Below are 56,855 nucleotides of genomic sequence, written 5' to 3'. Positions count from 1 at the left end.
CCTCGCCGATCAGCGAGCCGTAACGGTCCAGCAGGTGCTTCACCCGGTACGGGTGCAGCCCGTACAGCTGGCCGAGATGCACGGTCTGGTTGACCAGCGCGAAGTAGCCGTCCGCACCCACGAGCGGCACCTTCTCGGTGATGGACGGCGCCATCCGCGCCGGAATGTCCTCGGCCGCGAGATCCACGGCGTCCTCGGCCATCACGCGGTAGGTGGTGTACTTGCCGCCCGCGATGGCGACGAGGCCCGGCGCGACCCGCGCGACGGCGTGCTCGCGGGACAGCTTGGACGTCTCGTCGCTCTCCCCGGCGAGCAGCGGACGCAGACCCGCGTACACACCGTCGATGTCGTCGTGGGTCAGCGACGTCACCAGCACCTTGTTGACGTGGCCGAGGATGTAGTCGATGTCGGCCTTGGTGGCCGCCGGGTGCGCGAGGTCGAGGTTCCAGTCCGTGTCGGTGGTGCCGATGATCCAGTGGCTGCCCCACGGAATGACGAACAGCACCGACTTCTCGGTGCGGAGGATGATCGCGGCGTCGCTGACGATCCGGTCGCGGGGCACCACGATGTGGACGCCCTTGGACGCGCGGACGCGAAACCGGCCGCGTTGCCGCGACAGCGCCTGGATCTCGTCGGTCCACACCCCGGTCGCGTTGATGACGACGTGTGCCTTGACGTCCGCGGTGCGCCCGTCCTCGCAGTCCCGGACGCGCACTCCGGAGACCCGGTCCGCCTCCCGGAGGAATCCGACCACCTGCGTCGACGTCCGCACGACCGCCCCGTAGTGGGCGGCGGTGCGAGCAACGGTCATGGTGTGCCGGGCGTCGTCGACGACGGTGTCGTAGTACTGGATGCCACCGGTCAGCGAGTTGCGCTTGAGCCCCGGCGCCATCCGCAGCGCACCCGCGCGGGTCAGATGCTTCTGCGGCGGAACCGATTTGGCGCCGCCCATCCGGTCATAGAGGAAGATCCCGGCCGCCATGTAGGGGCGCTCCCACAACCGGTGGGTGATCGGGAACAGGAACTTGAGCGGCTTCACCAGGTGCGGCGCGAGGGTGGTCAGCGACAGCTCACGCTCCCGGAGTGCCTCCCGGACCAGTCCGAACTCGAGCTGCTCGAGGTAGCGCAGCCCGCCGTGGAACATCTTCGACGAGCGGCTCGACGTTCCGGACGCGTAGTCGCGCGCCTCCACCAACGCCACCTTCAGCCCGCGGGTGGCCGCGTCCAGGGCCGCACCGGCCCCGACCACACCACCGCCGATCACGACGACGTCGAACTGTTCGGTCTGCAGCTCGTCCCAGGCGGCATCGCGCTGCCGGGGACCGAGGAACTGCACACCAGGCTGACTACTCAACTCGGGCTCCTGTGAGATGACGACGGATTCATGCCCAGGCTAGTAGCTTCATGCGTGTGATTCAGTACATCGCCGCGATAGACCAGGGCACCACCTCCAGCCGCTGCATGATCTTCGACCACGACGGCGCCGTGGTGAGCGTCGCCCAGAAGGAGCACGAGCAGTTCTTTCCGCGCGCAGGCTGGGTGGAGCACGACCCGAGGCAGCTGTGGATCAACACCCGCGAGGTGGTGGCGTCCGCGCTCGCGAAGGCCGACCTCACCAAAACAGACATCGCCGCGATCGGCATCACCAATCAGCGCGAGACGGCGGTCGTGTGGGACCGGAACACGGGAGAACCCGTGTACAACGCCATCGTCTGGCAGGACACGCGCACCGACGAATTGTGCACGCGGCTCGGCGGCGACGAGGGCCCAGGCCGCTACCAGAAACGCACCGGCCTGCCGCTGTCGACGTATTTCTCGGGGCCGAAGGTCCGCTGGATCCTCGACAACGTCGACGGCGCCCGCGAGAAGGCGGAGGCGGGCGAACTCTGCTTCGGCACGATCGACAGCTGGATTCTGTGGCACATCACGGAGGGCACCCACGTGACGGATGTCACCAACGCGTCCCGCACGCTGCTCATGAATCTCGAGACCCTCGACTGGGATCCGGAGATCTGCGCCGATTTCGGCATCCCGATGTCGATGCTGCCGGAGATCCGCAGCTCGTCGGAGATCTACGGCGTCGGACGCGAACGGGGGACGCTGCCGGGCGTGCCCGTCGCGGGAATCCTCGGCGATCAGCAGGCCGCGACGTTCGGGCAGGCCTGCCTGTCGGAAGGCGAAGCGAAGAACACGTACGGGACGGGAAACTTCCTGCTGCTCAACACGGGGACCACTCCTGTGCACAGCAAGCACGGCCTCCTCACCACCGTCTGCTACAAGATCGGCGACGCACCGGCCGTCTACGCACTCGAGGGATCCGTGGCCGTCACCGGTTCGCTGGTGCAGTGGCTGCGCGACAACCTGGGAATCATCAGTTCGGCGAAGGATATCGAGGATCTGGCGAAGTCGGTCGACGACAACGGCGGCGCCTACTTCGTGCCCGCGTTCTCCGGGTTGTTCGCACCCCGCTGGCGGCCCGACGCCCGCGGGGCGATCGTCGGGCTCACCCGGTTCGTGAACAAGGGCCATCTCGCGAGGGCCGCCCTCGAGGCCACCGCGTACCAGACCCGCGAGGTGATCGAGGCGATGCGCGCCGATTCGGGCGTCGAACTCGCCTCCCTGAAGGTGGACGGCGGCATGGTCGTCAACGAGACCCTCATGCAGTTCCAGTCGGACATTCTCGCGGTACCCGTCATCCGGCCCGTCGTCAACGAGACGACCGCGCTGGGCGCCGCCTATGCCGCAGGTCTGGCCGTCGGCTTCTGGGAGAGCGAGGACGACATCCGCGCGAACTGGGCCGTCGACAAGACCTGGGAGCCCGGGATGGACGAGGCCGAGTCCACCCGGCTCTACGCCGAGTGGAACAAGGCGGTCGAGCGGACCTACGACTGGGCGTGAGCGGCGTACGCGTCGCCGAGCCGCGCCGCCGCGCCCGTCAGCACGTCTTCCGAACAGGTCGCGAAGCACAGCCGCAGAGCGCTCCGGTGCTCCGCGGCGACGCCGAACGCCGATCCGGGGACGAAGGCCACACCGTGCTCGACGGCGGTCTGCAGCAGCGCCGCGGTGTCCAGGTCCGGGTCGGCGAATTCGGTCCAGCAGAACATTCCACCCACGGCCGACGACACCCCGGCGCGGTCACCGAACGTGGAGGCGATCCCGGCGGCGAGTGCCCGGGCCCGGGACCCGTAGCGGGCGCGCAGCATCTCCAGGTGCAGGTCCAGCCACGGCTCGTCCGACAGCAGTCCGGCGGCGATCTGATGGGTCAGTGACGAACCGCAGAGGTCCGCACCCTGCTTGAGCAGTTCGACGGCCTCGCACACCCGCCGGTCGCCGTGCAGCCACCCGACCCGCAGCGCGGGTGCCAGGATCTTCGATGCGCTGGACAGCCGGATCACCCGGTCCGACAGGGCCGCGACGGGCGCGGGCGGCGGTCCGTCGAAGAAGAGTTCGCCGTACGGGTCGTCCTCGATCACCCAGAAGCCGTAGCGGTCGGCCAGCGCGGCGAGGTGCTCCCGGCGGCCGGCCGCCAGGACGACGCCGCGCGGGTTGTGGAAATTGCTCACCGTGTGGACGACGGTGGGCCGAAGCCCGGACTCGAGCATGCCCTGCAGGGCGGCGGTGTCCGTGCCGTCGGCGTCCAGCGGGACGGACCGGACGTCGGCCTCGGCGGCACGGAACACCTGCAGCGCTCCGGTGTAGGCGGGTTCTTCGACGATCACGACGTCGCCGGGGTCGAGCAGCACCTGCGCGAGCAGGCTCAGCGCCTGCTGCGAGCCATGGGTGACGACGACGTCGGCGGCGCCGAGCGGCCGGCCGATCCTGGCGCCCTCACGTGCGGCGAGCACGTCGCGGAGCCTTCGCAGCCCGGTGGTCTCGCCGTACTGGACGGACGCCGGGTCCGCGAGCGCGAGTTCGGCTTCCTTCCGGATCCGTTCCCGCGGAATGAATTCGGGGTCCGGCAGCCCGCCCGCGAGGCTGACCACGTCGGGCCGGGCAGTGAGGGTGAGAAGGTCACGGATGGCGGAGCTGTGCAGCCCCTCCATACGGCGGGCAAGTGTTTGCGGCATGTCGACTCCCAGGAGGCACGTCAAAAGCGGAGATCAGGTGAGGAACACCCTGTCCGTCCTGGGTCTGCGGGGCGGGAGAGCGCCGAGGCACGGCCGATGATTTCGGACCGTGCCTCGACTATCCCACCGAGGGAGCCACTATGTGAAATGTGATTCTCACATTTCGGGATCAGTCCAGGTCGTCGTGCCGCATCAGCTGCCGAGCCGCCTCGGTGATCGACCCCGTCAGCGACGGGTACACCGAGAACGTCGCGGCGAGATCGTTGACGGTGAGGTTGTTCTGCACGGCGATGGCGATGGGCAGGATCAGTTCCGACCCGTTGGGGGCCACCACCACGCCGCCGATCACCACACCGGTGGCCGGGCGGCAGAAGATCTTCACGAAACCGCGGCGCAGCCCGGACATCTTGGCGCGCGGGTTGGTGTTGAGCGGGAGCATGACGGTGCGGGCGGGCACCTCGCCGTCGTCGATCGCGGCCTGGCTGACGCCCACGGTCGCGATCTCGGGGCGCGTGAACACCGCCGACGCCACCGTCTTCAGCTTGATGGGGCTCACACCCTCACCGAGTGCGTGGTACATCGCGATGCGGCCCTGCATGGCGGCGACCGACGCCAGCGGCAGCAGACCTGTGCAGTCGCCCGCCGCGTAGATCCCCGACACCGGCGTCCGCGACACCCGGTCCACCCGCAGGTATCCACCCTTGTCGAGTTCGATGCCGACCTTCTCCAGCCCGAGATTCTGCGTGTTGGGAACCGAACCGACCGTCATCAGGGCGTGGCTGCCCTCGACGGTGCGGCCGTCCGCGAGGACGACGACGATGCCGTCCTCGGTGCGCTTCACGGCGTCGGCCCGGGCGTGCTTGACGAGGGTGACGCCACGTTCGGCGAGGACGTCCTCGAGGACGAGGGCGGCGTCGGCGTCCTCACCGGGCAGGACGCGGTCGCGGCTGGACACCAGGGTGACCTTCACACCCATCTCGGTGTAGGCGGACACGAACTCGGCGCCGGTCACACCGGAACCGACGACGACGAGGTGCGTCGGCAGCGCGTCGAGGTCGTAGAGGTCGCGCCACGTCAGGATGCGCTCGCCGTCCGGCTCCGCCCCGGGGATCACCCGGGGACTCGCCCCGGTGGCGATGAGGACGACGTCCGCGTCGAGCGTCTTCTTCTCGCCGTTCTCGAGGGTCGCACACACCTGATGCGACGCCATGCCGAGCCGCTGGTCGGTGAGCTCGGCGGTGCCCGACAGCAGTTCGACCCCCACCGTCTGCAGGCGGGTGCGGATGTCGGAGGACTGTGCCTGCGCGAGGCTCTTCACGCGGGCGTGGATCTGCGGCAGTGCGACCGTGGCCTGCTCGGGGTCGAGCGCAATCCCCAGGTCGGTGGCGCGCCGCATGTCGGTACGCACGCCGGTGGAGGCGATGAAGGTCTTGGACGGCACGCAGTCGAACAGAACGCAGGCGCCGCCCACCCCGTCCGAATCGATCAAGGAGACGGAGGCGCCGTGCTGTGCGGCCACCAGCGCTGCCTCGTATCCGGCAGGCCCGCCACCAATGATCACGATTCGGGTCATCTGTCCTCCAATTCAGCTGTCGACCGGGGTCTCCGGCCGGCTTTTCGACGATCGCAGCGCGTCGTGTCGTGCACTGCATGCAACAGATTACTAGCCACCGTTTAGGCTTGCCGCCGTGTCGATCTATGCCGCCTACGGGTCCAACATGCATCCCGAGCAGATGTTGCAGCGCTGCCCTCACTCGCCGATGGCGGGGACGGGCTGGCTGCACGGCTGGCGACTGACGTTCAGTGGAGGGGACATCGGCTGGGAGGGCGCACTCGCCACCGTGGTCGAGGACCCCGATTCCAAGGTGTTCGTCGTGCTCTACGACGTTCCCGAGGAGGACGAGGTCAGCCTCGACCGATGGGAGGGCTCCGAACTCGGCATCCACCGCAAGATCCGCGTGCGCGTGGACACCGTCGGCGAACCGGAACTCGCCTGGTTGTACGTGCTCGACGCGTACGAGGGCGGCCTGCCGTCGGCACGCTACCTCGGGGTGATGGCCGACGCCGCGGAGATCGCCGGTGCCCCCGCCGACTACGTGCGCGACCTGCGCACCCGCAACAGCCGTAACGTCGGGCCGGGCACCGAATAGGGACTGCGGGGCCTCAGCCCAGCACCAGGCTCGACAGCACCCGCACGCCGACGCCGAGCGCCCGCTCGTCCAGGTCGAACGTGGGCTGGTGGATGTCGAGTTGCTCGCCGACCCCCGACCAGACGCCGAGCCGGGCCATCGCGCCGGGAACCTCTTCGAGATACCAGGAGAAGTCCTCGCCGCCGCCCGACTGCGGCGTGTCGGCGAGGGCGTCCGGGCCGACGGTGCGGATCGCGTCCTCGAACATGCGCGTCGACACCTCGTCGTTGACGACGGGCGGGACTCCGCGGCGGTAGTTCAGCTGATACCGCACCCCGGTGGGCGCCAGGAGCCCGTGGACGATCTCCCGGACCAGCGGCTCGAGCATCTCCCACGTCTCGTGGTCGCCGGTCCGCACGGTGCCGGACATCATGCCGGTCTGCGGGATGGCGTTGGGGGCGCGGCCGGCGCTGACGGCGCCCCACACCATGACGGTGCCGGTGCGTGGGTCGATCCGCCTGCTGAGCATGCCCGGCAGTCCGGTCACGACGGTTCCCAGCGCGAACACGAGGTCGGTGGTCAGGTGCGGGCGCGACGTGTGGCCGCCCGGCGAGTCGAGCACGACCTCGATCGTGTCGGCCGCGGACGTGATCGCGCCGAGCCGCACCCCGACGCGCCCGGCCGCGAGCCGCGGATCGCAGTGGAGGGCGAAGATCCGCGACACGCCCTCGAGCCGTCCGGCCGCGACGACCTCCAGAGCACCGCCGGGCATGACCTCCTCGGCGGGCTGGAAGATCAGCCGGACGCCCACCGGCAGGTCGGGGATCTCGCTGAGGGCCAGGCCGGTTCCCAGCAGGATGGTGGTGTGCGCGTCGTGCCCGCACGCGTGCGACACGCCCGGCACCGTCGACGAGTACGTGGCGCCGGTGAGTTCCTGGAGCGGCAGGGCGTCCATGTCGGCGCGCAACGCGATGCGGGGACCGTCCGACGGCCCGAGATCGCACGTGAGCCCCGTTCCCCCGGGAAGCAGTTCGGGTGACAGTCCCGCCGCGGCGAGGCGGGTCGCCACGAATTCCGTCGTCGCGTACTCGTGTCGCGCGAGTTCGGGATTGGCGTGGATGTGCCGCCGCCACTGGGAGAGTTCGTCGGTGTGAGCGAGAATCCATTTGTCGACTGCCGCGTTCACCGGCGATCAACTCCTTCCAACAGCCGCACCCGCTGTGTGTCGTCCGTCGCAGCGCGAACTGCCGTGCGAGCCAGGGCAATCGCTCCGTCGATCACGGCAAGGTCGGCGGATTCGGTGATGCACGCCGCCGCGAACTGCGGCTGATGCGTCACCGCACCTCCGGAGTCGAGGCCGATGATCGGGTGAATTCCGGGCAGGACGTTGGTGACGTTGCCCATGTCGGTGCTGCCCAGCGGGCGGACGCCTTCCCATTCGAGCGGCAACGGCGTCCGTCCCATGTCGAGGATCTGCTCCCGGTACGTCGCCACCAGCCAGGGGTCCGGTGTCAGTTCCGTGTACGTCGGCGACACCGTGCGGATCTCGTGGGTGCACCCGGTGGCGAGTGCCCCGGCCGCGAAGCACGCTTCCGCGCGGGCCGACAGCTCGGACAGCGCCCACGCCGTCTCGGCACGCAGGTAGTACAGCATTTCGGAGCGGGCGGGAACGATGTTGGGCGCGGTGCCGCCGTCGGAGACGATGCCGTGGATCTGCTGTCCCGGCGAGAGATGTTGGCGCAGCAGGCCGATACCGACCTGGGCGACGGTCGCGGCGTCGGCGGCGTTGCGCCCGAACTCCGGCGCGGCCGACGCGTGCGCTTCGCGGCCGTTGAACGTGACCGCGATGTCGGCCAGCGCGAGCGAGGTCGCTCCCGTGATGTCGATCGGACCCGGGTGCACCATCAGGGCGGCCGCGACCCCGTCGAAGACACCCTTCTCGAGCATGGCGATCTTCCCGCCGCCGCTCTCCTCCGCGGGCGTCCCGATGACCCGCACCGTGATCCCGAGTCGTTCGGCCACCGTGGCGAGCGCGACTCCGGCGCCGACCGCGGACGCCGCGATGATGTTGTGGCCGCAGGCGTGCCCGATCTCCGGCAGCGCGTCGTATTCGGCGCAGATGCCGATGACGAGGTCGCCGCTGCCGAACGTGGCGTCGAACGCCGTCGGCAGGTCCGCGATGCCCGTGCGCACGTCGAACCCGCTGCGTTTGAGCAGTTCGGTGATCTTCGCGACGCTCCGGAACTCCTCGAAGGCGAGTTCCGGTTCGCTGTGGATCGAATGGGACAGCGCGATCAGATCGGTCTCGATTGACCTGACCGCCGCCTCGACATCCGCATTCACGTGCTCATTCTCTCACCCGAAGCTGAAGTTGCTCTTGTCCGTCGCCGCGGCGAGCGCGGCGAGGGCGTCGTGATGGATTCCGCGCTTGATCCCGGCCAGGTTGGCGCCACGGGTGGCGGTGAGCGCGGCGGCCCGTGTCACGGCGGCGGAGAGGACGGCCTCCCCCTGCTCGATCTGATCGACGATGCCCGCGGCGAGCGCGTCGGAACCGCCGAAACGGCGACCCGTCGTCATCGCCTCGACCGCGGTCTGCTTGGGCAGGCGCGTGTTCAGGAGCGCCGACATCCCCACGGTGAACGGCATGTTCAGCGACACCTCGGGAAGGCAGTAGAACCCGCGGTCGGCGCGCATCACCCGGAAGTCGTGCGAGGTGGCGAGCATCGCGCCGGCACCGAAAGCGTGCCCCTGGACGGCGGCGACGGTCGCCATCGGAAACGCGAGCAGGCGGCTGTAGATCGTGTGCACGCGGTCGAGATACTCGGGGAGCTTGTCCGTGTTGGCGAAGATCCACGTGGTGTCCAGACCGTTCGTGAAGAACTTGCCCGTCGCGGTCGTCACCAGCGCTGCGGGCCCCTCGGAGGCTTCGACCTCGTCCAGCGCGGCGTGGGTGGCGTCGATCCAATCCGGATGGAAGCGGTTCTCGTTGTCCGTCTCGCCCTCGTTGCCGAGGTACAGGATGAATACGTCGCCGTCGCGATCGAGATGGGGCATGAGTGGAAGACTATCGCCTCATGGGAACGCCAGACGCCGCGGCCGCCGCGCTCGCCGCGCACACGAACTGCGCAGAACACTCGATCGCCGTCGTCCTCGGATCGGGGTGGAATGCCGCCGCCGACCGGTTCGGCGAATCACTCTGCACTGTCCCGATGGCCGACCTGCCGGGGTTCACACCGCCGTCCGCCGCGGGACACGCCGGAACGATCCGGTCCGTGGAGGTGGGCGGCAAGCGGATCCTCGTCCTGCTCGGCCGCACCCACGCCTACGAGGGGCATCCCCTGTCGTCCGTCGTCCACCCGGTGCGGACGGCCGTCGCCGCCGGGGCGTCGACCGTCATCCTGACGAACGCCGCGGGGGGAATCCGCGAGGACTTCACCGTCGGACAGCCGGTGCTGATCAGCGATCACCTCAACCTCACGGCGCGGTCGCCACTCGTGGGCGCCGAGTTCGTGGACCTCGTCGACGCGTACGACCCCGAACTGCGGGCCCTCGCCCACGACATCGACGGATCGCTCACCGAAGGCGTCTACGCCGGTCTGCCCGGCCCGCACTACGAGACCCCGGCCGAGATCCGCATGCTGCGGACGTTGGGCGCCGACCTCGTCGGGATGTCCACCGTCCACGAGACGATCGCGGCGCGGGCGCTCGGCGCCCGGGTCCTCGGGATCTCGATGGTGACGAACCTCGCGGCAGGCATCACCGGCGAGCACCTGAACCACGAGGAGGTCCTCGCCGCGGGCCGGGCGTCCGCCGATCGTATGGGCGGGCTCCTGCGAGAACTGGTGGAGCGCTTGTGAACGATCCGATCTCGGACTGGATCGACGCCGATCCCGACCCCGTCACCCGGGCGGAACTCGCGAGCCTGCCCGCCGGCGAACTCGCCGACCGCTTCGCCGCGCCGCTGAGTTTCGGGACCGCGGGACTGCGCGGCCCGGTGCGGGCGGGCCCGAACGGCATGAACCTCGCCGTCGTGATCCGCACGACCGCCGGGCTGGGCGCGTGGCTGAAGGACCGCTGCCTGGGCGGCTCCACGGTCGTCGTCGGGCGCGACGCGCGGCACGGATCGGAGAAGTTCGCCGTCGCGGCCGCGGAAGTGCTGGCGGCTGCGGGATTCTCGGTCGTCCTGCTCCCCCGTCCCCTGCCCACACCGCTCGTCGCGTTCGCGGTCCGCCGCCTCCGGGCCGCGGCCGGCGTGCAGATCACCGCCTCCCACAATCCCGCCGCCGACAACGGATACAAGGTCTACCTCGACGGCGGCGCCCAGTTGATCTCGCCGTCCGACCGGGAGATCGAGGCGGCGATCGCCCGGATCGGGCGGGCGGATCTCGTGCCCCGGACGCCGGTGACCCCGGTGTCCGGGGAGCTCCTCGACCGCTACGTCGACCGGGTCGCGTCCCTGCCCCGGGGCGGGTCGCGATCCGTGCGGATCGCGCTCACCGCCATGCACGGCGTCGGCGGCGAGACCGCGCTCGCCGCACTGAAATCCGCCGGGTTCACCGACGTCCACACCGTCGCCGCGCAGTTCGACCCCGACCCGGACTTTCCGACCGTCGAGTTCCCCAATCCCGAGGAGCCGGGCGCCTCGGACGCCGTCCTCGCGCTCGCCGCGGACGTCGACGCCGACCTCGCGCTGGCCCTCGACCCCGACGCGGACCGGTGCGCGGTCGGGGTGCGCGGGCCGGACGGCTGGCGGATGCTCCGCGGAGACGAGACCGGTGTGCTGCTCGGCGACCACGTCCTCGCCTCCGCCCCCTCGGATCCACTCGTCGCGACGACGATCGTCTCGTCCGCACTCCTCGGGAAGCTCGCCGCGGCCCGCGGCGCCCGCTTCGCCCGCACCCTCACCGGGTTCAAGTGGCTCGTCCGGGCAGGCGAGGGTCTCGTCTACGCGTACGAGGAGGCGATCGGTCACTGCGTCGACCCGGAGTCGGTGCGCGACAAGGACGGTATCTCCGCGGCAGTGGTGGCCGCCGACCTCGCGGCGACCCTGCGGGCGGAGGGGGCGACACTCCTCGACCGGCTGGACGACTACGCGCTCGAATTCGGGCTGCACGCCGGAGACCAGGTGTCGCGCCGCGTCACCGATCTCACGGACATCACCGAGATGATGCGGCGGCTGCGGGCGGAGCTGCCGGCCGAACTGGCCGGCGAGCCCGTCGCGACCACCGATCTCGCGGAACTGCGCGGGCAGTCCCGCACCGACGCCGTCGTCCTCGCCGGGTCGACCGTCCGGGTGGTCGTGCGTCCCTCCGGGACCGAACCCAAGCTCAAGTGCTACCTGGAGGTGGTCGTCCCGGTGCCGGATCGGTCGGCGCTACCCGCGGCGCGTAAGACGGCCGAGACGCGGTTGGACCTGTTGCGCGAGTTCGCCGAAGCCCTGTAGCCGGGGCGTCAGCGCGGTCCGAACTGCCGGTCGCCGGCGTCGCCGAGGCCGGGAACGATGAACGCGTCCCCGTTCAGTCCCTCGTCGACCGCCGCGGTGACCAGTCGCACGGGATGACCGGACGCGGTGAGGGCCGCGACGCCTTCGGGCGCCGCGACGACGCACACGGCGGTGACGTCCGTGGCGCCGCGGGCGACGAGCAGGTCGATCGTGTGCACCATCGAACCGCCGGTGGCCAGCATCGGGTCGAGGACATAGACCGGGATACCGGACAGGTCCGCGGGAAGCGACTCGAGATACGGCACCGGCAGATGCGTGTCCTCGTCGCGGGCCATGCCGACGAAACCGACTCGCGCCTGCGGGATCAGGCTGCTGGCCTGCTCGACCATGCCCAGCCCCGCGCGCAGGACCGGGACGAGCAGCGGCGGATGGCTCAGCCGCACCCCGTCGGTGGTCGCGATGGGCGTGACCACGTCGAACGTCTCGACCGGAGCCTCGCGCATCGCCTCGTACACCAGCATGTGGGTCAGCCTTCGCAGGGCCGCGCGGAATGTCGCATTGTCGCTGCGCGCATCGCGCATCGTGGTCAGGAGGACCGCTGCGAGCGGGTGGTCGACGACGTGCGTGTTCATGCTCGAAGAATAAGCGGGCGCGCGTCGAGATTTCGCAGGAGCGCCATTCTCGGCGGATCGGGGGTGGAACCGATCACCTGTCCCCCGCGTCCAATATGGTGACCGGTATCAAATCCGACTGGGGGGATGACGATGAACGACTTGAGGGCGGATACCGCGAGTATCGCCGAGTTCGCGGCCACGGCCGCGACCATGTCCGTGGAGATGCAGGCCGCGGGTCTCGGGGCCGCCGCCGCGGGACCGCTGCTGCTCGGTCCGGTCTTCGGGGTGATCGGCGGCGACTTCGTGGCCGCCTTCGCCACCGCGCACGCCGCGCACCTGGCCTCCATCGAGAAGCTGTCCGGCGTACTCGGCGGAATCAGCGCGACTGCGCTCGCGAATGCCGCCGCGTACGAGGGCACCGAGCTGGCCACGACGGCCGCGCTCGCCGCGGACGCGGTCGGGCTGGAGGCCTGACCGTGATCCCCATCGACCTCCTCACCCGCCCGATCCTCGATCTGCTCGGGGCGTTCGGCAGCGGAGTCCTTCCGGCGGGCGGTCCCGCCGACGCCCTGCGCGCGTCCTCGGTCGCCATCGACGCGGTGCACGGCACCGGCCGTGCCGGCATCAGCTCGATCTACGGCGACTGGCAGGGCAGGGGCGGCACCGGTGCGATCGTGAAGACCGAGGAAGCGCAGCGCGCGACGGTCGCGGTCTCCGATCGCGGCAACGACATGGCGGCCGTCGTCGCCGAAGCCTCCGAGTTCGTCCGGGCCGGAATGCTGCAGTTGCAGGACATCCTGCAGTCGTTCATCTCCCTCGCGGTCGCGGCCGGACCCGCCCTGGCCACCCCGCCCGGTCAGGCGATGATCGTCGCAGCGGCACTCGACCACCTCGGCCGGGCCACCGCGGTCGTCGCGAAGGTGCGGGCCGAACTCGCCGAGCAGACCGGGAAGATGGTCACCCTCACCCCGGCCGAAAACGTCCCGTCCGCACCCGCCGCCACCGCACCCGCGAGCACGACCGCGGCGAGCACGGCGCCCGCCTCCGCCGCCCCCGTCGCGCCCGTGGGCTCGGACGCGGTGAGCCGTGCGGCGTCCGGGTTCGCGAGTTCCTCGGGGACGTCGCCGATGTCGGGCCTGACGAGCATCTCCGCCCCGGCCGCGCACTCGTCGGGCGGGCGCGCGGCGGGCGGGTCCCGGGCGGATTCGCTCACCGGCAGATCGGGAGGCACCGGTCACGGGCCGTCCGCCCCGGACCCCGCCCACGGCGGCGAGGGCGTCGAGGTGGTCCTGCCCGACGGCAGCACCGCCGTCGCCCCCAACAAGGAGGCGGCCGACGCCGTGCGCAACGCGCTGTCGCAGCAGGGTGTCCCGTACGTCTGGGGCGGGACGTCGCCCGGCGAGGGCCTCGATTGCAGCGGGCTGACGCAGTGGGCGTACGGCGAAGCGGGCGTCGGTCTTCCGCGCCTGGCGCAGGAGCAGAACGTCGGCACCGCCGTCGACCCGGGCGACCTGATGCCCGGCGACCTCGCCGTGTGGGACGGGCACGTGGCGATGGTGATCGGCAACGGTCAACTCGTCGAGGCCGGTGATCCCGTGCAGGTCGGTCCGATCCGAACCAGCAACAGCGGCATGGGCTTCTACGGCTTCTACCGACCCACGGAATGACAGGAATCATGTTTCCCCCCACCCCGCCCCCGGCCGGCACGACGGCCGCAGTCAGCAATCGCTCCGGCACCGTCTCGGTCCGCACGACCGAGCAGGGCCTGCCGCTCGACCTCCGCATCGATCCGCGCGAACTCCGGTACGGTGGCCAGCGGCTCGCGGACGAGATCCTGACACTCTGCAGGCGCTCGGCGATGGAGGCCGGGGCGCGCCGACGCGACGAACTCGCCCGGGACGGCATGCCCGCCGAGATCCTCGACAAGCTCGGTCTGCCCACGCGCGCCGACGTCGCCGCCGCGCAGGCGATCGAGGACGAGGAAGAACCCACCCCGACGAGCTGGATGCGACCGCTGTGAGCGAACACGACATGGATGCGATCGTCGGGCGGGCCACCGAACAGGTGAATCTGCTCGAGGAGGCCCTCGCCGGGTTGCAGTCGATCACGGCGCGGGCGTCGAGCGAGTCCGACCAGGTGACGGCCGAGGTCGACGGGAACGGCACGCTGACCGGTCTGTGGATGGACGACTCCATCTCGAGCCTCGACGCCCGCACCCTCGCGGCGATGATCACCAGCACCACCCAGGAGGCGGCCCGGCTCGCCACCGAACAGCGCACCCGGGTCATGACGGCGCTGCAGGACGGGTTCGGGAAGGTGTGACCCTCGGCCGGCGGAGTCGGGGACGGTCGGGCCGACGACGTCGGGCCGCGGCGACGGGTACCGGAAACGGTCCGCACACAGCCCGGGTATAACTTTGGCCGCGGGGTCGATAGGCTTCGCGCCATGGCTGGAGACATCGTCCCGATCGAACTCGGTCTCACCGACGGCGACCTCGTGACACTGTGGGCACCACGGTGGCGTGAAGGCGACGACGAGTGGGAAGCATTCCTTGGTCACGAGGAAGACCTGTACGGGTTCGAATCAGTGGCAGAACTCGCTGCCTTCATCCGCACGAATACCGACAACGATCTCGTCGAGCACCCCGCCTGGGGCGTGGTGTCCGGGCTCTCCGCCGCCGAGCTCGAGCCCGACGAGAACTTCTGCTTCGATCTGATCGGTGTGCCCGAGCTGGCGGCGAGCGACCCCGAGGCTCTCGTCGTGAGCGAACTCGAAGACACGCTCAACATGGTGCGCAATATCGGCGAGGTCTGCGAACTCGACGCGGTCACCAAGTTCTTCAACGCGAACCCCATTCTCGGTGCGCTCCCCGCAGGCGCCAGCGCCTTCGAGGGACGCGAGGGCGAGGAACTGTGGGCGCAGATCGGGACCGCGATCGCGAAGGGCTGGGACGACGTCCTCGATGCCGTCGACAACATCGTCGCCACCCCCGAGGTGGACGCCGAGGCGGTGGCCGTGGCCGAGGCCGAACTGGTGGCGGCCGACGAGAACACCGTCGACGTGGACGACGTCGCGGAGGAGGCCGAGGAGGACGAGGAGTTCGTCGCACTCGACCTGGGGACCGAGGACGACGAGGAGGACGACTCGTTCTGGGGTGCGGTGGGTGTCGACCCAGTCAAGATCATCACGTCCGGGGAGACGTACTTCACGCTCCGGTGCTACCTCGACGACGACGCGATCTTCCTCGGCCGTGACGGCGCGATCTTCGTGTTCACGTCCGAACGGGCACTGGCCCGGTACCTCGCCGACAACCACGAGCACGCCCTCGCGCAGGTCAGCACGTACGAGGAGATCCAGGTCGCGGCCGTCGACGGGTCGCTCGAGGTCGAGGTCACCGACGAGAATGTGTACGTCCTGCCCGGTCTCGCCGACGACCTGGCCGCCGGCCCGGAGGCCGTCGACGCGGACCAGCTGGACCTTGCGGTCGAATTGTTCACCGATGCAGCCGATTTCGCTGACGACGATTCGGTGGAAACCGCACTCGCCTCGTCCGAGCCGCTGGGCTGGTACGTCTCGTTCGTCCTCAACCCGGACCCGACGCGGATGGCGCCGAGCGCGCCCTTCGACGCCGAGGCCGAGGCGTGGCGGACGCTCGAGCGGGAGTTCGAGGCCCGCCTGCGGAAGGTCTGAGCGCCCGCCCTACGGGGCTCACCCCACCAGTACCGCGAATCCCGGCTTGATCACCTCGTCGATCAGCTGCAGCCGCTGATCGAACGGAATGAAGGCCGACTTCATCGCGTTGATGGTGTACCGCTCGAGATCCGTCCAGCCGTAGCCGAACGTCTCGACGAGGCGGAGCATCTCCTGGCTCATGCTGGTGTCGCTCATCAGCCGGTTGTCGGTGTTGACGGTGACCCGGAACCGCAGCCGGGCGAGCAGGTCGAACGGATGGTTCTCGAGCGCGTCCACGGCGCCGGTCTGGACGTTGGAGCTGGGACACAGTTCGAGGGGAATCCTCTTGTCCCGCACATAGTTCGCCAGCTTGCCGAGCACCGGGACACCGTCGGCGCCGATCGTGATGTCGTCGGTGATCCGGACTCCGTGACCGAGGCGGTCCGTGCCGCAGAACGCGATGGCCTCGTGAATGGACGGCAGACCGAACGCCTCACCCGCGTGAATGGTGAAGTGCGCATTGCTGCCCCGCATGTACTCGAAGGCGTCGAGGTGGCGGCTCGGCGGGTTGCCCGCCTCGGCGCCTGCGATGTCGAATCCGACGACGCCGCGGTCCCGGAACCGGACGGCCAGTTCCGCGATCTCCCGCGACCGCGCCGCGTGCCGCATCGCGGTGAGCAGGACGCCGATCCGGATGTTCTGGCCGCGCACCTCGGCCGCGGACTCCCCGGCCTCGAATCCGAGCAGGACCTGCTCCACGACCTCGTCCAGGGTCAGGCCCTCTTCGAGGTGCTGCTCCGGGGCGAACCGGACCTCGGCGTAGACCACGCCGTCGTCGGCGAGGTCTTCGGCGCATTCACGGGCGACGCGTTCGAGCCCGACGGGTGTCTGCATGACGGCGACGGTGTGGGCGAACGTCTCGAGGTACCGCTCGAGCGAACCGCTGTCCGCGGCCTCCCGGAACCACGTGGCGAGCGCGGGCGCGGTGTCGGCGGGCAGCGCGTCGTAGCCGCAGTCACGGGCGAGTTCGAGAACCGTCTCGGGCCGGAGACCTCCGTCGAGATGATCGTGCAGCAACACCTTCGGCGCTCGGCGCAGGGCCGACAGATCCAGTGCGGTCATGGGACGACGTTAGCGCGAGGGATCCTCGATCCGCTCGATGACGAGCGGTGTGGTCACCGGCGGCGCGTCGGCCACGACGGTCCAGGCTTCGGAAAGTGCGGCTTTCGCCGCGGCGAACCGTTCGGGCGTGTCGGTGTGCAGCGTGACGAGCGGGGTGCCCACCGACACCGTCTCCCCCGGCTTCGCGTGCAGTTCGATGCCGGCCCCCGCCTGCACCGGCTCGCCCTGCCGCGCGCGGCCCGCGCCGAGTCGCCAGGCGGCGAGCCCGACGGCCATGGCGTCGAGACCGCACACCACACCGTCCGACTCGGAGAGCAGCACCTCGGTGTGCCGGGCCGTCGGCAGCGGGGCGTAGGGGTCGCCGCCCTGGGCGGCGATCATCCTCCGCCAGCGGTCCATGGCGGACCCGTCCCGCAGCTTGTCGGCCGGGTCGACGCCGTCGATTCCGGCTGCCTTCAACATTTCTCGCGCGAGCGCGAGCGTCAGTTCCACGACGTCGGACGGGCCGCCCCCGGCGAGCACCTCCAGCGATTCCCGCACCTCCAGCGCATTGCCCGCGGTGTGACCGAGTGGCGCGTCCATCGCCGTGAGCACCGCCATCGTCCGCACCCCGGCGTCGCTCCCCAGGTCGACCATCGTCTGGGCCAACTCGCGTGCATCGTCGAGCTTCTTCATGAACGCGCCCGAGCCGACCTTCACGTCGAGGACCAGCGCGCCGGTGCCCTCGGCGATCTTCTTGCTCATGATCGAGCTCGCGATCAGGGGAATCGACTCGACGGTCCCGGTGACGTCCCGCAGTGCGTACAACCGCCGGTCCGCCGGGGCCAGGTCCGAGCCCGCGGCGCACACGACGGCGCCGACCTCGGGGTCGGACAGGATCTCGGCCATCTCCGACGTGTCGAGGTCGGCGCGCCACCCCGGGATCGACTCGAGCTTGTCGAGAGTGCCACCGGTGTGGCCCAGGCCGCGACCCGACAGCTGCGGCACGGCGGCGCCGCACGCGGCGACCAGCGGCGCGAGGGGAAGCGTGATCTTGTCGCCCACACCACCCGTCGAATGCTTGTCCACGGTGGGGCGGCCGAGGTGTGTGAAGTCGAGACGGTGACCGGACGAGATCATCGCCGTGGTCCAGCGGCTCACCTCCCCGCGCGTCATCCCGCGGAAGAAGATCGCCATCGCCAGAGCCGACATCTGCTCGTCGGCCACGACGCCCCGGGTGAATGCCTCCACCACCCAGTCGATCTCTGCACCGGACAATTCTCGGCCGTCCCGCTTGGCGGCGATGATCGACGACGCGTCATGCATGGCTGATTCTTCCCTTCTCCTCCGGACCGAACGCGTCCGGCAGCAGCTGTTCCAGTGGGCGCACGCCGGCCCGGTGGTCGACGAGCAGTCCGGGGCCGCCGTGCTCGAAGAGAATCTGCCGGCAGCGTCCGCACGGCATGAGTATGTCGCCACTCGCGTCACAGCAGGTGAAGGCGATTAATCGCCCGCCGCCGCTCGCAAACAAGTTACCGACCAGTACACACTCGGCGCAGAGCCCCAACCCGTATGAGACATTTTCCACATTGCATCCGACGACGATTCGCCCATCGTCCACCAGCGCCGCCGATCCCACCGCGAACCCGGAGTAGGGCGCGTAGGCCCTCCCCATCACCTCATGCGCGTTGGTGCGCAACAGTTTCCAATCGATCTCGACCATGGTTACCCATCCAATCACGGTGGCTGAATGGATGCAGAGAATCGCCCGGGACGGCCCGATCCGTATTGGAGAGGCAAACCTAAGTTCATTTGCAGGGGCGGTACGAACCCCGACTCGAATTAGTTCCCCCGTTTCCGTTGGGTTTAGAGTTCAGAGAAGTCGGTTCAGGATCACGTCGGGTCCCCAGTTGTGGTATGTCCGCAACGCTGCGCAGACTCGACACGTCCACCAATGACGTTGGAGGCACAGCACTCGATGAGTACTACGACTGAAGCCGCTCCGGCCAAGGAGCGCACACGGTCGCTTTACCGGGGCGACCCCGGAATGTGGTCCTGGGTATTGCACCGGATCACAGGCGTGATGACGTTCTTCTTCCTATTCGTGCACGTGCTGGATACCGCGCTGGTGCGTGTGAATCCCGACACGTACGACAGTGTCATCGAGACCTACAAGAACCCGATCGTCGGGCTCATGGAGCTCGCTCTCGTCGCCGCGGTGCTGTACCACGCACTGAACGGCGTCCGGGTGATGCTGGTGGACTTCTGGTCCAAGGGACCGCAGTACCAGCGCCTGATGCTCTGGGTAATCCTCGCGATCTGGTTCCTGGTGATGATCCCGGGCGCAGGCCGCATCTTCTACAACATGTTTGCGGGGCACTGACATGACGACAGAAGCCAAGAGTCTCGGCAAGACCTACGACCGTCCCGCCAGCCTGGACAATCCGCGCTCTCCGCGCCGGACCTCGAAGAACAACTTCGAGCTGTACGCCTGGCTGTTCATGCGGTTCTCCGGTCTCGCACTGATCTTCCTGGTGCTCGGCCACCTCTTCATCATGCTGATGCTCGACGACGGCGTGCACCGCATCAACTTCGCGTTCGTCGCGGGCCGCTGGTCCAGCCCGTTCTGGCAGTTCTGGGACCTCACCATGCTGTGGCTTGCCCAGCTGCACGGCGGAAACGGACTCCGCACGGTCATCGCGGACTACTCCCGCAAGGACTCCACGCGCTTCTGGCTGACCACGATCCTCGTTCTCTCGATGATCCTGATCATGGGCCTCGGCACGTACGTCATCTTCACCTTCGACCCCAATATCTCGGCGAGCTAGGGGAGCACAGACTTCATGCAGGAACACCGTTATGACGTGGTCATCGTCGGTGCCGGCGGCGCCGGCATGCGCGCAGCGATCGAGGCCGGTCCCCGCGCCCGCACCGCCGTACTGACCAAGCTCTACCCCACCCGCAGCCACACCGGCGCGGCCCAGGGCGGCATGTGCGCCGCGCTGGCGAACGTGGAGGAAGACAACTGGGAGTGGCACACCTTCGACACGGTCAAGGGCGGCGACTACCTCGCCGACCAGGACGCCGTCGAGATCATGGCCAAGGAGGCCATCGACGCGGTGCTCGACCTCGAGAAGATGGGTCTGCCGTTCAACCGCACGCCCGAGGGCAAGATCGACCAGCGTCGTTTCGGTGGTCACACCCGCGATCACGGTAAGGCCCCCGTGCGCCGCGCATGTTATGCCGCGGACCGCACCGGTCACATGATCCTGCAGACGCTCTACCAGAACTGCGTCAAGCACGACGTCGAGTTCTTCAACGAGTTCTACGCTCTCGACATCGCGATCACCGAGACGGAGAACGGCCCGGTCGCGACCGGCGTCATCGCCTACGAGCTGGCCACCGGCGAGATCCACGTCTTCCACGCGAAGTCCATCGTGTTCGCCACCGGCGGCTCGGGACGCATGTACAAGACGACGTCCAACGCACACACCCTCACCGGTGACGGCATGGGCATCATCTTCCGCAAGGGCCTCCCGCTGGAGGACATGGAGTTCCACCAGTTCCATCCCACAGGCCTGGCCGGGCTCGGCATCCTCATCTCCGAGGCCGTGCGCGGTGAGGGCGGCATCCTCCGCAACGCCGACGGCGAGCGGTTCATGGAGCGCTACGCCCCCACCATCAAGGACCTCGCACCCCGTGACATCGTCGCGCGGTCGATGGTGCTCGAGGTCCTCGAGGGACGCGGCGCGGGACCGAACAAGGACTACGTCTACATCGACGTGACCCACATCCCCGAGGAAGTCCTCGACGAGAAGCTCCCCGACATCATGGAGTTCTCCCGCACCTACCTCGGTGTGGACCCGGTCAAGGAACCCGTGCCGGTGTACCCCACCTGCCACTACGTCATGGGCGGCATCCCCACCAGGATCAACGGTGAGGTCCTCCGCAACAACGACGAGATCGTCCAGGGCCTGTACGCCGCCGGCGAGTGCGCCTGCGTGTCCGTCCACGGCGCGAACCGTCTCGGCACCAACTCGCTGCTCGACATCAACGTCTTCGGACGCCGCGCCGGCATCGCCGCCGCCGAGCACGCCAACAACAGCGAGTTCGTCGCCCTGCCGGAGTCGCCCGAGAAGATGGTCGACGAGTGGATGGCCACCATCCTGTCGGACCACGGCCACGAGCGGGTCGCGGACATCCGCACCGAGCTGCAGCAGTCGATGGACAACAACGCTTCGGTGTTCCGCACGGAGGAGCGTCTCACCCAGGCGCTCAAGGACGTGCGCGCGCTGAAGGAGCGCTACAACCACATCACGGTGCAGGACAAGGGCAAGCGCTACAACAGCGACCTGCTCGAGGCCGTCGAGCTCGGCTTCCTCCTCGAAATGGCGGAGGTCACCGTCGTCGGCGCGCTGAACCGCAAGGAATCGCGCGGCGGCCACGCCCGCGAGGACTTCCCGGACCGCAACGACGCCGAGTACATGAAGCACACGATGGCATACAAGGAGGGCGACGGCCTGCTCTCCGACATCCGTCTCGACTACAAGCCGGTAGTCCAGACCCGTTACGAGCCGATGGAGCGTAAGTACTGATGAGCGCACCTGCAGTCGACAAGAGCGAGAACAAGTCGGACCTCCCTCCCGTTCCCGAGGGCGCCGTCATGGTCACCCTCAAGATCGCGCGGATGAACCCGGAGTCCGGCGAGGGCCAGCACTGGGACAGCTTCCAGGTTCCGGCGCTGCCGACGGACCGCATGCTGAACCTGCTCCTGTACGTGAAGGGCTACCTCGACGGCACCCTGACGTTCCGCCGCAGCTGCGCCCACGGCGTGTGCGGTTCGGACGCGATGCGGATCAACGGCGTCAACCGTCTGGCCTGCAAGCTCCTCATGAAGGACATGCTCCCCAAGGACGGCAAGCCGGTCACGATCACCGTCGAGCCCATCAAGGGCCTGCCGGTCGAGAAGGACCTCGTCGTCGACATGGAGCCCTTCTTCGACGCGTTCCGCGCCGTGAAGCCGTTCCTCATCACCACCGGCAACGAGCCCACCCGTGAGCGCATCCAGTCGCAGCACGACCGGGCTCGTTTCGACGACACCACCAAGTGCATTCTGTGCGCTTGCTGCACCACGTCGTGCCCGGTGTACTGGAGCGACGGCAGCTACTTCGGCCCCGCTGCCATCGTCAACGCCCACCGCTTCATCTTCGACAGCCGTGACGAGGGTGCGTCGGAGCGTCTCGACATCCTCAACGACAAGGACGGCGTCTGGCGTTGCCGGACCACGTTCAACTGCACCGACGCGTGCCCCCGCGGCATCCAGGTGACGAAGGCGATCCAGGAAGTCAAGCGCGCGCTGCTGTTCGCACGCTGACGCCAGGTCTGCCGAGCACGTTCCAGGGCGCCCCCGACCACACCCGGTCGGGGGCGCCCTGCGTCGTGCTCGAGCTCACCGTCCGAGCCGTCCCACGGTGAGATCCCCGCGCTAATGTCGAGAACGGATGCCCCCGACGAACAGCGAGGTTCAGACATGACGCAGTCGCCCACTCCCGCAGTGGTCACGGTCACCGGAGCGGCAGGCAGTATCGGATACGCGGCACTGTTCCGGATCGCCGCGGGCGCGATGCTCGGCCCCGACACCCCGATTCGACTGCGGCTCTTGGAAATTCCGCCTGCGGTGTCCGCGGCCGAGGGTACCGCGATGGAACTCGACGACAGCGCCTTCCCTCTCCTTCTCGACGTCGAGGTCCACGACGACCCGAAGCGGGGTTTCGACGGCACCGACGTGGCCCTGCTCATCGGATCGCGTCCCCGATCCAAGGGGATGGAGCGCGGCGACCTGCTGGCCGCGAACGGGCAGATCTTCACCGTGCAGGGTCGCGCGATCAATCAGGTTGCCGCGGACGGCGTCCGGGTGCTGGTCGTGGGTAACCCGGCCAACACCAATGCTCTGGTCGCCGCGAACAACGCCCCCGATGTGCCCGCGGAGCGGTTCACGGCGCTGACCCGGCTCGACCACAACCGCGCGATCGCCCAGCTGGCACGGCACTCCGGCGCCGCGGTGAGGGACATCAGCCGCGTCACGATCTGGGGCAACCACTCCAGCACCCAGTACCCCGACATCTTCCACGCGCGGGTCGGGGACCGGTCCGGCGCCGACATCGCCGCCGACCGCGAATGGCTCACCGGCGACTTCATTCCCACAGTCGCGAATCGGGGCAGCGCGATCATCGAGGCCCGCGGAACATCCTCCGCGGCGTCGGCCGCCAACGCCGCAATCGACCACGTGCACGACTGGGTGCTCGGCACCCCCGAGGGCGACTGGACGTCCGTGGCGCTGCCCTCCACCGGCGCCTACGGGGTGCCGGAGGGGCTTGTGAGCTCGTTCCCGGTCCGCTCGGTCGACGGTGCCTGGCAGGTCGTGGAGGGGCTGGAGATCGACGACTTCTCGCGGAAGCGGATCGACGCGTCGGTGGCCGACCTCGAATCCGAGCGCGACGCCGTCCGGGGCATGGGTTTCATCTGACCCGGTCGCCTTCCGTCCGGCACGGTGCGCGGACGTCACGAATGCGTGTCGACGCGCGTCCGTTTTCGGAACCGGCCCGGTCATCGCATACGCTGCCTCTTCGATGATGTGGCGTCGAGTGTGTACCGCGGTCGTGTCCGGAACCCTGCTGGCCGGACTCTCGGTGAGCGCTGCCGGGGCGATCCCGCCCGCAGTTCCCTCCTCCCCCACCTCGGCTCCGTTCACGACCCCGAACACCGACGACTGCCCGCACCGGTCGGCCCCGGCCCCGGCGATCGACCTGTCCGAGGTGCCGCAGCCGGGCGATCCGGCGCCGACCGCCGTGTCGGTGCCCGACGAGCCGGTGGGCGGGCCGAAACTCGCCGAATGCGGAGTGGCGCTTCCCGACGGCGCCCCCGCGCTACCCGCCGACATCGCGGCGTCCGGCTGGGTGGTGGCCGACATCGACAGCGGTGACGTGCTCGCGGCGAAGGACCCGCACGGCCGGTACCGGCCGGCCAGCACCATCAAGATGCTGCTCGCGCTCGTGGCGCTGGACGAGCTCGATCTGGACAAGACCGTGACCGCCACCGCCGAGGACGCCGCGGTGGAAGGCAGCGCGGTCGGGATCGGCAAGAACGGGCAGTACACGAACCGGCAGCTGATGCAGGGGCTGGTGATGGCGTCGGGGAACGACGCCGCCCACCTCCTCGCCCGGCAACTCGGCGGCGACGCCGCGACGGTCGAGAAGATGAACCGTCTCGCCGACACCCTCGGCGCCCACGACACGAGAACCGCGACCCCGTCCGGACTCGACGGTCCCGGCATGAGCAGTTCGCCGTTCGACCTCGCGCTCATCTTCCACAACGCGATGAAGAACCCGACGTTCGCGGAGCTGATCTCCACGGAAACCGTTCAGTTCCCGGGTTTCCCGAAGGATCCCGCGATCCCCGAAGACCAGGACCGGCCGCCGTTCGCCCTCGCCAACGACAATCAACTGCTCTACAACTACCCGGGCGCGCTGGGCGGCAAGACCGGATTCACCGACGATGCGCGCCACACGTACGTCGGCGGCGCCGATCACGACGGCCGCCGCCTGATGGTGACGCTGATGGGAGCCGAGGCGCAGCCGATCCGCCCGTGGGAACAGGCGGCGCGACTGCTGGACTACGGTTTCGCCCTCGACCGCGACTCACGGGTGGGGTCACTCGAGGACCTGTACCCGGCCGAGGACGGGTCCGACGCGGTCCTTGCCGCACCGCCGCAACAGGATTCGGCCGCCGCCACGAGTTCCGTCGTCGCCTCCGGTTCCGACCACCCCGACAACACGCTGGCCCTGCGGGCCGGTGTGGGGATCGTCGGGGCGGCGGTCGTCGTCGTGCTGGTGCTCTGCGCACGCCGGCTGTCCCGCAGGCGCTGACGACCCTCGCTCGGCTCAGCGCTTGCTGCGGGTGAACAGTCCGGACAAGCCGAGCGCGGCGAGGGCGCCCACACCGACGAGGGCGAGTCCCCCACGCACACCCGGACCCTCGTGGACCTCGATCCGCGGGGTGATGACGGCCGGATCCGGCGGCGGTACGAACGCGAGCTCCATGCTGGCCCTGGTGGTCGCGGCCCACGCCGTCGAGAAGAGCAGCATCCGGGACGTCAGGTAGATGAACACGAGCAGACCGATGATCGGGCCGAACGCCACGCCAGCCGGGCCCGCGGTGACGGCGGTGAGGTAGATGGCCCCGACCTGCTTGAAGATCTCGAACACCACGGCCGCGAGCAGGGCGGCCTTGATTGCACTGCGGAACGTCACGGGCTCCCGGGGCAGCCGGGCGATCACCCAGGCGAACACCGCCCACGTCGCAACCAGCGAGAGCACGGTCGACAGTGCGCGCAGTCCGATGTCGACGCCGGTCACGTCGTCGAGGTTGAGCACCTCGACCACCGTCCGGGCCACCGGACCGCTGCTCAGCGCGGACGATCCGATCGAGACGATCATCGCCAGGCCCAGCCCGAGCAGAGCGACCGCGTCGCCGAGCTTGGTGCGCACGAATCCCTTCGATTCGCGCTGACTCTCCCACATCGCCGTGAGCGCGTCACGCAGGTTCGCCATCCATCCCAGGCCGGCGTAGGCGGCACCGAGCAGACCCAGCACACCCACGCTGGCGCGGGACGCGATCGCCGAATCGATGATGGTGTTGAGCGTGTCCCCGAGACTTCCGGGCACGTTCTTCGTGATGCCGTCCTGCAGTTCCTGCAGCAACTCCGGCTGCCCGGCGAGCACGAAACCGGCGATGGCGAACGCGACCATCAGGATCGGAATCAGTGCGAGCACACTGAAATACGTGATACCCGCCGCGTAGTAGTCACCCTTCTGATTCTGGTACCGCTGGGCGGCCCGCATCAGATGGTCGAACCAGGGGCGCGCTGCCCGCTGCTTGTCGAGAAAACTCGGTTCGTCAGCCACAGTGCTATCCCTTCGGTGTCAGGAACCCTACCTTCTCGTACACGGCCGCCAGCGTCTGCGACGACACTTCACGGGCCCGGTGGGCACCGGCCGCGATGATCCGATCGAGTTCCGCCTCGTCCGAGAGGTACCCCTCCACTTTCGCTTTCAACGGTGTCACGAATTCGGCGAGTACGTCGGCCGTATCGGTTTTCAGGTCGCCGTAGCCCTTGCCCGCGTACCCGGCGACCAGCGTCTCGACGGGGGTGCCGGACAACGCTGACTGGATGGTGAGCAGGTTACTCACCCCGGGCTTGGCCTGCGGGTCGTACCGGATCTCCCGCTCGTTGTCGGTGACCGCGGATTTGATCTTCTTCGCCGACACCTTCGGGTCGTCGAGCAGGTTGATCAGACCCGCGGGGCTGGGACCGGACTTGCTCATCTTCGACGTCGGATCCTGCAGGTCGTAGATCTTGGCGGTGCCCTTGATGATCTGGGCCTCGGGAATGACGAACGCCTTCCCGAACCTCGTGTTGAACCGCTGGGCGAGGTCGCGGGCCAGTTCGAGGTGCTGACGCTGGTCCTCGCCGACCGGGACCCGCTGCGGGCGGTACAGCAGGATGTCGGCGGCCATCAGCACCGGATACGTGAACAGCCCGACGCTCGCGTTCTCACTGCCCTGCTTCGCCGACTTGTCCTTGAACTGGGTCATGCGGCTGGCCTCACCGAAACCGGTGATGCAGTTGAGAACCCACGCCAGCTGCGCGTGCTCGGGCACCTGGCTCTGGACGAACAGCGTGGCGCGGTCGGGGTCGATCCCCAGTGCCAGCAACTGCGCCACCGCGATCTTGGTGCGGCGACGCAGTTCCTTCGGGTCCTGCGCCACCGTGATCGCGTGCAGGTCGGGGATGAAGTAGAACGCGTCGAAGTCGTCCTGCAGAGGCACCCACTGCTGCAGCGCACCCAGGAAGTTGCCGAGGTGGAACGAGTCGGCGGTGGGCTGGATGCCGGAGAGCACCCGCGGTTTCGCGGTGGGTTTCTGAGCTGCAGGGGTCGACATGAGTACTGATCTTTTCACGTGTGCCGTGACGAGACGAATCAGATACCGCTCGTCACCGGTACTGGACGGTGACCGGCGCGTGATCGGACCACCGTTGGTCGTAGGTTTCGGCGCGCTCGACGACGGCCTGCTTGGCGCGCTCCGCCAGTTCGCGGGTGGCGATCTGGTAGTCGATGCGCCAGCCGGAGTCGTTGTCGAACGCCTTCCCGCGGTACGACCACCACGAGTACGGTCCGGCGACGTCCGGTTCGAGCAGGCGCACGACGTCGGCCCAGTGCGCGCCCTCGGCGAAGAGCGCGGACATCCACTCCCGTTCGTGGGGCAGGAACCCGGAGTTCTTCTTGTTCGTCTTCCAGTTCTTCAGGTCGAGTTCGGTGTGGGCGATGTTCCAGTCGCCGCAGACCACGACGTGCCTGCCGGCCGCGACGGCGGCCTCCGCGGTGACGGTGAGGTACCGGGCGAAGGAGTCCATGAACCGCTCCTTCTCCTCCTGCCGGGGCGTCTGGGCCTCCCCCGAAGGCAGGTACAGACTCGCCACGGTCAGGTCGTCGAAGTCGGCCTCGATGTAACGTCCCGCGGCCGCGAACTCCTCGTCGCCGTGGCCGACGCGGACGGCGTCGGCCGGCTTCCGGGACAGGATCGCGACGCCGTTGCGCCCCTTCGACGACGGTTCCGCGGACGCCAGGTTCCATCCGCCCTCCAGGGCGGGCGCGAGGGTCTCGGCGAGCTGCTCGTCGGATGCCCGCGTCTCCTGCAGGCAGACGACATCGGCCTCCGTGCGTTCCATCCACTCGGTGAGCCCCTTGCGGGCGGCCGCGCGGACTCCGTTGACATTGACGGTGGTGATGATGTGTGGCACGGCAAGCACCGTAGCGGACGCGTACGACAGCGCGGCTACCGAGACGAACGGGCGCTGCGGCGTTCCATCGCGACGGCCGCGGTGAGGACCACGATGCCCGCGACGGCGAGCAGCGCACCCACCGCGGCCGGTGCCGTATAGCCGTAGCCGGCGGCGATGACGACGCCACCGATCCACGCCCCGAACGCGTTCGCGATGTTGAGGGCCGCGTGGTTGAGCGACGCGGCGAGGGTCTGGGCGTCGGCGGCGACGTCCATCAGCCGGGTCTGCAGGCCGGGAACCATCGACGCGCCGGCAGCACCGACGAAGAACACCAGCAGCAGCGCCGCGTACGGGTTGTGCGAGGCGATGACGAAGATGCCGAGCACCACCCCGAGTGCCGTCATCGCGGCGAACAGACCGGGGATCAGCGCCCTGTCGGCGAGCCTGCCGCCGATCAGATTGCCCGCGACCATGCCCAGCCCGTAGATCATCAGGGCCAGCGGCACCAGCGACCGCGACAGCCCCGAGACGTCGGTGAGGGTGGTGCTGATGTACGTGTAGACGGCGAACATGCCACCGAACCCGACCATGCCGATGATCAGCGTCATCCACACCTGCGCGCGGCGCAGGGCACCCAGTTCGGTGAGGGGGTTCGTCATCCGCATGGCGGCGAGCGAGGGCACCCACGACCAGATCGCACCCAGCGTCACGACCCCGATCAGCGCGACGAGGGCGAAGGCGCTGCGCCAGCCGAGGGCCTGGCCCAGCCAGGAGGCGGCGGGAACGCCGACGACGTTCGCCACCGACAGTCCCATCATGACGAGCGCGACCGCCCGGGCCCGCTGTCCGCGCTCGGCGAGGTGCGCCGCCACCAGGGCCGCGACCCCGAAGTACGCGCCGTGCGGGAGGCCCGCGACGAACCGCGCGGCCATCAGCGCGCCGTAGTTCGGCGCGAACACGGTGGCGGCGTTGCCGATCGTGAATGCCGCCATCAACGCGATCAGCAGCGCCTTGCGGGGCACCCGCGCGGTGAGCGCGGCGATGAGCGGCGCGCCCACGACCACACCCAGGGCGTACGCCGAGATGACGTGGCCGGCCGTCGGCTCGGTGATCCCGAGGCTCGACGCCATCTCCGGAAGCAGTCCCATCGCCACGAACTCGGTGGTGCCGATCCCGAAGCCGCCGAGCGCGAGCGCGATCATGGCGAGCTTGCGGACGGACGGATGCCGGGCGATGACGCCGAGGTGCTCGGGGCGCACCGGGGTGGAAGTAGTCACGAAGAACTGTCAACGACCGCATCCCGGGTTCTCTTCCCGCTTCCGTCGTCGCGTGAGCACACTCACGTCCCCGCCGTACCTCGCCTGCCTCGCCGGAGACGACGAACGGGACACCCCGACCTGGGAGCGTCCCGTTCCGTTCTGATGTCGTGCGGTGCCTACTTCTCCGCGATGGCCTTCTGGAGGTTGATGTCCAGCGTGCCGAGGAACTCCTCGGTGGTGAGGTAGCCCTGGTCGCCGCCGACCAGCATCGCGAGGTCCTTGGTCATCTGGCCGCCCTCGACGGTCTTGATGACCACGTCTTCGAGCTCCTGCGCGAACCCGATGACGTCGGGGGTGTTGTCCAGCTTGCCGCGGTGCTCGAGTCCACGGGTCCACGCGAAGATCGACGCGATGGGGTTGGTGGACGTCGGCTTGCCCTGCTGGTGCTGACGGAAGTGACGCGTCACGGTGCCGTGCGCCGCCTCCGCCTCACACGTGTTGCCGTCCGGGGTCAGCAGCACGGAGGTCATGAGGCCGAGCGAACCGAAGCCCTGCGCGACGGTGTCGGACTGGACGTCGCCGTCGTAGTTCTTGCAGGCCCAGACGTAGCCGCCCTCCCACTTGAGCGCCGACGCGACCATGTCGTCGATGAGGCGGTGCTCGTAGGTGAGACCCGCCGCGTCGAACTCCGGCTTGAACTCGGTCTCGTAGACGTGCTGGAAGATGTCTTTGAACGCACCGTCGTACGCCTTGAGGATCGTGTTCTTCGTCGACAGGTACACCGGGTAGTTCTGCTGCAGGCCGTAGTTGAGCGAGGCGCGCGCGAAGTCCTCGATGGACTTGGTGAAGTTGTACTGACCCTGGACGACGCCGCCGCCGTCGGGGAAGTTCACCAGCTCGTGCTCTATCGGCTCGCTGCCGTCCTCGGGCGTGTAGGTGATCATCACCTTGCCCGGGCCGGGGACCTTGAAGTCGGTGGCGCGGTACTGGTCGCCGAAGGCGTGACGGCCGATGATGATCGGCTTCGTCCAGCCCGGAACCAGTCGCGGAACGTTGGAGATGATGATCGGCGCGCGGAAGATCGTGCCACCGAGGATGTTGCGGATGGTGCCGTTGGGCGACCGCCACATCTTCTTGAGGCCGAACTCCTCGACGCGCGCCTCGTCCGGGGTGATGGTCGCGCACTTGACGCCGACGCCGTGCTTCTTGATGGCGTTGGCCGCGTCGACGGTGACCTGGTCGTCCGTCTCGTCCCGGTACTCGATACCGAGGTCGTAGTACTCCAGGTTCACATCCAGGTAGGGATGGATCAGCTTGTCTTTGATGAACTGCCAGATGATGCGTGTCATCTCGTCGCCGTCGAGTTCGACGACGGTGCCCTCAACCTTGATCTTGGACATGGGTGCTTCGCGTCCTCCTAGGAAGATTCCCTGGTTACACGGTTGCGGGCGCACTTCGTGAGTGGGTCCGCGAACGGTTCGCTTATCAAACGTAGACGGTCGATGCGGCCGCTGGGGAGACCGCACTTTAACAAGACAAGCGTACTGCTATGCGTGGCGCGCGCAACATGTGGGTGCGAGATCCCACCCCTACCGGCGGGTAATTTTTCCCTGCTAGCAGGCCTGATCGGTGCCGTTTCCGGTCGTTCCACCCCAGCCGCTAAGATTCACCACAGGTCATGAGTGCCAGCAACGAGCCCCGGCTAGCTGGCCGGCAACCCTCCACCGCGGTGGGGTGCCCCGGGTGATGACCTGGTTCCCTGATTCATACAAACAGTCGGGTGACAAGCGCGGGTCCGACATCGGAGGTTCATGATGTGTTGTTGTTGTCGTAGATAGACCCCAGACAAGCCCTGTGCGCGAACGAACCAGCTCCTCGTCCGCGCCCTCGTCAGACCACTGGAGTAGACAGCACATGACCGAGAACTGGTCGTTCGAGACCAAGCAGATCCACGCCGGGCAGACGTCCGACGCGACCACCAAGGCGCGGGCGCTGCCGATCTACCAGACCACCTCGTACACGTTCGACAGCACCGATCACGCTGCCGCGCTGTTCGGTCTGGCCGAGCCCGGCAACATCTACACCCGCATCATGAACCCCACCCAGGACGCGGTCGAGCAGCGCATCGCCGCCCTCGAAGGCGGCGTCGCCGCCCTGCTCCTGGCGTCCGGGCAGGCCGCTGAGACGTTCGCGATCCTGAACCTCGCCGAGGCGGGCGACCACATCGTCTCCAGCCCGCGCCTGTACGGCGGCACCTACAACCTCTTCCACTACACGCTGCCCAAGCTCGGCATCGAGGTGTCGTTCGTCGAAGACCCCGACGACCTCGAGCAATGGAAGAACGCGATCCGGGACAACACGAGGGCGTTCTACGGCGAGACCATCTCCAATCCCCGCAACGACGTGCTCGACCTGCCCGGAATCTCCGGGATCGCGCACCAGCACGGAATCCCCCTGATCGTCGACAACACCGTGGCCACCCCCTACCTGATCCGCCCACTCGAGCACGGCGCGGACATCGTGGTGCACTCGGCCACCAAGTACCTCGGCGGCCACGGCACGGCCATCGCCGGCGTCATCGTCGACGGCGGCACGTTCGACTGGACCCAGGGCCGCCACAGCAGCTTCACCACCCCGGACCCGAGCTACCACGGCGTCGTCTACTCCGAACTCGGACCGCCCGCGTACGCCCTCAAGGCGCGCGTGCAATTGCTGCGCGACCTCGGTTCCGCGATCTCCCCGTTCAACGCGTTCCTCATCGCGCAGGGCCTCGAGACGCTGAGCCTGCGGATGGAGCGGCACGTGTCGAACGCGACCGCCGTCGCCCAGTACCTGGAGGCGCGGCCGGAGATCGTGTCCGTCGGATATGCCGGGCTCCCGTCGTCGCCGTGGCACGACCGGGCGAAGCAGATCGCGCCGAGGGGTGCGGGTGCCATCGTGACGTTCGAACTCGCCGGCGGCATCGACGCGGGCAAGAAGTTCGTCAACGCACTCACCCTGCACAGCCACGTCGCGAACATCGGCGACGTCCGCTCGCTGGTGATCCACCCGGCGTCCACCACGCACTCCCAGCTGACCCCGGAGGAGCAGGCCGCCAGCGGCGTCACCCCCGGACTGGTCCGCCTGGCAGTCGGCATCGAAGGGATCGACGACATCATCGCCGATATCGAGTCCGGAATTACGGCGGCGGCATCTTGACAGTGAGCGCAGTGCAGAACCTGCCCGTGGCCGACGGACGTCTCGGCACCGTCGACATCGGATCGCTCGAGCTCGAGAACGGCTCGGTGCTCCCGTCGGTGACCCTCGCCGTACAGCGGTGGGGCGAGCTGTCCCCGAACCGCGACAACGTGGTCCTCGTCGAGCACGCCCTCACCGGCGACTCCCACGTCACCGGCCCCGTCACCGACGAGCACCCATCCCCCGGCTGGTGGACCGGAATGGTCGGCCCGGGTGCGCCGATCGACACCGACGAGTGGTGCGTCGTCGCAACCAACGTTCTCGGTGGCTGCCGCGGCACCACCGGTCCCGGTTCGATCGCGGAGGACGGGCGCCCCTGGGGCAGCCGTTTCCCGGAGATCACCATCCGCGACCAGATCGCGGCCGAGAAGAAGTTCACCGACCTGCTGGGCATCGAGAAGCTGGCGTCCGTGGTCGGTGGATCAATGGGTGGCATGCGCGCGCTCGAGTGGGCCGTTACCTACCCGGATCAGGTCGCGTCGGCGCTCGTTCTCGCGGTCGGCGCCCGCGCGACCGCGGACCAGATCGGCACGCAGACCACCCAGATCGAGGCCATCACCAGTGACCCCGACTGGCTGGGCGGCGACTACCACGGCAGCGGCCGGATCCCCCGGACCGGACTGCGCATCGCCCGCCGGATCGCGCACCTCACGTACCGCACCGAGAGCGAACTGGACTCGCGGTTCGCGAACTCGCCGCAGGACGGCGAGGACCCGTGGCGCGGCGGACGGTACTCCGTCGAGAGCTACCTCCAGCACCAGGCCGACAAGCTGGTCGGCCGGTTCGACCCGGGCACGTACGTGCTGCTGTCCGAGGCCATGAACCGGCACGACGTGGGCCGCGGGCGCGGTGGGATCGCGGCCGCGCTGGCGACGATCACCGCACCCGTCATCGTGGGCGGCGTCGATTCCGACCGCCTGTATCCGATCCGCCTGCAGGAGGATCTGGCCGAGGACATCCCCACCTGCGACGGTCTGCGGGTCCTCAACTCGAGGGACGGCCACGACGGGTTCCTCACCGAGGCTGCCGCGGTCGCGAAACTGCTGTCCGAGACGATGCAACTGGCACGCGCCGGGCGCTGACCCCGCGCCGGGCGACGCCCGCTCGGACCGTCAATCGGTTCCGAGCGGGTCGATCGACACGGCCAGCCACACGATCGCGCCGCCGACGGCCACGAGGGCGCCCACGTCGAAGGCCCTGCTGCGCACCGCGAGCAGTCCCACGCGCTCCGACGGCATCGTCAACCGGAACGCCGCCGCCAGCAGGGTGGCGACGCCGAACACGAATGCTCCTCGCCGCCACCGGTCCGCGAGCACGAACACCACGGCCACCACGATGACGACGAGGACTGCGAGCATCGGCAGGTTCTTCTTCGCGAATTGCCCCCAGTCGGCCATCTCAGCCGAGAGACGCTGCGACACGCTCTGCCCGCTCCACGACGTTGGTCAGCAGGAACGCGCGGGTCAGCGGTCCGACCCCGCCGGGGTTCGGGGACAAGAAACCGGCGACCTCGGCGACGTCCGCCGCCACGTCGCCGCGCAGCCCGTCCTCGGTGCGGCTCACGCCCACGTCGAGTACCGCAGCGCCGGGCTTGACCATGTCGGCCGTCACCAGCCCGGGAACACCCGCCGCCGCGATGACGATGTCGGCGCGCCGGACCTCCGCTGCGAGGTCCCGCGTACGGGTGTGGCAGAGGGTGACGGTGGCGTTCTCGCTGCGCCGGGTGAACAGCAGGCCGATCGGGCGGCCCACGGTGACACCGCGGCCGACGACGACGACGTGCGCCCCCTCGATCGGCACCTCGTAGCGGCGCAGCAGGTGCAGGATTCCGCGCGGCGTGCACGGCAGCGGCGCTTCCTTGCCCAGCACCAGCCGGCCCAGGTTGACCGGGTGCAGTCCGTCGGCGTCCTTGTCGGGGTCGATGCGCTCGAGGGCGGCGTTCTCGTCGAGCTGCTTCGGCACCGGGAGCTGCACGATGTACCCGGTGCAGTCCGGGTTGGCGTTGAGCTCGTCGATGGTGGCGTCGAGCTTCTCCTGCGTGATGTCGGCGGGCAGGTCGCGGCGGATCGAGGTGATCCCGACCTTCGCGCAGTCGTTGTGCTTGCCGCGCACGTAGGCGGCCGACCCCGGGTCGTCCCCCACCAGGACGGTGCCGAGACCGGGCGTGATGCCCTTGTCCTTCAGGGCGCTCACCCGCACCTTCAGGTCTTCGAAAATCTCGTCGCGGGTCGCCTTGCCATCGAGGATCGTTGCAGTCACGTGCCCCATTCTCTCAGGTTCGCAGAACCAGTGTCAGGCAGGTTCGGCGAACCGGTGTCAGGTCGGTTCCACCACGAGCCCATTGGCCGTCGCGTACGCGATGGCCTGGGTGAGTTCGATCTGCGCCTTGTCCAGAGAGGCGGCCGTCCACAGGTTCGCGTCGACGTGCGCTCCGCGCAGGTCCGCGCCGTCCAATTTCGCGCCGCCGGTGCGGGCCCCGAACAGGTCCGCCGAGCGCAGGACGGCCCGGCGGAGATCCGTCCGGACGAGGTTGGCTTCCCGGAACCGGCAGTCCGTGAAATCGAGTCCGCGCAGGTCCGCACCGCCCAGCGACACGAGCGTGAAGTCGCACTCGTCGAAGACCATCGGGCGCAGCCGGCAGTTGTCGAACTCCGAACCGAGGAAGCTGCAGTTGCGGAACTCGCTGTGCCACAGCGTCGTTCTGGTGAACGAGCAGGAACGGAACGCCGTCCCCACGTGGTGCGACTCGGCGAGGTCGGCGCCCGTGAAGTCGCATTCGGTGAAGATCACCGACTCGGTGCGGAGTTCACTCAGGTCGGCATCACGGAAGTTGCATTTCGTGTAGTGCCGCCGCTGCCAGTTCTGCGCGGGGAGTCGTGCGTCGCCGTAGTCCTCACCCACCACCTCTTCGACCGGATCCATGCGTCCATCATGCCGTCCCCTGGTGGGGTTCTAAGCTGTGCGGGTGTTCCGAGTGATGTTCCACGAACCCCGAATCCCACCCAACACCGGCAACGCCATCCGCATGGTGGCGGGCACCGGTTGCGAACTGCACCTGGTGGGACCACTCGGGTTCGACCTGTCCGAGCCGAAGCTGAAGCGGGCCGGGCTCGACTACCACGACCTGGCGTCGGTGACCGTGCACGAGAACCTGGAGGCGGCCTGGGCGGCTGTGGGGCCGGCGCGGGTGTTCGCGTTCACCGCGCACGCCACCGTGTCGTACGCCGACATCGCGTACCGGCCGGGCGACGTTCTGCTGTTCGGCCCGGAACCCACCGGACTGTCGGCGGAGGTGCTGGCCGACCCGCACGTCACGGAACGGGTCCGCATCCCGATGCTGCCCGGCCGGCGGTCGCTGAACCTGTCCAACGCCGCCGCCCTGGTGACGTACGAGGCGTGGCGCCAGCACGGATTCAGCGGGGCTGCGCTGTAGCTCCCGCAGTCAGGGCACCGACCCCCGCGGCCGCGCCGGCGCCGAGGGCGATGTCGAGGAAGTCCCGGGCGGCACCCTGCACCCCGCGCACCGGGTCCCAGACGGCGGACAGCCGCCGCGGCAGCGTCAGCCCCTCCACCTGGACGGAGGCGAGCCTGCCGTCCGTCAGGTCGGCGGCGACCGCGAGCGAGGACAGCACGGCCGGAGCGTTGCCCGCCACGACCGCCGCCTTCACCGCCGTGCACGAGGTCAACTCCAGCAACGGCGGGACGCACTGCGGGACCGCGTTCTCGAGGGTGGTGCGTGTGCCGGACCCGGACTCCCGCTGGATCATCGGCGTCGCCGCGAGTTCGGACACCGGAATGGGCGACCGGCGCACCCATTCGTGCTCCGGCGGCACCACGACCACCAGGTGGTCGCGGCCGATCTCCCGCACCTGCAGTCCCGCCGGAATGTCCGGGCCCTCGACGAACCCGAGATCGGCCTCACCCGACAGCACGCGGGCGGTCACCTCGGACGAGTTGAGCAGGCGCACGTTCGTCACCACGTTCGGGTACTTGCGCCGCATCGCGACGGTCCACCCCGGAACCAGGTACTCGGCGATCGTCATGCTGGCCGCGACCGTCAGCCCGGCCTGCCGTTCACCGCGCAGCGCTGCGACTCCCGACGCCAGTTCCTCCGCTGTGGCGAGGATGTGGCTCGCCCATTCGAGGATCAGGGCGCCCTCGGACGTGGGCTGCACTCCGCTGGCACCGCGGCTGAACACCTTGATGCCGAACTGGCGCTCGGCCGACCGCACGCGCGCGCTCACGGCCTGCTGACTGAGGCCGTGCTCGCGCCCCGCCGCACCCATGCTTCCGAGCCGCTCGACGGACAACAGGACGTCGAGGGCACTGAGTTCGGGAACCCGGGGAGACAGCGGCACAACCCAAGGCTAGTCCCACAAACGTGATTTGTGGGCATTCAACGACAAGCCTTCTACCGGCCACGACGATGCGGCGGCAAGCTCTGGGTATGACCCCGAATTGGTTCGCAGCAGTGATGGGCACCGGCATCCTCGCAGTCGTCGCCGCCGCATTTCCGGCCGGCGTTCCGGTGGTCCGGACGGCCTCCGAGGTCTTCTGGCTGATCGCCGTGACGCTGCTCGTCCTGCTGACGACCGCACTGGTTCGGCACTGGATCCGCCGCCGCGACGACGCCCTCGCCGACGCGCGCAGCCACACGATGTTCCCGTTCTACGGCGCCGTGTCGATGGCGGTGCTGACCGTCGGCGCCGGCACCGGATCCGCGGGTCACGCACTTCTCGGCGACGTCGCCGTCCCCGCCTCGGCCACACTGTGGACGATCGGGACCGGCATCGGGCTCGTCACCTACGTCGTCATGGCCCGCCGGCTGACCCGGCCCCACCAGGTGACACCGGTGCCGTCCTGGCTCATGCCCGTCGTGCCGCCCATGGTGTCGGCTGCCTCCGGAGCCGCACTGGTCAAGCATCTCCCCGAGGGCGCACCGCAGATCGCGATGCTGGTGGTCTGTTACTCGTTGTTCGTGCTGGCGCTGAGCGCCGCACTGACCGTCGCCGTCGTCGTCGGCCGCCACCTGCTGAGCAACGGGCTCCCCGCCACCCCGCTCGTGCCGACGCTCTGGATTCCGCTCGGCGTGATCGGGCAGTCGGTGGCGGCGATCAATCTGCTCGGCGCGGCGTCCGGCCACGCCTGGCTGCACGCGGTGGGCGTCGCCTACGGGACCACCGTCGGCGCTCTCGGCGTTCTCGCCCTCGCGACCGTGGTCACGGTGACCGCCAGGGCCTTTCGCCGCGGGTTGACGTTCACACCCAGCTGGTGGAGCTTCACGTTCCCCGTCGGCACCTGCGCACTGGGCGCGAACTCGCTCGGCCTGGCGACGGACTCCGTCGTGATCGTCGGCGCCGGCGTGACCCTGTGGTGCGCACTGGTCGTCGTCTGGGGCACCGTCGCGGTCCACACGCTGCGGCACGCCGCCGGGCACCTGGACGTGCGCCGCGCCCGCGGCAGCGTCCGCGCCTACAGCATCAGTCGCTGAAAAGAGGTCAGGCGCCGGACTCCACGGGGCGGCCGGACTGCATCCACGCGGACGTCCCGCCCGCCACCGACACGGCGTTGATTCCCCGCGCATTCAGGTACTCCGCCGCCTGCAGGCTCCGGCCGCCGACCGCGCAGATCACGTAGACGACCTCGGCGTCCGGGATCTCGTTCACCCGCGCGACGAACTCGCTGAGCGGGATCAGCGTCACTCCCGGAACCCGGGCCTGGGCGTACTCGTCGGCCTCGCGCACGTCGATGACGGGGGCGCCCGACGCCAATGCGCCGTCCAGGGCATTCAGGTCGACTTCGATCATTGCGTCTTCGCCTCTTCTCGTTCCGGCGCCGGGCCCGACGGGGGTCCCTGCGGCCTGTTGTACTTCCGGCGCAGACGGTACGCGCCGTACACGACCAGTGCGATGACGGCCACGAACCCGAACCAGGGAATCAGCGCCCCCACGACCACGGCGCCGCCCGCGATCGCCGACAGCAGGGCGTTCCAGCCCGCCACGACGCCTTCCCAGAAATTGTCGGGACCGGTACTCGGCCGTTCGGCCTCGGTGGTGGTGACGTCGATCGTGATCGTGGCCAGTGCCACCTGATCGCTCAGTGACCGCTTCTGGGCGGTGAGACTGTCGAGTTCCCCCTGGCGTTCTGACAGCGCGCGCTCGGCCTCGATCAGATCCGCCGTGTTCGCGGCCGACGTGATGAGCCCCTGCAGGCGGGTGACGGACGCCGTCAGCGCGCCGATCCGGGCGTCGAGATCCTGCGACTGCATCGTCACATCGCTCTTGGTGACGCTGACGCTGGTGACCTTGCCCAACTCGCGCAGATCGTCCAACGTCCGTGTGAGCGAGTCGGCGGGCACCCGGATGGTCAGGGAACTGCTCGCGTCCTGGTCGTCGGAGCCCGGCTGTTCGGTGAGCTGGTCGACGCGCCCGCCCAGCTCGTCGACCTTGTCCACGATCTGCCTGCCGACGGCCACCGGGTCGCCCGCGGTGAGCGCGACCTGACCGGTGATGATCTCCTGACGCTCGGTGGGCGCCTGATCCTTCGCGGGTTGCTGTACCGCGCCACCGATTTCCATCTGACTGGCACCCCCGGGAGAGGGGGCGGGCGACGACTGGGAGGAGTCGCTGCTCGAACCCCCACACCCCGCGAGCGCCAGCGTGGCCACGACGATCGCCGACAAGACGTATCTCCTCATGACCAGATGCTAGCGGTGCGGGGCTCATCGGAAGTCCCTGGATTTTGCGGAGACCCGCAAATCCATCAGCTGCAACCGATCCGCCACCACCGTCACCGCGCCCTCCGCGTTCTGCACCTTGCCGCGGACCAGCAGTGCGGGCGCCGTGTTGGCGAGTTTGCGGTACTTCGCCCACAACCCCACCGAACAGACGACGTTGACCATCCCGGTCTCGTCCTCGAGATTGATGAACGTGACCCCTGCCGCCGTCGCCGGGCGCTGCCGGTGCGTCACCGCCCCACCCACCAGAACCCGGTCGCCGTCGGGAACGTCGAGCAGGTGCGCCGCCGGGATCACCCCGAGCGCGTCGAGTTGCGGGCGCAGGAACTCGGTGGGATACGTGTCCGGCGACACCCCGGTGGCCCACACGTCCGCCGCGGCCAGTTCGAGATCGCTCATCCCCGGCAGGGTCGGCGCGCGGGTGGACGCCCCGATCCCCGGCAGCCGGTCGCGGCGTTCCCCCGCCGCGGCGCCCGCCGCCCACAACGCCTCCCGCCGGGACAACCCGAAACTGTCGAGAGCACCTGCGGTGGCCAGCGATTCGGCTTGCGCCGTGCTCAGTTCCACCCGGCCGGTGAGGTCGAGGAACGACGTGTACGGCCCGCCGTCGCCGCGGGAGTCGACGATCCGCTCGGCCAGCGCGGTCCCGATGTGCCGCACCTCGCCGAGCCCGAGCCGCACCTCCGTCCCGCCCGCCTCGACGGTGGCGTGCGCGAGGCTCGCATTGACGTCCGCGCCGTGCACCCGCACCCCGTGCCTGCGGGCGTCGGCCACCAGCGACTGCGGCGAGTAGAACCCCATCGGCTGCGCCCGCAGCAGACCGGCGCAGAACGCCGCCGGATGATGCAGCTTGAACCACGACGAATAGAACACCAGGGCCGCGAAACTCTGCGAATGACTTTCGGGGAAACCGAAATTCGCGAAAGCGAACAGCTTCTCGTAGATCCGGTCGGCCACGTCGCCCCCGATCCCGTGCAGCTCCCGCATGCCCTGGTAGAACCGTCCCCGCAGCCGTTCCATCTTCTCGGGCGACCGTTTGGACCCCATGGCCCGGCGGAGCTGGTCGGCCTCGGCCGGGCTGAACCCCGCCACGTCGACCGCCATCTGCATCAACTGTTCCTGGAACAGCGGCACACCCAGCGTCCGCTTCAGCGCCTTCTCCAGGGACGGATGGTCGTAGGTCACCGGTTCGAGCTTGTTGCGGCGCCGGATGTACGGGTGCACCGATCCGCCCTGGATCGGACCGGGGCGGATGAGCGCCACCTCCACCACCAGGTCGTAGAAGTTCCGCGGTTTCAGCCTCGGCAGGGTCGCCATCTGGGCCCGCGACTCCACCTGGAACACCCCCACCGAGTCCGCCCGCTGCAACATTTCGTAGACGGCCTCCTCGGAGAGGTCCAGCTGCGCCAGATCCACCTCGATCCCCTTGTGCTCGGCCACCAGGTCGATCATGTAGTGCAGCGCGGAGAGCATGCCGAGGCCCAGCATGTCGAATTTCACCAGACCCACCGCAGCGCAATCGTCCTTGTCCCACTGCAGAACACTGCGATTCGCCATGCGCGCCCACTCCACCGGGCACACGTCGGCGATCGGCCGGTCGCAGATCACCATGCCACCCGAGTGGATGCCGAGGTGCCGCGGAAACCCCTCGATCTGAGCGGCCAGTTCGAGGACGGCGGGCGGAATGTCGGTGCCGGCCTCCTTCCCGATCCCACCCCAGCGGCTGACCTGCTTGCTCCACGCGTCCTGCTGCCCCTGCGAGAAGCCCAACGCCCGCGCCATGTCCCGCACCGAGGACTTTCCGCGGTACGTGATGACGTTCGCGACCTGCGCCGCGTACTGGCGTCCGTACTTGGTGTAGACGTGCTGGATGGCCTCCTCCCGGCGGTCGGATTCGATGTCGACGTCGATGTCCGGGGGCCCGTCGCGTTCGGGCGAGAGGAAACGTTCGAACAGCAGCTTGTTGCGGACGGGATCCACGTTGGTGATGCCGATGGCGTAGCAGACGGCGGAGTTGGCCGCCGAACCCCTTCCCTGGCAGAGGATGTCGTTGTTCTTGCAGAACGACACGATGTCGTGGACCACCAGGAAGTAACCCGGGAAATTCAGCCCGGTGATGATGCCCAGTTCGTGCTCGATCTGCCGGTAGGCCTCCGGCCGGTCCGCGGGCGCACCGTAACGGCGCCGCGCCCCGTCCATCGTGAGCTGTCGCAGCCAGCTCGCCTCGGTGTGCCCGTCGGGAACGTCGAACGGGGGCAGTTGCGGCGCGATGAGCCGCAGGTCGAACGCACACTCCAGGCCGAGTTCCGCGGCACCGCGGACGGCGTCCGGGTACGCGGCGAACAGATGCGCCATCTCCTCGCCGGACCGCAGGTGCGCTCCCCCGGCGGGCGCCAGGTAGCCGGCCGCGTCGTCGAGGCTCTGACGGGCCCGGACGGCGGCCATCGCCATGGCCAGCCGCCTTCGTGGCGGTCCCGCGAAGTGTGCCGCCGTGGACGCGATCACCCGAAGTCCGTGCCGCTGTGCGAGTTCGGCGAGGCAGGCATTGCGCTCGGCGTCCTCCGCGACGCCGTGATGGGTGAGCTCCACCGTGACCCGGTCGGCCCCGAATCGGTCGATCAGGTCCCGTAGCCGGGCCGCCGCGGCGTCCGGACCACCGTCGGCGAGCGCCTGACGCACATGCCCCTTCCGGCAGCCGGTCAGGATCTGCCAGTGCCCCCCGGCCGCGTCGGCGAGACGGTCGAGGTCGTAGCGGAGTCTGCCCTTCTCCCCTCCCGCGAGATGCGCCGCCGCGATCTCCCGGGAGAGCCGCCGGTACCCCTCCTGACCTCGCGCCAGCACCAGCAGGTGCGCGTCGTCCAACGACAGTTCGGACCCGAACACGGTGCGCATGTTCAGTTCCTTCGCCGCCTCCGCGAACCGGACCACACCGTAGAACCCGTCGTGGTCGGTGAGCGCGATGGCCTCGAGCCCGAGCCGGACGGCCTCCTCCACCAGCTCTTCCGGCGGGGAGGCGCCGTCGAGGAAGCTGAACGCCGAGTGCGCGTGCAGTTCGGCGTACGGCACGGTGGAACCGGAACGCTCCTGACGACCCGCCCGGTACTCCCCCCGTTTACGCGACCACGCGGGACTGTCGCCGCCGTCGCCGGGGTACAGCGACTCCGGGTCGACCCGCCCCGGCCTGCCCGACAGGACGCGTTCCATCTCGGACCACGTCGGCGGGCCGTTTCCCCAACCCATCTGGCTACACCTCTTCATGCCGGGCACGTGCAGTGCCGAGACCATGGAAGATGCCGCTGGGGAAGGCGCATCGCTCGAACTGGCGTTCGATTGATTCAGTCTGCCATCGCTCGCCCGGGCAGGTCAATGCGGGTCACATCACGAGTGCGGCCAGGCCTCTCAATCGGTCGTCGGCAGGTCTTCGCGGGCAGCTCACGCACTTGCCGGACCCGGGCGTCTCGTAGATCAGGCAGCACGACGCCCGCTGTGTGAACCGGCGCGACAGCGCGCCGGCCCGGACGTCGACGAACCGCGGGTCCGGCAACACGACACCGGCGCGGCGGAGTGCGTCCACCAGACCCCGGGCGAAGATGCTGCCGCGGACGCGGTCGCCGCACGCGGCACCGGCGTCGAGGGCCCGGTTGGCGATCGAATCCGTGGTGATCGCCCACATCGCGGCGCGGCGTACCCCGGATGCGGCGGCGAGGGCGTCGACGATCGGCGTCAGTGCCGCGGCCATCTCCGACGCCAAGTCGGACAGTCCCCCGGCGACCGGCAGCCCCGACGAGGCGGTGAGGCCGCCGAGGTACCCGTCGTCCCGCACGAATGCCACGGCGTCGCCGAGCCTCGGACTGGCGGCGACACCCGTGACGAGCGCGGTCGCGATCGGGATCCCGGTCAGCGTCGAGCTGGCCGAGTACCACCACAGGGTGCCGTTGACCCGCGGATCGTCGCTGCCCCACCGGGCCGCCGTGTCCGCGACCCGGTCCGCGAGCCAGCCGGGATCGGTCAGCCGCACGGCCGGGAACGCGGCTGCCCCGGGGTCTGAGATCTGGTCGGCGATCATCGGGACGCGACGGGCGGTCAGCTCGTACGCGCGCCGCAGTTGCTCATCCATCGGCCAGCCCCAGGATCTCCATCGACAGCCGCGGCATGGACCGCACCACGCCGCGGATGCCGAACACCCCGCCGAGCACGGCGTCGTCCAGCACGTCGACGGGCGGACCGGTACTGATCACCCGACCATCGTGCAGCACGGCCAGCGTGTCGCAGTACTCCACGGCCAGCCGGAGGTCGTGCATGGTCACGACGATCGCGAGACCGTCGGCGGCGAGGTCGCGCAGCAGGCTCATCACCGTCAGCTGGTGCCGCAGGTCGAGGTGGTTGGTGGGTTCGTCGAGCAGCAGGACCCGCGGCTGCTGGGCGAGTGCCCGGGCGATCGACACCCGCTGGCGTTCCCCACCCGACAGTGCCTGCACGTCGCGGCCCGCGAGGTCGGTCAGCCCCACCTGCCGTATGCACGTCTCGACGATCTCACCGTCGACGCCGTTCGCCCGCTCGAACCATGCCCGGTGCGGGACGCGTCCGAGCGAAACCGATTCGCGCACGGTCAGTCCCGCGGACACCCGCGGTTCCTGGGTACTCGCGCCGATCGTCCGGGCGAGTTCCCGCCTGCCCAGGTCGGCGCTGTCCGTTCCGTCGACGACGACGGCTCCCGCGGTCGGGATGAGCGCACGGTAGCAGCAGCGCAGCGCCGTGGTCTTCCCGGAACCGTTGGGCCCGACCAGCGCCAGCACCTCACCGGGACGGACGGAGAAGTCGACGCCGTGCAGCACTTCCCGCGACCCCAGTTCGGCACGGACGCGGTGCAGACTCAGCGCGGTCACGGCTCGACCCTCCGATACTGCCGGTAGAGCATCCACACGAAGATCGGCGCACCCACCAGGGCGGTGACAACGCCCACCGGGATCTCGATGCTCCGTGCGACCGACCGCGCGGCCGTGTCCGCCGCTACCATCGCGATCGCGCCGAGCAGCGCGGCGACGGGCAGCAACCGGATCGCACGGGCGCCCACGACGTACCCGGCCAGGTGCGGCACGAGCAGTCCGATGAAGCCGATGCCGCCCGCGACGGACACGGCCGCCCCGGCCAGCATCGACACCCCGAGCAATTGCACGACGCGGAAGCGCCGCACGTTCAGCCCGAGGGCGGCGGCGCCGTCGTCTCCGGCCTGCAGCAGGTCGATGCGGCTCGCGCTCAGCATCATCGCCGCCCCCACCGTGGCGAGGGCCACGGCCGGGAAGATCACCGTCGACCACCGCGAGTCGCCGAAACCGCCCGCCAGCCAGTGCATCACCGAACTCAGTTGGTGCTCGTCGGCGACGACGAGGATCGAGAACGTGATGAGAGCCGAGAACACCTGCGCCGACGCGACACCGACGAGGATGACGGCGGTCGGCTGCGGATACCGGCCGCCGATCGCCAGTGACAGGAACAGCGGCACCATCGCGCCCAGGAACGCCGCGACGGGAATCGTGAACGCGCCGAGCGCCCCCACCCCGAGGCCGAGCACCGTCACCACCACCACGCCGAAACCCGCGCCCGACGACACCCCGAGCAGATACGGATCGGCCAGCGGATTACGCGTCACCGCCTGCGCCACGGCGCCGGCCAGGGCGAGCGCCGCCCCGACGACCGCCGCGGTCAGCGCCCGCGGCAGCCGCGAGTCGACGACGATCGATTCCCGCGCCTGCGACCACCAGGGGTCGAACGCGCCGGGCGCCACCCGGTGCGCGACGATTGCCCAGACGTCACCGACCGGGATGCGCACCGAACCGAACGACACCGCCAGGCCGAGGACGAACAGCGTCGCCAGCGCGAGCAGCAGCACCAGGCCCGCGAAACCGAGGCGTGCGCGGGCCGGGTGCGCCGTCCGCTCCGTCGGCGCCGCCCGTTCCGTGGTGACCGTCACCGCGCGCCGACGACATCCGGATGCAGCGCCCGCGCGATCGTCTCCACCGATCGCACCAGACGCGGGCTCTCGAAGAAGTCGTCGAGCGGCACCACCACGAACCGGCCGGCTTTCACGGCCGGCGTCGTCGACATGATCGGGTGCGACTTCAGGAAGTCGATCTTCGCCTGCGCACTCGTCGTGCCGTAGTCGAGGACGACGATCGCCTCCGGCGCGCGTTCGCCGATGACCTCCCACGTGGACTTCGAATACGGCTTCTCGCCCTCGGCGAACAGGTTGGCCGCGCCCGCATGGTCCGCGATGAGCTGGCCGACACCCACACCGCCGATCGTCAGCGGGACGTCCTCGCCGGAATCGTAGAAGAACGTCGGAACCGGCGCGGCGCCTGCGATCTCGTCCCGCACGGCCTGCAGTCCGGACGTCACCCGGTCGCTGACGGCGCGCGCCTCGTCCGGAACACCGAGGATCTCACCGAGCTGGCCGTAGTCGCTGCGCAGCAGCCCGATGTCGGGGAAGCCCTGCCCGCAGTACTCGGAGAACAGGAAGGTCGGAATGCCCTGTTCCCCGAGGGACTCGCGTGATCGCCCCTCCTTCTCGTCGAACGCGCTGCGCATGCCGCCGACCACCAGGTCGGGGTCGAGGTCGAGGATCTGCTCCCGGGTCGGGTACTCCGTCGCGAGTTTCGGGATCTTCGCGAACTGTTCCGCGAACTCCGGCAGCGGGGTCGCGTCGCCGTACCCCGTGCCGACGATGCGATCGCCCGCCCCCATCTCGATCAGCACCTCGGTGACGTGATCGTTCATGCTGACGATGCGCTGGGGCGGCGCGTCGAACGTCTCCGTTCGCGCGCAGTTGGTGACGGACACCGGCTCGGCGAAAGATTCGGTGGAAGCGGTCTCCCCCACGGACTCCCCGCGTGAACATCCCGCGACCACCAGCGCGGCCACGGCGAACGTGACCAGGGCGGAACTTCGGAACGACTGACAGTACATGTAAACCTCATTGCGGCTCAGAGCCACGAATGAGAAGCCGGCAGACGCCCACGCGGAGGCGCGCCTGCGGGACTCCGCTTCGTAGACCACGACGAAAAGGATGTCGCACCACACGGCGGGTATTCGGGCTCGCCACCGAAATGCTCTGGTGGCCTACCGTTGCGGGTCAGCGCCGGATTCGGACCGGCTTCCCCCGTGCGTGTGGCTGCAAGTGCACTGCCGAGTATGCACGATTCGCCGGGACCCGCGTCACACCCCCACCGGTGATCCCTCGATCCGCACTACAGTCGGCAGTCGCAGCCGACCGCCCCCGACCACCCGGAGTTGACGCATGACACGTTGGGCCTCGACCGTTGTTTCACGCAAATGGTGGGTCCTGACCCTCGCCGTGTTCGCCGTTCTGGTGAGCGGTGCATGGGGCACCGGCGTGTTCGCGAAGCTCAGCTCGGGTGGATTCACCGACCCCGGTAGCGAATCCGCCGAGGTCGCGCGAATCGTCGAGGCGAATCTGGGTCCGCAGACCCCGGACATCATCGCCATCTACACCGCACCCGACGGGAAGACCCTCGACGACATCGGCCCCCAGGTCACCGCGAGTCTCGACCGGTTCGCCGCCGAGGTGCCGACGTATTCGGTGAACTCCTACTGGACCGCGGACGCGACGCGGAAGCAGTCGATGGTGTCGGGGGACGGCACCAAGGCGTCCGCAGCGATCACCGTCGACCCGGATGCCGGGATCACCGCCGCCACGTTCAACGATCTGCTCCCGAAGCTCGAGGTGGAGGGCGTCGACACCGAGTTCGCCGGAAACTCGGTGGTGGGTGTGGCGTTCAACAACCGGCTGCAGCAGGACCTGGTGCTGGCCGAGGCGATCGCGCTCCCGATCACTCTCGTGTTGCTGGTCTTCATCTTCGGCGGACTGGTCGCCGCCGCCGTACCGGTGTTCGTCGGGCTGCTCTCGATATTCAGTGCCCTCGCGACGCTGCGCCTGCTGACACTGTTCACCGACGTCAGTTCGTTCGCGATCAACGTGGCATCCCTGCTGGGCCTGGGGCTCGCGATCGACTACGGCCTGTTCATCGTCGGCCGTTTCCGCGAGGAACTCGAGTCCGGCGCCGACGTGGCCGAGGCGACCCGGCGCACAGTCCTGACCGCGGGCCGCACCGTGCTGTTCTCCGGTCTGCTTCTCGTGTGCGCGTTCTCGGGAATGCTGGTCTTTCCGCAGGACGTGATCAAGTCGCTCGGGTTCGGGGCGATGGCCGCGGTCGCGAGTGCGGCGCTGCTGTCCCTCACCGCGGTGCCCGCGCTGCTCGCGATCCTCGGTCACCGCATCAACGCGCTGACCTGGCGCAAGGATGCGGCGCAGCGCGGTGAGGTGCGCGCCCGCACATTCTGGGGCTCCGTCGTCACCTGGGTGATGCGTCGGCCGGTCGCCATCGCGGTCGGGATCGTCGCGGGCCTGATGGTCCTCGCCGCGCCCCTGCTCAGCGCGTCACTCGGCGAGGTCACGTACACGGCGCTGCCCGAGAACGATCCGGCCCGTATCGCCACCGACACTCTCACCACCGAATTTCCCACCACCGGGAACGGCGCCACCCTCATCCTCCGGGGCACCGACGGCACCGCGCCCACTGCCGCCGACGGAGCCGCTGTCGCCCAGTCCGCCGGCCAGGTGCCGGGTATCGGCGCCGCCACTGTCGTCGCGTCGAACGGCGAACTGGTGGCGGTCCAGGCCGTCTACTCCGAGGGAGTCACCACCGACGATCAGAGCGCGGCGGTGGACGGTCTGCGCGCCATCTCCGTCCCCGAGGGGACAGAACTCCTCGTCGGCGGCGGACAGGCGACCGTCGACGACGGCAACGCGGCGATCGTGCACTGGATGCCGGTCATGATCGCGATCATGGTGGGGTCGACGCTGGTTCTGCTGTTCCTGGCATTCGGCTCGGTGGTGCTGCCGATCAAGGCCGTCGCGATGGCGGGGCTGAGTCTCGCCGCCACGTTCGGGGTGCTCACCTGGATCTTCGAGCTCGGACACGGAGCGGGCCTGCTCGGGGTCAGTCCGGCACCGCTCGAGGCGACGTTCGTGGTCCTCATACTCGCCGTGGTCTTCGGCCTGTCGACCGATTACGAGGTGTTCCTGATGTCGCGCATGGTCGAGGCGCACGAGGCGGGCGCGACCACGGAGGAGGCGGTGCGTTTCGGCACCGAGCGCACGGGCCGGATCGTGACGGCCGCCGCGCTGCTGCTCGTGGTGGTGACCGGGGCGTTTACCATCTCCGGTCTGTCGATCATGCGGTTCCTCGGCGTGGGCATGATCGTCGCGCTGCTCGTCGACGCGACCGTGGTGCGGATGCTCCTCGTTCCGTCCCTGGTGAAGCTGATGGGCGAGGCCAACTGGTGGGCTCCGGCCTGGATGAAGAAGGTGCACGCCAAGGTGGGTCTCGGCCACTAGTGCATCATCTTACTTTGGAGTAAGTTCGGGGCATGGCCACCTTCCTCGTCACCGGCGGTACCGGATTCCTGGGTCGGCACGTGCTGCCTCTGATCCTCGACCGCGATGCATCAGCCGAGATCCACGTCCTCGTCCGGCGCGCGTCCGTCGCGCGACTGGAGGCGCTCGCCGACGGCATGCCCGGCGGCGAACGGGTGCATCCGCTGATCGGCGACCTGACCGAGCCCGGCCTCGGACTCACCTCCGCGCCCGCTGCCGATCACGTCCTGCACCTCGGCGCAATCTACGACCTCACCGCCGGCGACGAGCAGGCCAGCACGAACGTCGACGGCACCCGTTCGGTGATCGAACTGGCCCGGCGACTGGACGCGACCCTTCACCACGTCTCCTCGATCGCCGTCGCAGGAGACCACGAGGGGCCGTTCCGGGAAACCGATTTCGATCTCGGGCAGGGTTTCCCCACCCCGTACCACCGCACCAAGTTCGAGGCCGAGAAGCTGGTCCGCGAAGCCGAGGGCCTGCGCCGGCGCATCTACCGCCCCTCCGCGGTGGTCGGCAGTTCCCTCACCGGCGAGATGGACAAGATCGACGGGCCGTACTACTTGTTCCCTGCCATCGCGGCGCTCGCGAAACTCCCCGAGGCGCTGCCCGTGGCGGTCCCCCGGATCGGCTCGACCAACGTCGTGCCCGTCGACTACGTGGCGGCAGCGATCGTGGAGTTGATGTCGGCGCCGGGACGGGACGGTCGGGCGTTCCATCTCGTGAATCCGCGCCCCCAGCCGGTCCGCGAGATCTACGCCGCGCTCGCCAAGGCAGCCGGCGCACCACATCCCGCGATCGGTCTGCCCGGCGAACTCGTCCGCCCGTTCCTCACCCCCACCCCCGACTCCGCCCTCGACACGGGCCGCAAGGCAGTGCTCGGCGCGCTCGGCATCCCGCCGGTCCTCGTCGAGAATCTGACCCTGCCCACGGTGTTCGACGATCGCGACACCCGCGAGGCGCTGCGCGGCACCGGCATCGAGGTCCCTCCCTTCGCCTCGTACGCCGGCAGGCTGTGGTCGTACTGGCGCGAGAATCTCGACCCCGACCGGGCGCGCAGGCCCCACCCCGCCGGACCGCTCGTGGGCAGGCACGTCGTCATCACCGGGGCATCGTCCGGGATCGGCCGGAGTTCCGCGATCGCGACGGCCCGCAAGGGCGCGAGGGTCATCCTGCTCGCCCGGCGCACCGCGGAACTCGACGCCGTGGTCTCCGAGATCCGCTCGGCGGGCGGCGAAGCCTACGGCTACCCCTGCGACATCACCGACGACGAGTCGGTCGAACACACTGTCAAAGCCGTTCTCGCCGAACACGACCACGTCGACATGCTCGTCAACAACGCGGGCCGCTCGATTCGCCGGGGGCTGTACCACTCGACGGACCGGCTCCACGATTTCGAACGGACCATGGCCGTCAACTACTTCGGCGCGGTCCGGCTGATCCTCGCCTTCCTCCCGCAGATGCGCGAGCGGCGGTTCGGTCACATCGTCAACATCAGCAGCGCCGGCGTCCAGGGGGCGACCCCACGGTTCGCCGCCTACGTCGCGAGCAAATCGGCTCTCGACGGATTCACCGACGTCGCGGCATCCGAAACCCTCTCGGACGGAATCACGTTCACGACCATCCACATGCCCCTCGTCGAGACGCCGATGATCGCGCCCACCGGCCGGTACAACATCGGGCCGATCACGTCCCCGGAGAAGGCGGCCGCGATGGTCGTCCGGGCGCTGATCGAACGCCCCAAACGCATCGACGTCCCGACCGGCACGCTCGGTGAACTCGGCCACGTCTTCGCGCCGGCGGTCAAGGATCGCGTGATGCACCAGATGTACCGCATGTTCCCCGATTCACCGGCCGCGAAGGGAACCGGCACGGACGACGCGTCGCCGGCCCCTCGGCGCACGCCGGAACCCCGGCACCACACGTCGTCGGTGCTCGGCCGCGCCGCCCGGAAGGTCGGAAGGCTGGTGCCCGGCACCCACTGGTGACGGCCTCAGGGGGCGAGGGCGCGGACTCCGGTGGCGACGACGGGTCGCACCGGTTTCGGCGCCGCCCCGCAACTCGCCGGCCGCGGTGGCAGTTCCCGCTCCTCGAGGTCGACGACCCAGCGACGCCCGTCGCGATGGGTGACAACCGAATTCGCATCCACCGTCAGCTCGTCGGCGGCCGCGTCCACCAGGTCGCGGACGGCGAGTTCCGCCACCTGCCGCGGGGCGTCCCAGCAACTGCGCCCGCGCAGCCCGGTCCGGTACACCTCGCCCCGGGCGGCGGCGCGGACCGCGTCGACGCTCTGCTGCGCCGACAGCCGGCCGTACGTGTAGCCCGTCGGCAGCAGGATCAGCGACGGCGCGAACCGATGCCCGCCGGTGTGCGAGCACTCCCACACCGCGTCGCCGAACTCCGCGGCCAGGCCGGCCGCGACCGGCCGGCCGAGCACGGCGCAGCACTGGTCTCTCTTTCCGTGCGCGCACACCAGGGCGACGGGGTCCGTCACCGGCGTGCCCAGACCCGGCGCCGGCCCCGCGACCAGACCGAGGTCCAGGTCGAGCAGGTCTTCCGGGTAGCCGACCTCCAGCCGCTCGCACCACGACCGCGCGGGATGCGACTGTGCCAGCAGCACCGTTCGCCGGTCCGGGGCCGCGGTGCCGCGGCCGGGTCGGCGGATGAACATGATCCGCACCCCGGCGGCCTCGGCGCGGGCGTCGAGATCCCGGGCCAGGTCCGGGCCGAGTGCCGTGCCGTCGAGCACGTCCCGGCCCCACGCGCCCGGGTACTCCAGGCACACCCAGCCGGTGACGTGCGCAGCAGTGCCCGCGAGCGGTTCGTCGGTCGCGGACAGCGCGGAACAGGTGGCGGTGATCGTGTCGGGCACGCTGCCATTGTGACAGCCGCCGAAAAATCGGTCAGTCGTGGAACTTCCTGCGCTCCGCCAGCTGCTGGACGAACTTCTCGATGCGGCGGGCCCGCGTCTCCGGGCGCTTGGCGTCCTGCAGCCGGTAGTAGACGGCGTACCGGTTGTGGCTGTCGAGCGTCGCGTAGAAGGCCTCGGCCTCGGGATTCCGCGCAAGGGCGGCCAGGAAGTCCTGCGGTATCTCCGCCGCCTTCTGTCCCGCATAGGCGCGGTCCCAGCGGCCGTCCGCCCTGGCCCGCTCGACTTCCGCCACGCCCGCGGGCTCGAGGAGACCGGCCTCCGCGAGCTTCTCCGCGAACTCGCGGTTCCGCTTCGACCAGGGACTCCGCGACGAGCGCGGGGTGAACCGTTGCACGAAGAAGTGCTCGTCGACGCGGCGGACCTGGCTGTCGATCCAGCCGTAGCACAGCGCGACCTCCAGAGCCGCGCCGTAGTCGATCGACGAATGCGCCGACCCCTTCTTGGCCATCTTCAGCCAGATACCGGGCGAGGAGGCGTGATGAACGGCGAGCCACTCCCGGAACTCGGCCTGGCCCGTGAAGTACTCGACGCTCAGCTCGACAGCACCCATGGGCCTGAATCTAGCGGGAGAACAGCCTTCCCGCCCAGACCCTCACGAATCCCTGGGACAGGTACCCGAGAGTCCCGAGTGCCAGCACCCATTTGGTGACGCTGACCGCGCTGGTGGTCCGCACGGTCGCGTCGGTGATGTGCTCACGGTGCGACAGCAGATACAGCCCGACGACGTTCTCGGCGTAATCGCCCGCCGCGGAGATCACCGGCGCCGCCGCCAGCACCCTCTGCGTTCTCGGCGACAGCGGGGTGAGTTCCGCCAGCCTCCGGCCGCCCGTGCGCAGTGCGACGGCGTAGATCAGCGGGTGGACGAAGTCCGGGTAGTAATGGCTGCGGTAGCGCGCCGTGTCGGAGTCGGTCATCCCGTCGAGGATCGACGTGTAGTCCCGCGCGGAGCGGGCCGTCTGGATCTCGGCGAGCCGGGGTGCCACGGGACCGAGCAGACGGAGGATGTTCGCCTGCGAGATCACGAATGCTGCGGACCAGCCGAGAAGTCTGCGGTCGAGTGCGGTGAGCGCCATGAGCAGATCCTGCCATGACGCCCAACTCGGCCCGTGCACCGCGAAGCAGGTCTCAGCCCGCGGCCTCGGACATCGCCTGGGCGTCCTCCTCGCCGAATTTCTCCTCGAGCGCCTCGGGCGAGTAGTCCAGGTCGATCTCCTCGACCGGGCGTCCGCGCGCCGACTCGATCGCCCCCAGCCTGCGCTGCGCACGATCCGCCGCGTAGGCGATGAACTCCTGGTCGTCGAGGCCGTACGGCTGCACCTCGAATTGCTTGTTGACCCAGTCGATCATGCCCAGTGCCAACGGCATCAGCTCCGCCATCCGTTCCTGGACCACTCCCCAGTTGCCGTCGTCGGCGGCGACGTGCCGGCGACAGGTGAACGTTCCCCACGCCATGTGGCGTCGTTCGTCGTCACCGATCCTGCGGACGAGTTCCTGCATCCCCGGCAGGATTCCGCGCGTCGTGCACACCTTCTGCCACGCGTAGTACCCGGTGAGCGCGAGGCTGCCCTCGATGACGTGGTTGTAGGTGACGCTCGCGCGCACCTGATTGGCCGGGCTGGGATCGGTCTCGAGGACCTTCAGCGATCCCGGCAACTCCTCGTAGAACAACTGCCGGTAGAACGGGTTGTCGGCGACGAACGGGTGCAGGTCGCGGGTCAGGCCCACCGCATCCATCCACAACCGGAACACCTGGGTGTGCTTGGCCTCCTCGAAACAGAACTGCGTCAGATACATCTCGTCGCCGAAGCGGCCCTCGGCGGCCATCGCCTTCATGAACGGCTGGATGTCCTCGGTGACCGCTTCCTCACCGGCGATGAACTGCGCGACCAGATACGTGGAGTTGCGCTGCTGCTCCGAGTTCAGCCCCTCCCAGTCCTCCGCGTCCCGGCTGAAGTCGAGGTCCGTGGGGTTCCAGAACTTGGCGTTGCCCTTCGTGAACAGCCGCAACGGGAACGCGTCCCAGTTGAGTCCCCCGTCGCGGAGCGAGCTGAACCCTTGCCTGCCGGGCGCGTAGGGACGTCCGGGCGTGAGTGTCGACATCGTGGGTCCTTCTTCCTCGTTCCGAGCCCCCTCTTTCCGTTTCCACGCTAGTCCTGTCGAGGCCGCCGCGGTTTACATTTTCGGACTTTTTGTCAGCTCGTCGGAGGCCGCATCAGAAACGGCAGGACCTCCGCCGCGAACTCGTCGTACCGGTCGCGGTGAATGCTGTGGCCGCCGGGAAACACCGCCACCCGGCACCGCGGAATCGCCGCGACCGCGGACTCGAGCTTGCGCGGGTCCACCATCCCGCCCGGTCCGCCGCGCAGGATGAGCGTGTCGGCCTCGATGTCCGGCAATCTGTCCCACCACAACGAATCCGGGCGGCGGAACTGCTCGATCGCCGAGCCCGTCATCGACCGGTCGAAGGCGAACACGGCCCGCGGATGCCGGATGACGCTCGTCGTCGCGTGCCAGAGTTCCGGCAGCGACGGCAATCGGTTCGCGAACACCTGTTCCGGGTCACCGGGACGCAACGGGAGCGGGGCCTCCTCGATCACCAGCCGGCGGACCAGCCCGGGGCGGGCCTGCGCCGCGAGCGACGCGGCATGACCCCCGAGCGAGTGCCCGACGAGATCCACCCTCGTCAACCCCAGGTTGTCGCACACCTCCACCACGTCGGCGCCGAACTCCTCGAACAGGTACGACGCGGCCCGCGCGCTGCGCCCGTGCCCCCGCAGGTCCGGGACGAGGACTCGTCGCCCGCGGGCGACGAGTGCGCGGGCGAAGCGGTCCCAGGTGCCGCCGTCACCACCCATCCCGTGCACCAGGACCACCGGCACCGTCCCCGGGTCCGAGGATCCGCCGCTGTCCCGGTAGGCGATCTCGATACCGGCGCGTGTCGGGGTCGTCCTGCTCGTGTCCACGACAATCCAGACTAGCGAGCACCGGCACCCCGGCCGCGGACTACCGGCCCGACCCGTACGGGCGGGTGATGATCTCCAGGTAGTGGCCGGACGGGTCGAGGAAGTAGACGCCCCTCCCGCCGTCGTTGGTGTTGATGGTGCCCGGCAGCGTCTGCCGCGGATCCGCCCAGTGGTCGAGACCCCACTCGACGATCAGGCCGTAGATCCGGTCGAAGTCGTCCTCCCCGACGAGGAACGCGTAGTGCTGCGGCTGGAATTCGATCGGCGGTTCCGCGAAGTCGAGGGACACCCCGTTGTCGAGGGCCACCGCGAGGAAATGGCCGGCGGGCACGGCGTCCGGCAGTCCGAACAGCGTGGTGAAGAAGGTCGCCGACTCCTGCTTGTCCTTCGCGGCGACGATGGTGTGGTTGAAAGAAATGGTCACAGTCGACCCTTTCGAGGTATGCCACGAGCCGACGATGCGTCTGTGGCCGGCCTCCATGCCTGACGCTGTCCGCCACCGGCACGCGACCCTCTGCACAGCAAAGCATTTCGGACGGTGGGTCCGCAAGGACGACACCCGACGGCCCCGGTGTCACTCATAGATTCCCTCCACCGACCAGCGGCCCGCCGTGCAGATCACCAGCAGCGCCCGCGACTCCTCCAGCAGCACCTGCGCCCGGGCCGCCGTCCGCGCCGCCGGAGGGTCCCACCACCGCTCGTCCACCGGCCACGGTCCGGCCCATCCGCACACCGCCCACTCTCGACTCCCCCACCGCAGCCGCGCGGGAGGCGCGCTGAACACACCACGTTCCGTGACCGTCACGGCAATACCCCGCTCGTCCGACATCCACACCTCCGGATACGCGGTCAGCACCGCGGCGGGCGCCGGTTCCGGCAAGGTGCCCGGCCACGGCTCCGACGGATCGTTGCGAGGAATCAACTCGTCGCCCAACGGCAGCAACGTGATGCGCTCCGCCGGTCCCCGCCCACCGCTGAGGACCCCCACCTGCACGGCTTCCCCGCCGAGCAGGCCCTGCACCCGCACCAGGGCCCGCCGGGCCCGTTCGTCCTGGTCGCCGACCCCACCCCACAGCCCCAGTTGCAGGGCGCCCGCCGCCACCACTTCCACCGGTTCGAGCCGCAGGACGGCGATACCGGCGGTGGGCCGCTTCTCGCTGCGCCCGGTCAGCCACCCGTCCAGCTGCCACCGCACCCGGTCCGCCGTCGCCTCGGGGGTCAGCGGCTCCGCGCACCTCCAGATCCGGGACAGTTGTTCACCGTTGCCGGTGCTCGCCGAGATCGACAGCCGGGTGCAGGCCACCGCGGCGTCCGACAGCGTGCGATGAAGCTTCTCCGCCAACGCCCGTCCCGCGAAGGCGGCGGCGTCGACCCGTTCGATGACGGGATCGCACCGTTCCTCGACCTCCAGGTCCGGAGGCAGCGACCGCCCGGACGGGGGACGCTCCGGCGCACCCCGCGCGGCCCGATGCGCCAGCACCGCATCGGTTCCGAACCGCGAAGCCACATCGCCCGCCGACAACGCGGCGAAACTGCCGATCGTGCGCAACCCGAGCCGGTGCAGCAGATCGACCAGCTCTCCGCGATGGGGCGCCGCGAGACTCGGCTCCGCGGCCAACTCCCGCATCGGGAGCGGCGCCAGGAAGGCCGCCCCCTCACCGGGTGGCACGAGAGTTGCTCTGCGCGCGGCGATCACGGCCGTGGACAGTTGATCGGCGATACCGACCTGGCACTCCACCCCCACCGCCGACACCTGGTCCACCAGCCGTTCCGCAGCGGCTTCCTCCGAACCGAAATACCGGGCGACGCCGCGAGCGGACAGCACCACCAGACCGGGCCGCAGCACCTCGACGCCGGGCGCCACCGCGTCGACGGCCGAGGCGACCGGCTCGAACAGCCGCGCGTCGCGGTCGGGATCGGCTGCCACCACGTACAACCGGGGGCACCGGGCCTGGGACTCGCGGCGGCGCAGACCTCGGCGCACCCCGTCCGCGCGGGCCGGCGCCGAGCAGGCGATCACCCGGTTGCCCGACGTCACCGCCACCGGATGGGTGGGTGGGAGGTCCGTGGCGGCGGCCGCCGCGACCGCGGGCCAGTCGGGGCACCACAGCGCCAGAACCCGGCTCACAGGCCCACCACCTCCGCCCCCTCGGGGACGGGACCGCCGTCGAGGGACACCACCGGTTCCGGGGTGCTCACCCATTCCACCCGGCCCTGCGCCGACCGCACGTCCAGCCGGGTGGTGCGCGGCTGGAACGACCGTCCCCGGGCGCACACCGCCAGGCTGAGGGATCGCAATCGTCCGCAGCCCCGGTCCTGAGATCCGTTGCCCAGCCCGGCATAACCGTGTACCCGCGCCTCCAGCCGCATCTCCGCGCCGTCCCAGTGCCCGTCCGTGACGACCA

Annotated in this window: 55 protein-coding genes and 2 riboswitches (2 of these 57 running past the window's edge); of the genes, 21 read left to right on the top strand and 34 right to left on the bottom strand. The window is 69.3% G+C overall.

Annotated elements, in window-relative coordinates; all coding sequences use genetic code 11:
- Positions 1-1,354, bottom strand: partial view of a glycerol-3-phosphate dehydrogenase gene (gene glpD / locus ROP_RS31415; protein WP_015890029.1) — the 5' portion only. 389 nt of this gene lie to the left of the window's left edge; only the first 1,354 of its 1,743 coding nucleotides appear in the window; the start codon lies at positions 1,352-1,354; the stop codon falls past the left edge of the window.
- Positions 1,355-1,404: 50 nt separating this feature from the next.
- On the opposite strand from glpD, the gene glpK reads away from it, so the two are divergent.
- Complete coding sequence (gene glpK, locus ROP_RS31410; RefSeq protein ID WP_015890028.1) at positions 1,405-2,898, top strand: glycerol kinase GlpK; 1,494 nt, start codon at positions 1,405-1,407, stop codon at positions 2,896-2,898.
- Here the strand turns inward: glpK and ROP_RS31405 are convergent.
- Both ROP_RS31405 and ROP_RS31400 read right to left on the bottom strand, forming a co-directional pair.
- Positions 2,883-4,067, bottom strand: coding sequence for a PLP-dependent aminotransferase family protein (locus ROP_RS31405; protein WP_015890027.1), 1,185 nt, complete (start codon positions 4,065-4,067; stop codon positions 2,883-2,885). The genes glpK and ROP_RS31405 overlap by 16 nt on opposite strands.
- 169 nt (positions 4,068-4,236) lie before the next feature.
- Positions 4,237-5,640, bottom strand: coding sequence for an NAD(P)H-quinone dehydrogenase (locus ROP_RS31400; RefSeq protein ID WP_015890026.1), 1,404 nt, complete (start codon positions 5,638-5,640; stop codon positions 4,237-4,239).
- 115 nt (positions 5,641-5,755) lie between these two features.
- Between ROP_RS31400 and ROP_RS31395 the strand changes: the two genes are divergently transcribed.
- Positions 5,756-6,217 carry a gamma-glutamylcyclotransferase gene (locus tag ROP_RS31395; protein ID WP_015890025.1) on the top strand — a complete coding sequence of 154 codons (462 nt, stop codon included), beginning with the start codon at positions 5,756-5,758 and terminating at the stop codon, positions 6,215-6,217.
- 13 nt (positions 6,218-6,230) lie between these two features.
- Here the strand turns inward: ROP_RS31395 and ROP_RS31390 are convergent, their stop codons facing one another.
- Genes ROP_RS31390 through ROP_RS31380 form a run of 3 tightly spaced genes read right to left on the bottom strand, consistent with a single transcriptional unit; the run spans position 6,231 to position 9,250 of the window.
- Positions 6,231-7,382: a M20 family metallopeptidase gene (locus ROP_RS31390; protein ID WP_015890024.1), complete on the bottom strand. Its 1,152-nt coding sequence runs from the start codon at positions 7,380-7,382 to the stop codon at positions 6,231-6,233.
- Positions 7,379-8,539: a M20 family metallopeptidase gene (locus ROP_RS31385; RefSeq protein ID WP_015890023.1), complete on the bottom strand. Its 1,161-nt coding sequence runs from the start codon at positions 8,537-8,539 to the stop codon at positions 7,379-7,381. Before ROP_RS31385 ends, ROP_RS31390 begins: the two co-directional genes overlap by 4 nt.
- A 12-nt stretch (positions 8,540-8,551) precedes the next feature.
- Complete coding sequence (locus tag ROP_RS31380) at positions 8,552-9,250, bottom strand: enoyl-CoA hydratase/isomerase family protein (RefSeq protein WP_015890022.1); 699 nt, start codon at positions 9,248-9,250, stop codon at positions 8,552-8,554.
- Positions 9,251-9,270: 20 nt separating this feature from the next.
- Between ROP_RS31380 and ROP_RS31375 the strand changes: the two genes are divergently transcribed.
- On the top strand, positions 9,271-10,053 hold the full coding sequence (locus tag ROP_RS31375) for a purine-nucleoside phosphorylase (protein WP_015890021.1): 783 nt from the start codon (positions 9,271-9,273) through the stop codon (positions 10,051-10,053).
- Positions 10,050-11,639: a phospho-sugar mutase gene (locus tag ROP_RS31370; RefSeq protein ID WP_015890020.1), complete on the top strand. Its 1,590-nt coding sequence runs from the start codon at positions 10,050-10,052 to the stop codon at positions 11,637-11,639. Before ROP_RS31375 ends, ROP_RS31370 begins: the two co-directional genes overlap by 4 nt.
- A gap of 8 nt (positions 11,640-11,647) precedes the next feature.
- Here the strand turns inward: ROP_RS31370 and upp are convergent, their stop codons facing one another.
- A complete protein-coding gene (upp, locus tag ROP_RS31365; protein ID WP_015890019.1) occupies positions 11,648-12,271 on the bottom strand; it encodes a uracil phosphoribosyltransferase in 624 nt (207 codons plus the stop codon).
- A gap of 132 nt (positions 12,272-12,403) precedes the next feature.
- On the opposite strand from upp, the gene ROP_RS31360 reads away from it, so the two are divergent.
- The 5 genes from ROP_RS31360 to ROP_RS31340 all read left to right on the top strand — a co-directional run bounded on the left by ROP_RS31360 (position 12,404) and on the right by ROP_RS31340 (position 15,943).
- Positions 12,404-12,727: a type VII secretion target gene (locus tag ROP_RS31360; RefSeq protein WP_015890018.1), complete on the top strand. Its 324-nt coding sequence runs from the start codon at positions 12,404-12,406 to the stop codon at positions 12,725-12,727.
- Between the two features lie 2 nt (positions 12,728-12,729).
- On the top strand, positions 12,730-13,920 hold the full coding sequence (locus ROP_RS31355; protein ID WP_015890017.1) for a C40 family peptidase: 1,191 nt from the start codon (positions 12,730-12,732) through the stop codon (positions 13,918-13,920).
- An 8-nt stretch (positions 13,921-13,928) separates the two neighbouring features.
- Positions 13,929-14,273, top strand: a complete 345-nt coding sequence (locus ROP_RS31350; protein ID WP_015890016.1) for a hypothetical protein — start codon at positions 13,929-13,931, stop codon at positions 14,271-14,273.
- The gene (locus tag ROP_RS31345; RefSeq protein WP_015890015.1) at positions 14,270-14,575 is read left to right on the top strand and encodes a YbaB/EbfC family nucleoid-associated protein; all 306 of its coding nucleotides are present in this window, start codon (positions 14,270-14,272) and stop codon (positions 14,573-14,575) included. The genes ROP_RS31350 and ROP_RS31345 overlap by 4 nt, the downstream gene beginning before the upstream one ends.
- A gap of 123 nt (positions 14,576-14,698) precedes the next feature.
- Positions 14,699-15,943, top strand: a complete 1,245-nt coding sequence (locus tag ROP_RS31340) for a hypothetical protein (protein WP_015890014.1) — start codon at positions 14,699-14,701, stop codon at positions 15,941-15,943.
- Positions 15,944-15,961: 18 nt separating this feature from the next.
- Here ROP_RS31340 and ROP_RS31335 read toward each other — a convergent pair whose 3' ends face one another.
- From ROP_RS31335 to ROP_RS31325, 3 genes are read right to left on the bottom strand one after another with little or no spacing between them, the layout of a single operon-like run.
- On the bottom strand, positions 15,962-17,047 hold the full coding sequence (locus ROP_RS31335; protein WP_015890013.1) for an adenosine deaminase: 1,086 nt from the start codon (positions 17,045-17,047) through the stop codon (positions 15,962-15,964).
- 9 nt (positions 17,048-17,056) lie between these two features.
- Positions 17,057-18,352, bottom strand: a complete 1,296-nt coding sequence (locus tag ROP_RS31330; RefSeq protein WP_015890012.1) for a thymidine phosphorylase — start codon at positions 18,350-18,352, stop codon at positions 17,057-17,059.
- Positions 18,345-18,749, bottom strand: a complete 405-nt coding sequence (locus tag ROP_RS31325; RefSeq protein WP_015890011.1) for a cytidine deaminase — start codon at positions 18,747-18,749, stop codon at positions 18,345-18,347. Before ROP_RS31325 ends, ROP_RS31330 begins: the two co-directional genes overlap by 8 nt.
- Before the next feature lie 255 nt (positions 18,750-19,004).
- Here ROP_RS31325 and sdhC point away from each other — a divergent pair, with 255 nt between their 5' ends.
- From sdhC to ROP_RS31295, 6 genes are all read left to right on the top strand, one after another.
- Positions 19,005-19,409 (top strand): succinate dehydrogenase, cytochrome b556 subunit, encoded by a 405-nt coding sequence (gene sdhC / locus ROP_RS31320; RefSeq protein WP_005239889.1) that lies wholly within the window; start codon positions 19,005-19,007, stop codon positions 19,407-19,409.
- 1 nt (position 19,410) lies between these two features.
- Positions 19,411-19,854 (top strand): succinate dehydrogenase hydrophobic membrane anchor subunit, encoded by a 444-nt coding sequence (locus ROP_RS31315; protein ID WP_005239887.1) that lies wholly within the window; start codon positions 19,411-19,413, stop codon positions 19,852-19,854.
- A gap of 15 nt (positions 19,855-19,869) precedes the next feature.
- The gene (gene sdhA, locus ROP_RS31310) at positions 19,870-21,621 is read left to right on the top strand and encodes a succinate dehydrogenase flavoprotein subunit (protein WP_015890009.1); all 1,752 of its coding nucleotides are present in this window, start codon (positions 19,870-19,872) and stop codon (positions 21,619-21,621) included.
- Positions 21,621-22,400, top strand: a complete 780-nt coding sequence (locus ROP_RS31305; RefSeq protein ID WP_005256985.1) for a succinate dehydrogenase iron-sulfur subunit — start codon at positions 21,621-21,623, stop codon at positions 22,398-22,400. The genes sdhA and ROP_RS31305 overlap by 1 nt, the downstream gene beginning before the upstream one ends.
- Positions 22,401-22,556: 156 nt before the next feature.
- On the top strand, positions 22,557-23,552 hold the full coding sequence (locus tag ROP_RS31300; RefSeq protein WP_015890008.1) for a malate dehydrogenase: 996 nt from the start codon (positions 22,557-22,559) through the stop codon (positions 23,550-23,552).
- Positions 23,553-23,670: 118 nt separating this feature from the next.
- Positions 23,671-24,951: a D-alanyl-D-alanine carboxypeptidase family protein gene (locus ROP_RS31295; RefSeq protein WP_015890007.1), complete on the top strand. Its 1,281-nt coding sequence runs from the start codon at positions 23,671-23,673 to the stop codon at positions 24,949-24,951.
- 15 nt (positions 24,952-24,966) lie between these two features.
- Here ROP_RS31295 and yhjD read toward each other — a convergent pair whose 3' ends face one another.
- From yhjD to ROP_RS31270, 5 genes are all read right to left on the bottom strand, one after another.
- Positions 24,967-25,989: an inner membrane protein YhjD gene (gene yhjD / locus ROP_RS31290; protein ID WP_015890006.1), complete on the bottom strand. Its 1,023-nt coding sequence runs from the start codon at positions 25,987-25,989 to the stop codon at positions 24,967-24,969.
- A gap of 4 nt (positions 25,990-25,993) precedes the next feature.
- Entirely contained in the window at positions 25,994-27,028 is a 1,035-nt protein-coding gene (gene trpS, locus ROP_RS31285; RefSeq protein WP_015890005.1) for a tryptophan--tRNA ligase, read from the bottom strand.
- A gap of 52 nt (positions 27,029-27,080) precedes the next feature.
- The gene (locus ROP_RS31280) at positions 27,081-27,887 is read right to left on the bottom strand and encodes an exodeoxyribonuclease III (protein ID WP_015890004.1); all 807 of its coding nucleotides are present in this window, start codon (positions 27,885-27,887) and stop codon (positions 27,081-27,083) included.
- A gap of 35 nt (positions 27,888-27,922) precedes the next feature.
- A complete protein-coding gene (locus ROP_RS31275) occupies positions 27,923-29,146 on the bottom strand; it encodes an MFS transporter (protein WP_015890003.1) in 1,224 nt (407 codons plus the stop codon).
- Between the two features lie 158 nt (positions 29,147-29,304).
- Positions 29,305-30,528, bottom strand: coding sequence for an NADP-dependent isocitrate dehydrogenase (locus ROP_RS31270; RefSeq protein WP_015890002.1), 1,224 nt, complete (start codon positions 30,526-30,528; stop codon positions 29,305-29,307).
- Positions 30,529-30,802: 274 nt separating this feature from the next.
- A riboswitch (SAM riboswitch) is annotated at positions 30,803-30,924 on the top strand.
- Positions 30,925-31,042: 118 nt separating this feature from the next.
- Between ROP_RS31270 and ROP_RS31265 the strand changes: the two genes are divergently transcribed.
- Positions 31,043-32,326: a bifunctional o-acetylhomoserine/o-acetylserine sulfhydrylase gene (locus ROP_RS31265; RefSeq protein ID WP_015890001.1), complete on the top strand. Its 1,284-nt coding sequence runs from the start codon at positions 31,043-31,045 to the stop codon at positions 32,324-32,326.
- On the top strand, positions 32,323-33,447 hold the full coding sequence (gene metX / locus ROP_RS31260; RefSeq protein WP_043825687.1) for a homoserine O-acetyltransferase MetX: 1,125 nt from the start codon (positions 32,323-32,325) through the stop codon (positions 33,445-33,447). Before ROP_RS31265 ends, metX begins: the two co-directional genes overlap by 4 nt.
- A 30-nt stretch (positions 33,448-33,477) precedes the next feature.
- Here the strand turns inward: metX and ROP_RS31255 are convergent, their stop codons facing one another.
- The 3 genes from ROP_RS31255 to ROP_RS31245 are packed head-to-tail and all read right to left on the bottom strand — an operon-like array spanning position 33,478 to position 35,287.
- Complete coding sequence (locus tag ROP_RS31255; protein ID WP_015889999.1) at positions 33,478-33,762, bottom strand: DUF3017 domain-containing protein; 285 nt, start codon at positions 33,760-33,762, stop codon at positions 33,478-33,480.
- A gap of 1 nt (position 33,763) precedes the next feature.
- Positions 33,764-34,624 carry a bifunctional methylenetetrahydrofolate dehydrogenase/methenyltetrahydrofolate cyclohydrolase gene (locus tag ROP_RS31250; protein ID WP_193384876.1) on the bottom strand — a complete coding sequence of 287 codons (861 nt, stop codon included), beginning with the start codon at positions 34,622-34,624 and terminating at the stop codon, positions 33,764-33,766.
- Between the two features lie 57 nt (positions 34,625-34,681).
- Entirely contained in the window at positions 34,682-35,287 is a 606-nt protein-coding gene (locus ROP_RS31245) for a pentapeptide repeat-containing protein (protein WP_015889997.1), read from the bottom strand.
- Between the two features lie 43 nt (positions 35,288-35,330).
- Between ROP_RS31245 and ROP_RS31240 the strand changes: the two genes are divergently transcribed.
- Positions 35,331-35,798 (top strand): tRNA (cytidine(34)-2'-O)-methyltransferase, encoded by a 468-nt coding sequence (locus tag ROP_RS31240; protein WP_015889996.1) that lies wholly within the window; start codon positions 35,331-35,333, stop codon positions 35,796-35,798.
- Here ROP_RS31240 and ROP_RS31235 read toward each other — a convergent pair.
- Complete coding sequence (locus ROP_RS31235) at positions 35,779-36,723, bottom strand: LysR family transcriptional regulator (protein ID WP_015889995.1); 945 nt, start codon at positions 36,721-36,723, stop codon at positions 35,779-35,781. The genes ROP_RS31240 and ROP_RS31235 overlap by 20 nt on opposite strands.
- An 89-nt stretch (positions 36,724-36,812) precedes the next feature.
- Between ROP_RS31235 and ROP_RS31230 the strand changes: the two genes are divergently transcribed.
- Positions 36,813-37,856: a TDT family transporter gene (locus ROP_RS31230; RefSeq protein WP_043825682.1), complete on the top strand. Its 1,044-nt coding sequence runs from the start codon at positions 36,813-36,815 to the stop codon at positions 37,854-37,856.
- A 7-nt stretch (positions 37,857-37,863) separates the two neighbouring features.
- Here ROP_RS31230 and ROP_RS31225 read toward each other — a convergent pair whose 3' ends face one another.
- From ROP_RS31225 to ROP_RS31195, 7 genes are all read right to left on the bottom strand, one after another.
- Positions 37,864-38,172: a rhodanese-like domain-containing protein gene (locus tag ROP_RS31225; protein ID WP_015889993.1), complete on the bottom strand. Its 309-nt coding sequence runs from the start codon at positions 38,170-38,172 to the stop codon at positions 37,864-37,866.
- Positions 38,169-39,062, bottom strand: a complete 894-nt coding sequence (locus ROP_RS31220) for a DUF4349 domain-containing protein (protein ID WP_015889992.1) — start codon at positions 39,060-39,062, stop codon at positions 38,169-38,171. Before ROP_RS31220 ends, ROP_RS31225 begins: the two co-directional genes overlap by 4 nt.
- Positions 39,063-39,086: 24 nt before the next feature.
- Positions 39,087-42,341 (bottom strand): error-prone DNA polymerase, encoded by a 3,255-nt coding sequence (locus ROP_RS31215; protein WP_015889991.1) that lies wholly within the window; start codon positions 42,339-42,341, stop codon positions 39,087-39,089.
- Between the two features lie 133 nt (positions 42,342-42,474).
- Positions 42,475-43,218, bottom strand: a complete 744-nt coding sequence (locus ROP_RS31210) for a (2Fe-2S)-binding protein (RefSeq protein ID WP_015889990.1) — start codon at positions 43,216-43,218, stop codon at positions 42,475-42,477.
- Entirely contained in the window at positions 43,211-43,987 is a 777-nt protein-coding gene (locus ROP_RS31205) for an ABC transporter ATP-binding protein (RefSeq protein WP_015889989.1), read from the bottom strand. Before ROP_RS31205 ends, ROP_RS31210 begins: the two co-directional genes overlap by 8 nt.
- Positions 43,984-45,072 (bottom strand): FecCD family ABC transporter permease, encoded by a 1,089-nt coding sequence (locus ROP_RS31200; RefSeq protein ID WP_015889988.1) that lies wholly within the window; start codon positions 45,070-45,072, stop codon positions 43,984-43,986. The genes ROP_RS31205 and ROP_RS31200 overlap by 4 nt, the downstream gene beginning before the upstream one ends.
- Entirely contained in the window at positions 45,069-46,064 is a 996-nt protein-coding gene (locus tag ROP_RS31195) for an ABC transporter substrate-binding protein (protein WP_043826895.1), read from the bottom strand. The genes ROP_RS31200 and ROP_RS31195 overlap by 4 nt, the downstream gene beginning before the upstream one ends.
- 96 nt (positions 46,065-46,160) lie before the next feature.
- A riboswitch (cobalamin riboswitch) is annotated at positions 46,161-46,303 on the bottom strand.
- Between the two features lie 92 nt (positions 46,304-46,395).
- Between ROP_RS31195 and ROP_RS31190 the strand changes: the two genes are divergently transcribed.
- Together ROP_RS31190 and ROP_RS31185 are read left to right on the top strand one after the other, a co-directional pair.
- The gene (locus tag ROP_RS31190) at positions 46,396-48,516 is read left to right on the top strand and encodes an MMPL family transporter (RefSeq protein WP_015889986.1); all 2,121 of its coding nucleotides are present in this window, start codon (positions 46,396-46,398) and stop codon (positions 48,514-48,516) included.
- Positions 48,517-48,548: 32 nt separating this feature from the next.
- Positions 48,549-50,543, top strand: coding sequence for an SDR family oxidoreductase (locus ROP_RS31185; protein ID WP_015889985.1), 1,995 nt, complete (start codon positions 48,549-48,551; stop codon positions 50,541-50,543).
- Between the two features lie 5 nt (positions 50,544-50,548).
- Here the strand turns inward: ROP_RS31185 and ROP_RS31180 are convergent, their stop codons facing one another.
- The 8 genes from ROP_RS31180 to ROP_RS31145 all read right to left on the bottom strand — a co-directional run.
- Positions 50,549-51,427, bottom strand: a complete 879-nt coding sequence (locus tag ROP_RS31180) for a sucrase ferredoxin (protein ID WP_015889984.1) — start codon at positions 51,425-51,427, stop codon at positions 50,549-50,551.
- 31 nt (positions 51,428-51,458) lie between these two features.
- Complete coding sequence (locus ROP_RS31175) at positions 51,459-52,037, bottom strand: YdeI/OmpD-associated family protein (protein WP_015889983.1); 579 nt, start codon at positions 52,035-52,037, stop codon at positions 51,459-51,461.
- A 10-nt stretch (positions 52,038-52,047) separates the two neighbouring features.
- Positions 52,048-52,560, bottom strand: a complete 513-nt coding sequence (locus ROP_RS31170) for a hypothetical protein (RefSeq protein WP_015889982.1) — start codon at positions 52,558-52,560, stop codon at positions 52,048-52,050.
- A gap of 52 nt (positions 52,561-52,612) precedes the next feature.
- Positions 52,613-53,587, bottom strand: coding sequence for a R2-like ligand-binding oxidase (locus ROP_RS31165; protein ID WP_015889981.1), 975 nt, complete (start codon positions 53,585-53,587; stop codon positions 52,613-52,615).
- Between the two features lie 92 nt (positions 53,588-53,679).
- Complete coding sequence (locus ROP_RS31160) at positions 53,680-54,450, bottom strand: alpha/beta fold hydrolase (protein WP_015889980.1); 771 nt, start codon at positions 54,448-54,450, stop codon at positions 53,680-53,682.
- Between the two features lie 40 nt (positions 54,451-54,490).
- On the bottom strand, positions 54,491-54,931 hold the full coding sequence (locus ROP_RS31155) for a VOC family protein (protein ID WP_043825676.1): 441 nt from the start codon (positions 54,929-54,931) through the stop codon (positions 54,491-54,493).
- Between the two features lie 93 nt (positions 54,932-55,024).
- Positions 55,025-56,578 (bottom strand): DNA polymerase Y family protein, encoded by a 1,554-nt coding sequence (locus ROP_RS31150; RefSeq protein ID WP_015889978.1) that lies wholly within the window; start codon positions 56,576-56,578, stop codon positions 55,025-55,027.
- Positions 56,575-56,855, bottom strand: partial view of a hypothetical protein gene (locus ROP_RS31145; protein ID WP_015889977.1) — the 3' end only. It continues 559 nt past the right edge of the window; only the last 281 of its 840 coding nucleotides appear in the window; its start codon lies beyond the right edge, outside the window; its stop codon occupies positions 56,575-56,577. The genes ROP_RS31150 and ROP_RS31145 overlap by 4 nt, the downstream gene beginning before the upstream one ends.

Origin of the sequence: Rhodococcus opacus B4, assembly GCF_000010805.1 — a bacterium.
In the GTDB taxonomy this organism is placed as follows: Bacteria; Actinomycetota; Actinomycetes; order Mycobacteriales; family Mycobacteriaceae; genus Rhodococcus_F; species Rhodococcus_F opacus_C.
The sequence above is the reverse complement of the archived record's forward strand: the minus strand, read 5'-3'. Positions and strand labels throughout refer to the sequence as shown.

Excerpts from the sequence above, each read along its gene's own strand:
- sdhC (WP_005239889.1), top strand. The coding sequence starts at position 19,005 with ATGAGTACTACGACTGAAGCCGCTCCGGCCAAGGAGCGCACACGGTCG.
- glpK (WP_015890028.1), top strand. The coding sequence starts at position 1,405 with ATGCGTGTGATTCAGTACATCGCCGCGATAGACCAGGGCACCACCTCC.
- ROP_RS31255 (WP_015889999.1), bottom strand. The coding sequence starts at position 33,762 with ATGGCCGACTGGGGGCAATTCGCGAAGAAGAACCTGCCGATGCTCGCA.
- trpS (WP_015890005.1), bottom strand. The coding sequence starts at position 27,028 with ATGTCGACCCCTGCAGCTCAGAAACCCACCGCGAAACCGCGGGTGCTC.
- ROP_RS31340 (WP_015890014.1), top strand. The coding sequence starts at position 14,699 with ATGGCTGGAGACATCGTCCCGATCGAACTCGGTCTCACCGACGGCGAC.
- ROP_RS31265 (WP_015890001.1), top strand. The coding sequence starts at position 31,043 with ATGACCGAGAACTGGTCGTTCGAGACCAAGCAGATCCACGCCGGGCAG.
- ROP_RS31405 (WP_015890027.1), bottom strand. The coding sequence starts at position 4,067 with ATGCCGCAAACACTTGCCCGCCGTATGGAGGGGCTGCACAGCTCCGCC.
- ROP_RS31350 (WP_015890016.1), top strand. The coding sequence starts at position 13,929 with ATGTTTCCCCCCACCCCGCCCCCGGCCGGCACGACGGCCGCAGTCAGC.
- ROP_RS31225 (WP_015889993.1), bottom strand. The coding sequence starts at position 38,172 with ATGATCGAAGTCGACCTGAATGCCCTGGACGGCGCATTGGCGTCGGGC.
- ROP_RS31380 (WP_015890022.1), bottom strand. The coding sequence starts at position 9,250 with ATGCCCCATCTCGATCGCGACGGCGACGTATTCATCCTGTACCTCGGC.
- ROP_RS31270 (WP_015890002.1), bottom strand. The coding sequence starts at position 30,528 with ATGTCCAAGATCAAGGTTGAGGGCACCGTCGTCGAACTCGACGGCGAC.
- ROP_RS31300 (WP_015890008.1), top strand. The coding sequence starts at position 22,557 with ATGACGCAGTCGCCCACTCCCGCAGTGGTCACGGTCACCGGAGCGGCA.
- upp (WP_015890019.1), bottom strand. The coding sequence starts at position 12,271 with ATGAACACGCACGTCGTCGACCACCCGCTCGCAGCGGTCCTCCTGACC.
- ROP_RS31220 (WP_015889992.1), bottom strand. The coding sequence starts at position 39,062 with ATGAGGAGATACGTCTTGTCGGCGATCGTCGTGGCCACGCTGGCGCTC.
- ROP_RS31175 (WP_015889983.1), bottom strand. The coding sequence starts at position 52,037 with ATGGGTGCTGTCGAGCTGAGCGTCGAGTACTTCACGGGCCAGGCCGAG.
- ROP_RS31210 (WP_015889990.1), bottom strand. The coding sequence starts at position 43,218 with ATGGATGAGCAACTGCGGCGCGCGTACGAGCTGACCGCCCGTCGCGTC.
- ROP_RS31375 (WP_015890021.1), top strand. The coding sequence starts at position 9,271 with ATGGGAACGCCAGACGCCGCGGCCGCCGCGCTCGCCGCGCACACGAAC.
- ROP_RS31230 (WP_043825682.1), top strand. The coding sequence starts at position 36,813 with ATGACCCCGAATTGGTTCGCAGCAGTGATGGGCACCGGCATCCTCGCA.
- ROP_RS31190 (WP_015889986.1), top strand. The coding sequence starts at position 46,396 with ATGACACGTTGGGCCTCGACCGTTGTTTCACGCAAATGGTGGGTCCTG.
- ROP_RS31360 (WP_015890018.1), top strand. The coding sequence starts at position 12,404 with ATGAACGACTTGAGGGCGGATACCGCGAGTATCGCCGAGTTCGCGGCC.
- ROP_RS31330 (WP_015890012.1), bottom strand. The coding sequence starts at position 18,352 with ATGCATGACGCGTCGTCGATCATCGCCGCCAAGCGGGACGGCCGAGAA.
- ROP_RS31215 (WP_015889991.1), bottom strand. The coding sequence starts at position 42,341 with ATGGGTTGGGGAAACGGCCCGCCGACGTGGTCCGAGATGGAACGCGTC.
- ROP_RS31155 (WP_043825676.1), bottom strand. The coding sequence starts at position 54,931 with ATGGAGGCCGGCCACAGACGCATCGTCGGCTCGTGGCATACCTCGAAA.
- ROP_RS31165 (WP_015889981.1), bottom strand. The coding sequence starts at position 53,587 with ATGTCGACACTCACGCCCGGACGTCCCTACGCGCCCGGCAGGCAAGGG.
- ROP_RS31315 (WP_005239887.1), top strand. The coding sequence starts at position 19,411 with ATGACGACAGAAGCCAAGAGTCTCGGCAAGACCTACGACCGTCCCGCC.
- ROP_RS31335 (WP_015890013.1), bottom strand. The coding sequence starts at position 17,047 with ATGACCGCACTGGATCTGTCGGCCCTGCGCCGAGCGCCGAAGGTGTTG.
- ROP_RS31185 (WP_015889985.1), top strand. The coding sequence starts at position 48,549 with ATGGCCACCTTCCTCGTCACCGGCGGTACCGGATTCCTGGGTCGGCAC.
- ROP_RS31325 (WP_015890011.1), bottom strand. The coding sequence starts at position 18,749 with ATGGTCGAGATCGATTGGAAACTGTTGCGCACCAACGCGCATGAGGTG.
- ROP_RS31245 (WP_015889997.1), bottom strand. The coding sequence starts at position 35,287 with ATGGATCCGGTCGAAGAGGTGGTGGGTGAGGACTACGGCGACGCACGA.
- ROP_RS31195 (WP_043826895.1), bottom strand. The coding sequence starts at position 46,064 with ATGTACTGTCAGTCGTTCCGAAGTTCCGCCCTGGTCACGTTCGCCGTG.
- ROP_RS31305 (WP_005256985.1), top strand. The coding sequence starts at position 21,621 with ATGAGCGCACCTGCAGTCGACAAGAGCGAGAACAAGTCGGACCTCCCT.
- sdhA (WP_015890009.1), top strand. The coding sequence starts at position 19,870 with ATGCAGGAACACCGTTATGACGTGGTCATCGTCGGTGCCGGCGGCGCC.
- ROP_RS31170 (WP_015889982.1), bottom strand. The coding sequence starts at position 52,560 with ATGGCGCTCACCGCACTCGACCGCAGACTTCTCGGCTGGTCCGCAGCA.
- ROP_RS31400 (WP_015890026.1), bottom strand. The coding sequence starts at position 5,640 with ATGACCCGAATCGTGATCATTGGTGGCGGGCCTGCCGGATACGAGGCA.